The organism is Paraburkholderia sacchari, assembly GCF_000785435.2.
In the GTDB taxonomy this organism is placed as follows: domain Bacteria; phylum Pseudomonadota; class Gammaproteobacteria; order Burkholderiales; family Burkholderiaceae; genus Paraburkholderia; species Paraburkholderia sacchari.
Genome location: NZ_JTDB02000014.1, coordinates 1 through 57,671, shown reverse-complemented (window position 1 = coordinate 57,671; position 57,671 = coordinate 1). Strand labels below are relative to the sequence as shown.

Below are 57,671 nucleotides of genomic sequence, written 5' to 3'. Positions count from 1 at the left end.
TGCGTGCTGAGCAAAGCGCCCACGCGCGCATCGCCTTGCACCACGTTGAACACGCCCGGCGGCACGCCCGCTTCGAGATAGATTTCGGCAAGCTTCGATGCGGACAGTGGTGTGACTTCGCTCGGCTTGAAGATCATCGCATTGCCAGCGGCCAGCGCGGGCGCCGACTTCCAGCACGCGATCTGAATCGGGTAATTCCATGCGCCAATGCCGGCCGTGACGCCCAGCGGTTCGCGGCGCGTATAGACGAACGAATCGGTGCGCAGCGGAATCTGCTGGCCTTCGATGGCGGTGGCAAGCCCGGCGTAATACTCGATCACGTCGGCGCCCGTGACGATGTCCACGGCGCTCGTTTCGGCGATGGGCTTGCCCGTGTCGCGCGTTTCCAGCGCGGCGAGTTCATCGTTGCGTGCGCGCAGCAGTTCGACCGCGCGGCGCAGGATGCGCGAGCGCTCCATCGCCGTCATGGCGGCCCACACGCGCTGGCCGGCGCGCGCCGATTGCACGGCGCGGTCGATATCGGCGGCGCTGGCTTGCTGAACCGTCGCGAGCGTTTCGCCGGTGGCGGGGTCGCGCGTTTCGAAGGTCTCGCCACTGGTGGCGTCGGTGAATGCGCCGTCGATGAAGAGGCGTTCGAGCGGGTAGACAGACATGATGGATAACTCCGTGACTTCCAGTGCTTCCGTGATTAGGCGGACTTGCCCGAGCGCGATTTGGCGCGCGTTTCGAGCATCAAATCGATGTATTCGTTGGCGACCCGCAGGGCGGCCTTGGTGTCGAATGGCTCGCCGGTGAGGGTGCCGCGCAGCCACAGGCCGTCGATCATCGCGGCCAGACCGGTGGCCGCACGTCGCGACGCCGCGCGCGGCAGAACCTTCTCGAACTCCGCGCACAGGTTCGAATAGAGCCGGCGCGTGTTCACGCGCTGCAAGCGGCGCAGCGCGGGCTGGTGCATGCTCTCGGCCCAGAATGCAAGCCAGGTCTTCATGACCGGCGTATTCACCTGCGAGACGTCGAAATTCGCGGCGACGATGGCGCGCAAACGCGCGCGCGGCTCGTCTTTCGCCGCCGTGCGGCGACGCATGGTGGCTTCCCAGAGATCGCGCAGGATATGGCGCATGGTGGCCTCGAGCAGGCCATCCTTGCCGCCGAAATAGTGACTGACGATCCCGGTGGAAATTTTCGCGTGCTGCGCGACCGTGGCAAGCGTCGTGCCCGACAGTCCGGACTGGTCGATCGATTGCAGGGTCGCATCAATGAGTTGCGCGCGACGCACGTCGCGCATTCCGATCTTGGGCATGGCGATTCTTCAGGGCGGGTCCTGGGAAGTTACTCACTCTAGTCGTTTTTTATTGATCGTTCAATCAATAAAAACGGCGTCATAGCGGGGCGGCGCATTTCCCCAAGTACGCGTCGTGTGCGCGAAAGTCGCGCGAGATTTGGATTTGTACGTTCTCTCAATCCGCATAAGGCGTGGCGAACCCACGTTGCTTTGTGCGGCCTTTCAACCGTATCGCAGGGCAAGAGAGACCTACACCATGAAGAAAGTAAAAGCGGCGGCATTGACTGGCATCGCACTCGCGGTAGCCACGCTCTCCACCGAGAGCAACGCACAGAGCAGCGTGACGCTGTACGGGATTATCGACGCTGGCGTGACTTACGTGAGCAATGCGGGCGGCTCGCACCAGGTGAAATTCGACGACGGCATTTCGTACGGCAACCGTTTTGGCCTCAAGGGCACCGAAGACCTGGGCGGTGGTCTCAAGGCCATCTTCACGTTGGAAAGCGGCTTTCACGTGGGCAACGGCCAACTCACCAACGGTGGCTCGCTGTTCGGCCGCCAGGCCTACGTAGGTCTGCAGAGCGATTGGGGCACGCTCACGTTCGGCAACCAGACCGACATGACGCAGGATATGGTTTACACGTACAACATCTCCGCATGGGCCAGCGGCTACGCCATCAACCAGGGCGACTTCGACCGCATGAACGGCGACCATCTGCCTAACGCCGTGAAGTTCACTTCGAATACCTACGGCGGCTTCCAGTTCGGCGGCATGTATTCGTTCAGCAACACGCCAGGCGAGTTCCACACGGGCAGCGCGTGGAGCGTCGGCGCGCAATACCAGAACGGCAATTTCTCGATGGGTACGGCTTATACCCAGTTGAACAACCCGTCGGGTATTTACGCATTCGACCCGTACGCAATGATCGGTACGCACACGTTCTTTGGCCGTCCCACCGTGAGCGTGGACCCGGCCACGGGCGCCGTCACCGACCTCTATGCGAGCAATCCGTTCCCGGTGGACAAGCAAGGCACGTTCGGCGTGGGCGCGAGCTATGTGGTCGGCCCCGTCACGCTGTCGGGCGACTTCACTTACACGCAGATCAAGGCGTTCGGGCAGACCGAGCACATGCAGGTGGCCGAAGGCGGCGCGAACTGGCAGATCACGCCCGCTGTGAACCTGATCGGCGGCTACCAGTACACGCATTTCGACGGCAATCACTGGAACATGGTTTCGGCGGGCTTGCATTACCTGCTGTCGAAGCGCACCGATGTCTATCTCTCGGGCGACTGGCTCGCGGCCTCGAAGGGTGTGGACGCGGTGATCGGCTACAGCTTCACGCCGTCGTCGAGCACGAACCAGGCGGACGTGCGCATCGGCATGCGCCATTCGTTCTAAGCGCTTTCCAGGCGACGTGTTTCGCGGCATCGCGGCGCGCTCGCGCTGCTGTGCAGCAATCGCATTTCAGCATCGGCGGGACGGCCAAGCGGCGGTCTCGCCGATTTGTGTTTTTACGCCGCGAATCATCGCCAAAACGCACTTCCAATCGGCCCGAAAGCCCCGCTGGCGCGGGCGTCCAACGGCAATGGCGTTTTTGTTCTATCTGACGCATCGTCGCTTTTGATTTACTTGCGTCTAACGTCAGCCGTGCAATTTCCAACCCTTGCGCGTCACGCCACATTTAACCAGGTCACCAGGTAATTAAAGGGAATCGTCAGATGAACGTCAGCGTCTTCGACCTGTTCAAGATCGGCATCGGGCCTTCGAGCTCGCATACGGTCGGACCGATGGTCGCCGCGTGCCGCTTCGCGTCCCATATCGAGGACGCCAACCTGCTCGCCTTCGTGCGCCGCGTGAAGGTCGAGCTGTATGGCTCGCTCGGCGCGACGGGCAAGGGCCACGGCACCGACAAGGCCGTGCTGCTCGGTCTTGAAGGCAACCTGCCCGATACGATCGACCCCGACCGCATCGAGCCGCGCCTCGCCGCGATTCGCGCGGAAAAGACGCTCGTGCTGCTCGGCAAGCAGTCGATCCGCTTCGACGAGAAGGAAGGCATCGGCTTCTATCGCAAGACCATGGGCGGCGCGAACACGCTGCATTCGAACGGCATGCGCTTTCAGGCCTTCGATGAAAACGGCCAGTTGCTGGTCGAGAAAGAGTATTACTCGGTGGGCGGCGGCTTTGTCGTGAACCGCGACGGCGACCGCGTAAACGGCGTGCGCAGCGGCCGCGAGGTGCCGTTCCCGTTCCGTACCGGCGACGACCTGCTGCGCGTGTGCAGCGAGAACGGCCTCTCGATCGCGGAAGTGACGTTCGCCAACGAATGCGCGTCGCGCTCGCCCGAAGAAGTGCGCGAAGGGCTGCTGGGCATCTGGCGCACGATGGCCGCCTGCGTGGAGCGCGGCTGCAAGATGCATGGCGAGCTACCTGGCCCGATGGGCGTGAAGCGCCGCGCCGCCGATCTTTCGGTGCATCTGCGCTCGCGCTCGGAAGAGTCGCTGCGCGACCCGCTTTCGATGCTCGATTGGGTCAATCTCTACGCGATGGCCGTGAACGAAGAAAACGCCGCTGGCGGCCGGGTCGTCACTGCGCCCACCAACGGCGCGGCCGGCGTGATTCCCGCGGTGCTCCACTACTACGTGAAGTTCGTGCCGGGCGCGAACGAGAAGGGCATCGTCGACTTCCTGCTCACGGCTGCGGCCATCGGCATCATCTACAAGGAAACGGCTTCGATCTCGGGCGCGGAAGTGGGCTGCCAGGGCGAAGTGGGCGTGGCGTGCTCGATGGCGGCGGCAGCGCTTGCCGCCGTGATGGGCGGCACGCCCACGCAGGTGGAGAATGCCGCCGAAATCGGCATGGAGCACAACCTCGGCATGACTTGCGATCCCGTAGGCGGCCTCGTGCAGATTCCGTGCATCGAGCGCAATGCAATGGGCGCGATCAAGGCGCTCAACGCCTCGCGCATGGCGCTCAAGGGGGACGGTCAGCACTACGTCACGCTCGACAACGTCATCAAGACGATGCGCGAGACCGGCGCCGATATGAAAACGAAATACAAGGAGACGTCGCGCGGCGGTTTGGCCGTGAACGTCATCGAATGCTAATCGAAACGATCAAGGTAATGAGCAAGGGGTCCGCAAGATGAGCCACTATTCGATATTCAGTCTGTTCCGCAACGGGTTGTCGTATCACGAGAACTGGGAGCGGCAGTGGAGGAGCCCCGAGCCGAAGAAGGAGTACGACGTCGTGATCGTCGGCGGCGGCGGGCATGGTCTTGCCACCGCGTACTACCTCGCGAAAGAGCACGGCGTGAAGAACGTCGCGATTCTGGAGAAGGGCTGGATCGGCGGCGGCAACACGGCGCGCAACACCACCATCGTGCGCTCGAACTATCTGTGGGACGAGTCGGCGGCGCTGTATGAGAAGGCCATGAAGCTCTGGGAAGGGCTCTCGCAGGACCTCAACTACAACGTGATGTTCAGCCAGCGCGGCGTGATGAATCTCGCCCATACGCTGCAGGACGTGCGCGACACCGAGCGCCGCGTGAACGCGAACCGCCTGAACGGCGTGGACGCCGAGTTCCTCACGCCCGAGCAGATCAAGGAGATCGAACCCACGATCAACCTGAACAGCCGCTACCCGGTGCTGGGCGCGTCGATTCAGCGCCGCGCCGGCGTGGCGCGCCACGACGCGGTGGCCTGGGGCTTCGCGCGCGGCGCGGACCGTCACGGCGTGGACATCATTCAGAACTGCCAGGTCACGGGCATTCGCCGCGACGGCGGCCGCGTGACCGGCGTGGACACGGTGAAGGGCTTCATCAAGGCGAAGAAAGTGGCCGTGGTCGCGGCAGGCAATACCACGACGCTCGCCGACATGGCCGGCATCCGCCTGCCGATCGAAAGCCATCCGCTGCAGGCGCTCGTTTCCGAGCCCATCAAGCCGGTGGTCAACTCGGTCATCATGTCGAACGCGGTGCACGCATACATCAGCCAGTCCGACAAGGGCGACCTCGTGATTGGCGCGGGCGTCGACCAGTACACGGGCTTTGGCCAGCGCGGCAGCTATCACGTCATCGAAGGCACGCTGCAGGCCATCGTCGAAATGTTCCCGGTGTTCTCGCGTGTGCGCATGAACCGCCAGTGGGGCGGCATTGTCGACGTCTCGCCCGACGCCTGCCCGATCATCAGCAAGACCGACGTGAAGGGCCTCTACTTCAACTGCGGCTGGGGCACCGGCGGCTTCAAGGCGACGCCGGGCTCGGGCTGGGTGTTCGCGCACACCATCGCGAACGACGAACCGCATCCGCTGAACGCGCCGTTCGCACTGGACCGCTTCTACAACGGCCATCTGATCGACGAGCACGGCGCAGCCGCCGTCGCGCACTGAATACGCACCAACGTTAGGAGAACACCACATGTTGCTGATCGAATGCCCATGGTGCGGGCCGCGCGCCGAACTCGAATTCACCTGTGGCGGCGAGGCGGACATCGCGCGCCCGCTCGATACCGACAAGCTGAGCGACCGCGAATGGGGCGAGTACCTGTTCATGCGCGATAACCCGCGCGGCGTGCACAAGGAGCAGTGGCTGCATACGCAGGGCTGCCGCCGCTGGTTCAAGGTGACGCGCGACACCGTGAGTTACGACATTCAGGGTTACGAAACGTTTGGCGACGCCAACTCGCCGGTGAACGTCCAGGCGAAAGCCAATCAAGGGAGCAAGCAGCGATGAGCCAGAAGAACCGTCTCGGCGCCGGCGGGCGCATCAACCGCGCGATTCCGCTGACCTTCACGTTCAACGGGCGCACTTATCAGGGCTATCAGGGCGACACGCTCGCCTCGGCGCTGCTGGCCAACGACGTGCACTTCGTCGCGCGCAGCTTCAAGTACCACCGTCCGCGCGGCATCGTGACCGCCGACGTGGCTGAGCCGAATGCCGTGGTGCAGCTCGAGCGCGGTGCGTACACCGTGCCGAACGCGCGCTCGACCGAAATCGAGCTTTATCAGGGGCTCGTGGCGACCAGCGTGAACGCTGAGCCGGACCTCGAGCACGACCGCATGGCGATCAACCAGAAGTTCTCGCGCTTCCTGCCGGCGGGCTTCTACTACAAGACCTTCATGTGGCCGCGTAAATTCTGGCCGAAGTACGAAGAGAAGATTCGCGAAGCCGCGGGCCTGGGCAAGGCGCCCGAAGTGCGCGACGGCGACCGCTACGACAAGTGCTTCGCGCATTGCGACGTGCTCGTGGTCGGCGGCGGCCCGACGGGTCTGCTGGCCGCGCATACGGCGGGCCGCGCCGGCGCGCGCGTGATTCTCGTGGACGACCAGCGCGAACTGGGCGGCAGCCTGCTGTCGTGCAAGACCGAAATCGACGGCCGCCCCGCCATCCAGTGGGTCGAAAAGATCGAGGCGGAACTCGCGGCCATGCCGGACGTGAAGATCCTCTCGCGCAGCACGGCCTTCGGCTATCAGGATCACAACCTCGTGACCGTCACGCAGCGCCTGACCGAGCATCTGCCGGTCTCGACGCGCAAGGGCACGCGTGAACTGCTGTGGAAGGTCCGCGCGAAGCGCGTGATTCTCGCCACCGGCGCGCACGAGCGTCCCATCGTGTTCGGCAACAACGACCTGCCGGGCGTCATGATGGCCTCGGCGGTGTCCACCTATATCCATCGCTATGGCGTGCTGCCGGGCCGCAAGGTCGTGGTGTTCGCGAACAACGATGCGGGCTACCGCTGCGCGCTCGACCTGAAGGGCTGCGGCGCGGAAGTCACGGTGGTCGATTCGCGTGCGCAGGGCAAGGGCGCCTTGCAGGACGCCGCGCGCCGCCAGGGCGTGAAGATCATGAACAACGCGGCCATCATGGCGGCGCACGGCAAGCTGCGCGTGAATTCGGTCGAAGTGGTCGCGTACCAGAACGGCCAGACCGGCGCGAAGCTCGCTGACCTGCCGTGCGATCTGGTGGCGATGTCGGGCGGCTTCAGCCCGGTGCTGCACCTGTTCGCGCAGTCGGGCGGCAAGGCGCACTGGAACGACGCGAAGGCCTGCTTCACGCCGGGCAAGCGCGTGCAGCAGGAAGTGAGCGTGGGCGCGGCAGTGGGCGAATTCAGCCTCGCACGCGGCCTGACCCAGGCCGTCGACGCCGGTATCGACGCAACGAAGTCGCTTGGCTTCCAGGTCACGCGCCCGCAGGTGCCGAAGGCCGCCGAGATCGCCGAAACGCCGTTGCAGCCGCTGTGGCTCGTGGGCAGCCGCAAGGCCGCGCCGCGCGGACCGAAGCAGTTCGTCGACTTCCAGAACGACGTGGCCGCATCGGACATCCTGCTGGCCGCGCGCGAAGGCTTCGAATCGGTCGAGCACGTGAAACGCTACACGGCGATGGGCTTCGGCACCGACCAGGGCAAGCTCGGCAACATCAACGGCATGGCGATCCTCGCGGAGGCGCTCGGCAAGACGATTCCCGAAACCGGCACGACCACGTTCCGCCCGAACTACACGCCCGTGACGTTCGGCACCGTGGCGGGCCGCGAACTGGGCGACTTCCTCGACCCGATCCGCAAGACCTGCATTCACGAGTGGCACGAGGAGAATGGCGCGCTGTTCGAAGACGTGGGCAACTGGAAGCGCCCCTGGTATTACCCGAAGAAGGGCGAGGACATGCACGCGGCGCTCAAGCGCGAGTGCCTCGCGGTGCGCAACAGCGTAGGTATCCTTGATGCGTCGACGCTTGGCAAGATCGACATCCAGGGCCCGGACGCCGCGAAGCTGCTGAACTGGATGTACACGAACCCGTGGCTCAAGCTCGAAGTGGGCAAGTGCCGCTACGGCCTGATGCTCGACGAGAACGGCATGGTGTTCGACGACGGCGTGACGGTGCGCCTCGGAGCGCAGCACTACATGATGACGACCACCACGGGCGGCGCGGCGCGTGTGCTCACGTGGCTCGAGCGCTGGCTGCAGACTGAATGGCCCGACATGAAGGTGCGTCTGGCTTCGGTGACCGATCACTGGGCGACCTTCGCCGTGGTGGGCCCGAAGAGCCGCAAGGTGCTGCAGAAGGTGTGCAGGGACATCGACTTCGACAACGCCGCGTTCCCGTTCATGTCGTATCGCAATGGCACGGTGGCGGGCGTGAAGTCGCGCGTCATGCGCATCAGCTTCTCGGGCGAGCTGGCCTATGAAGTGAACGTGCCGGCCAACGCGGGGCGCGCGGTGTGGGAAGCGATCATGGCCGCGGGCGCGGAGTTCAACATCACGCCGTACGGCACGGAAACGATGCACGTGCTGCGCGCGGAGAAGGGCTACATCATCGTTGGCCAGGACACCGACGGCTCGGTCACGCCGTTCGACCTGGGCATGGGCGGGCTCGTTTCGCAGACCAAGGACTTCCTCGGCCGCCGCTCGCTCAAGCGCTCGGACACCGCGAAGGAAGGGCGCAAGCAGTTCGTCGGACTCCTGACCGACGATGCGAAGTTCGTGCTGCCCGAAGGCGGCCAGATCGTCGACGTGAATGCGCAGCAGAAGGCGGACGGCACCACGGCGATGATCGGCCACGTGACGTCGAGCTATTACAGCCCGATTCTCGACCGCTCGATCGCACTGGCGGTCGTGAAGGGCGGCCACAACAAAACCGGCGAATACGTCGCCATCTCGATGGCCGATGGCCGGCGCGTGAAGGCGAAGATTGCCAGCCCGATTTTCTATGACACTGAAGGGGTGCGTCAGCATGTTGAATGAAACGATGGATACGGCGCCCCTTGCGGAGCGCGCAGCAGCAGCGGTGCGGCTCGAGTCGCCTTTCGTCGGCGTGGCCGGGCTCATGAAGGCGCAGGAGGGCCGCGCGCCGAAGGGCTTCACCCTGCGTGAACTGCCGTTCCGCGATCTGGTGAACGTGCGCGGCGAACTGAGCGATCCGGCTTTCGTGGACGCGTTCGCCCAGGTGGTCGGCTGCCAGCCGCCCGCGACGCCCAACACGGTCGCGCGCGGCAACGGCTACGACGTGCTGTGGCTGGGCCCCGATGAATGGCTCGTGCGCTCGGACGCGGCGGTGCGGGCCGGCGTGCTCGAAGCGAAGCTCGCGCCCGCATTCGGCGAAGCTTACGCGGCGGCCGTGGACGTGGGCAGCGGCTACACCGTGGTGGAGGTCGACGGCGCGCGCACGCGCGAACTGCTCTCGCGCGGCTGCCCGCTCGATCTGCATCCTGGCCTGTTCAAGGAAGGGCAATGCGCGCAGAGCGTCTTCTTCAAGGCCTCGATCGTGCTGGTTCCGATGGGGGGCGACCGCTTCGAGATCGTCGTGCGCCGCAGCTTCGCCGACTACTTCTGCCGCATCATGCTCGACGCCACCGCGTCGCTGGCATCATGAAGATCGTCGACGGGACCTTCGATCCCGCGCTCGGTGTGGCGGTGGCGCCCGATGCGCCCCTGTCGCGCGGGCGCGGCTGGAGCGTGTTCGTCGAGGGCCTGAGCGTGCCGGCGCGCATCGGCATTCATCCGCACGAGCATGGCCAGCCGCAGCCGCTCGTGATCGATGCGCAGCTCGGCTATCGCTCGATGCCGAAAGAGGAAAGCGCCTGGATCGATTATGAGAGCTATTGCGCGCGCATCGCGGAGTTTCTCGCGAAGAAGCCGCATACGCGGCTGCTCGAAACGCTGGTGGCCGATATTGCGGCGCTGTCGTTTCGCGAGTGGCCCGCGCTCGATACGCTCACGATCGAAGTGCACAAGCCGAAGATCCGTCCGGGCACGCGGCGCATTGGCGTGTCGCTCGAATGGACGCGCGCTGATTATCTGCAGTGGAGCACCACAGGGCGCTGGTAGCGTGGCGTGCCGTCCGCGCCTGATGTGCTCTGCCGATGTCGGTGCACGACAAGCACGCGTCGGCTTTTGCACATCGCGGGGTGCGTGCGGCGGGCTACGCTCAACATATCGCTGCGGGCGCGGATTGACGGGTGCGCCGCGGCGCTAATTCTCAAGGAGACAAGGTGATGAGCAATCGTGGCGTCGTGTATCAAGGTCCGGGCAAGGTCGAAGTGCAGAAAATCGACTATCCGAAGATGGTCGATCCGACCGGCCGTGCGATCGGCCATGGGGTGATTCTCAAGGTGGTCAGCACGAACATCTGCGGTTCGGACCAGCATATGGTGCGCGGCCGCACCACGGCGCCGGTTGGCCTCGTGCTCGGTCACGAGATCACGGGCGAAGTGGTCGAGATTGGCAAGGACGTCGAAACGCTGAAGATCGGCGATCTGGTTTCGGTGCCGTTCAACGTTGCTTGTGGCCGTTGCGCAATGTGCCGCGAGCAGAACACGGGCGTGTGCCTGACCGTGAACCCGTCGCGCGCCGGCGGCGCGTATGGCTACGTCGACATGGGCGGCTGGATTGGCGGCCAGGCCGAGTACGTGCTTGTGCCGTACGCAGATTTCAATCTGCTGAAGTTCCCGGACAAGGACCAGGCGATGGCGAAGATTCGCGATCTCACCTGCCTTTCGGACATTCTGCCCACCGGCTATCACGGCGCGGTGACGGCGGGCGTGAAGCCGGGCTCGACGGTTTATATCGCGGGCGCGGGTCCCGTCGGCATGGCTGCGGCGGCTTCGGCGCGTTTGCTTGGCGCGGCCTGCACGATCGTCGGCGACATGAATGCGGAACGTCTCGCGCACGCGAAGGCGATGGGCTTCGAAGTCGTGGATCTCTCGAAGGATGCTTCGCTGGGCGACCAGATCGCGCAGATTCTGGGCAAGCCGGAAATCGATTGCGCGGTCGACTGCGTGGGCTTCGAGGCGCACGGCCACGGTGCCTCGGGGCACTCCGAAGAGGCGCCCGCTACGGTGCTCAACTCGCTGATGGAAATTACCCGCCCTGCGGGCATGATCGGGATTCCGGGACTTTATGTGACCGACGATCCGGGCGCGAAGGACGTTGCTGCTCAGCATGGCAGCTTGAGCATTCGCTTCGGCCTGGGCTGGGCGAAATCGCATACGTTCCATACCGGCCAGACGCCGGTGCTCAAGTACAACCGTAATCTGATGCAGGCGATTCTGTTTGACCGGCTGCCGATCGCCAAGATCGTGAATGTCTCGGTTATTTCGCTGGATGATGCGCCTGAAGGCTATAAGAAGTTCGATGGCGGCGCGCCGCGGAAGTTTGTGATCGATCCGCATGGTTTGTTGGCGGCTTGATGGTCGGTAGGGCGTAAGCAGAACGGGCAGCCGCTGGTGGGGCTGCCCGTTTTGCTTTCCGGGAAACGATATGGTGGGTTTGTTCAGCTACCTGGCCGCCTGGTAGCGCCGCCAGAGCGTAATGTTCGCCGTATACGCGGGAAGCGTGGCGATTAACTCAATAACCAGCATTGCTGGAATATAAAGATCATCCGCTTCGCGGGAGCTACCGGCCATGTAGCCCCGTCTCGCCAACGCAGACCGAAAGGCTCGCTTCCATACGGCTATAGCGCCGGTCGGGCAGCAGACGTGCCACTTGCTGTTTGAACTCGGGGCCGATGCATCCGCATTACATCTCCACTAATACGGCTACCCGGCGAAGAATTCTATTCTTCTTCCTAGTGGATAAATACTAGGGTTTTTAAAAAAAAATTCTCTTGCTGCCCCCGTACGATCTCCAGTGACCCGGACGGACCGAGCCGCACGTTCAACGCATGTCGCGCGGCAGCCCTTGGGTCACTGACGCACGCAGTCCCCGTTTCAACCTGATGAAGGCATGCCGCCTTCTACGCACACTAGATCGAACAACTTGAATCCGCGAGGAGACCATGAATTTCTCGAACACCAGGCGTCTGCTTATGCGCGGTGCGCTCGTCATGACCGCGCTCGGTTTTGTGGGCGCGACTGCCCACGCCCAGGACCTGCTCGAAACGGTGAAGTCGAGCGGTGTGCTGCACGTCGGCCTGGAGGGCACCTATCCTCCGTTCGACTACCGGAACGCTGCCGGCGAACTTGAAGGCTTCGATGTGGATGTCGCCAAGGCCCTTGCTGCCCGACTGGGCGTCAAGCCGGAATTCGTCCCTACCGAGTGGAGCGGTATCCTTGCCGGCCTGCAGGCAGGCAAATTCGACGTGATCGTCAATCAGGTCACCATCACGCCCCAGCGCAAGCAGGCTCTGGATTTCAGCCAGCCCTACACGTTCTCGGCGGCCCAGCTGATTCAGCGCACCAACGACAAGCGCGAGTTCAAATCGCTCGGCGAGTTCAGCGGCGAGAAGAAAATCGGCGTGACGCTCGGCACGAACTATGACCAGATGGCCCGCGCTGTTTCGGGCATCAACGTCCAGACTTATCCTGGCGCGCCGGAGAAGCTGCGCGATCTGGCATCGGGCCGCATCGACGCGACGCTCGACGACCGCCTGATGCTGCCGTACATCATCAAGACTTCGAACCTCCCGCTTCGTCCGGGCGCAGTGCTCAAAGGGGGCGAACAGGAAATGGGCATTCCGTTCCGCAAGGGCAATCCCGCGTTCGAAAAGGCTGTGAACGACGCGCTCAATTCACTGAAGCAGGACGGTACGTTGAAAAAGATTTCGATGCACTGGTTCAACACTGACGTAACACAGCCCGTCACGCAGTAATCGCTCACCCTTCTTTCTGTTTGCGCCACCCCGGCTACTGCCTGGGCGGCGCACCCGCGCAGCAGATCAATTTATGGCTCCAATCGACATCGTTGTTCAGGCAATGCCTCTCCTTCTGATGGGTGCATTGATTACCCTGAAGTTCGCGCTCGCCTCCGCGTTTCTCGGTCTGTGTGTCGGCCTTGTAGTCGCAATCATGGGTATCAGCGGCCGGCCGTTCATCATGGGCGTTGCCCGGGGCTACGTCAGCCTCATGCGCGGCACGCCACTGCTGGTTCAGATTTTCGTCATCTACTACGGGTTGCCCGATATCGGCATCTCTCTCGAGCCAACGAGCGCTGGCATTCTCGCTTTGACCGCCAACGCCGGCGCCTATCTCTCCGAGAGCATGCGCGGCGCCATTCTCGGCATCAGCCGCGGACAGTGGAGCGCGGCGCATAGCCTGGGCCTCACCCACTTGCAGACACTGCGTTACGTAATTTGCCCGCAGGCTTTGCGAATGGCCGTACCGAGTCTCGGCAACACCCTGATCAGCCTGATCAAGGACACGTCGCTGGTCTCCGTGATCACCGTGACGGAGATGCTGCGTGCCGCGCAGGAAGTCATTGCAGCCACGTATCAACCGTTGCCGCTCTATCTGGCCGCCGCCGCGATCTACTGGATTCTGAGCACCGCAATGTCGTGGGCGCAGCGTCATGTTGAAGTGCGGCTTGCGCAGGCACACGTCCGCTGAGACAACGGGCAACTTGAGAATCGTAGAGATAGCGAGATGATTTCACTCAATAACGTTTCGAAATGGTACGGGCAGTTTCAGGTTCTTACCGGCTGCACAACCGAAGTGAAGAAAGGCGAGGTGGTTGTCGTGTGCGGTCCGTCCGGCTCCGGCAAGTCGACGCTGATCAAGGCCGTGAATGGCCTCGAACCCTTCCAGGAAGGCGAAATCGTCGTTGGCGGTCATTCGGTGGGGGACAAGCAAACTAACCTCTCGAAGCTCCGCGCCAAGGTCGGGATGGTGTTTCAACATTTCGAGTTATTCCCGCATCTGTCTATCACCCAGAATCTGACGCTCGCTCAGATCAAGGTTCTCGGCCGGGACCGCGACGCTGCAACCACGAAAGGCCTGGCGCTACTCGACCGGGTGGGGCTTCGCGCACATGCCGACAAATATCCCGCCCAACTGTCTGGCGGCCAGCAGCAACGCGTTGCGATTGCACGGGCGCTTTCGATGGATCCGATCGCGATGCTGTTTGACGAACCAACGTCTGCCCTGGATCCCGAGATGATCAACGAGGTGCTCGACGTGATGGTCGAGCTCGCCCAGGAAGGCATGACGATGATGTGCGTCACGCACGAAATGGGCTTCGCCAGGAAAGTGGCGAACCGGGTTCTGTTCATGGACAAGGGAATCATCGTCGAGGACGCCCGCAACGATGCCTTCTTCGAAAATCCGCAATCCGATCGCGCCAAGGAGTTCCTGATGCGCGTGCTGCCTCACTGAGCGCATTCGCTCCGTCGCACGTTACTGAAAGAACGGTCGCTTGCCGAAGGGCGGCCGATAGGGACTAGTCATGCACAGTGACGAGGAAATGCCAATGCCGCGGGAGCCGCGACAAGACAATCAATGCGCCGACAACGAAGGCGCAACCGCAACAACAGCCGGCGTATCCACCCCCGAAAGCGGCGCAATACGTTTGCGCCGTTCTCCGGTCGGCGCATTCCCAAACGCATCCCGATAGCTCTTGCTGAAATGGCAGGCCGACTGAAACCCGCAAGCCATCGTGATCTGCATGATCGACATATCGGTTTGCAGCAACAGCTCACGTGCGCGCCGCAACCGCAGGGTCAGGTAGTAATGCGTCGGCGTCATCCCCAGATGCTCATGGAATAGTCGCTGCAACTGCCGTTGCGACATATTCGCGAGCCGCGCGAGCTCTTCGCGGGAAAGCGGCTCTTCGATATTGTTTTCCATCAGCGCGATCACTTCGAACAGCGACTTGTTGGCCGACCCGAGCCGCGCCACCAGCGGCATGCGCTGCTGCGCACTGGTATCGCGCACGTGCTCGACCACGAACTGCTCGGCAATCTGCGTGACGCGCGCAGTGCCCACCCGCGCCGTGATCAGGTTCAGCATCATGTCGAGCGGCGCCACGCCGCCCGTGCAGGTCACGCGATCCCGGTCGATCACGAAAAGCTCTTTGAGGAAGCGCGTGGAAGGAAACTCCTCCTTGAGCGCCGACATGTTTTCCCAGTGGATTGCGCACGCATACCCGGACAGCAGCCCCGCCTTGGCGAGCGCATAAGTGCCCGTGCACAGGCTCCCGAGCGCCACGCCCATGCGCGCGAAGCGGCGCAGCGTGGAGAGATGATCGGCGGTGGTGACGCGCTGCACGTCCACGCCGCCGCATACGAACACGATGTCCGGCTGGCCCACGCACTCGGCGGGTCCGGTGTCGATGGCAAGTCCGTTGCTTGCCGTGACCTGGCCGCCCTGCGGGCTGATGATCGACCACCGGTAGAGCGGCTGGCCGCTCAGGTAGTTCGCCATGCGAAGAACTTCAATGGCGTTCGTAAACGCGATCATCGTGAAATTGGGCAACGGCATGAACGCAAAATGCGCCAACGTCGCCGAACGGGCGGGGACCATGAGGGGCGATTCCTTTAATTCTCAAGCCGGGCGGGAAGCCCGCGCCAGGCTAGTGCAATTTTCGAATCTGGCATGCCAGGTGTGCCATGCGGCTAAACCCTAATTCAAACCCGACAAAAATATGCGCGCTCGGATTTAAAGGGGGCTGCACAGAAGTTCGGCATGCGACGGCCTTGGTGCATTTAATTCAACGCGGATAACGTCTGACGATTGTTTGGATCGGAACCCATCCGTGGGTTGTTTCGCCAACGGTTAGCCAACGCTCGCGTCACTTGTGAAAAACGGACGCCGATGGCGGAAAAGGAAAAGAATGCGTCTGAATTCATACATCGGCCGCAAATACGAACGACAAGAATAGAGCCGTCAACCACCACTGTCCCGATGGGCGGGAAACCCAGGCGGGGCGGGGCCTCACGCGGGCCGGGCCATTCATCTCACATCGTCACGGATGCTCTATGTCGAACACTCAAGCTTTCTTTTCGCAGCCGCTCGCCGAGCGCGACTCCGCGGTGCGTAAAAGCATTTTGAAAGAAATCGAGCGGCAGCAGTCGCAGGTTGAAATGATCGCGTCGGAAAACATCGTGTCGCGGGCGGTGCTGGAAGCGCAGGGCTCGGTGCTGACCAACAAGTACGCGGAAGGTTATCCCGGCAAGCGCTATTACGGCGGTTGCGAATTCATGGACGAGATCGAGTCGCTGGCCATCGAGCGCATCAAGAAGATCTTTAATGCCGGCTTCGCCAATGTCCAGCCGCACTCGGGCGCCCAGGCCAACGGCGCAGTCATGCTCGCGCTGGCCAAGCCGGGCGAGACGGTGCTCGGCATGTCGCTCGACGCGGGCGGCCACCTCACCCACGGCGCGAAGCCCGCGCTGTCCGGCAAGTGGTTCAACGCGGTGCAATACGGCGTGAACCGCGAAACTATGCGCATTGACTATGACCAGGTCGAGGAACTCGCGCATCAGCACAAACCGGGTCTGATCATCGCGGGCTTTTCCGCCTACCCGCGCCAATTGGACTTCGCGCGCTTCCGCGCGATTGCCGATAGCGTGGGCGCGAAGCTGATGGTCGACATGGCCCATATCGCGGGCGTGATCGCCGCCGGCCGCCATGCGAACCCGGTCGAGCACGCGCACGTGGTCACGTCCACCACGCACAAGACCCTGCGCGGCCCGCGCGGCGGCTTCATCCTCACCAACGACGAAGAAATCGCCAAGAAGATCAACTCGGCCGTGTTCCCGGGCCTGCAGGGCGGCCCGCTCATGCACGTAATCGCCGGCAAGGCGGTGGCGTTCGGCGAGGCGCTCGATCCGAGCTTCAAGACCTATATCGACAGCGTGCTGGCGAACGCACAAGCGCTGGGCGAAGTGCTGAAGGCCGGCGGCGTCGATCTGGTCACGGGCGGCACCGACAACCACCTGCTGCTGGTGGACCTGCGTCCCAAGGGCCTGAAGGGAGCGCAAGTGGAGCAGGCGCTCGAGCGCGCCGGCATCACCTGCAACAAGAACGGCATTCCGTTCGATACGGAAAAGCCCACGGTTACCTCGGGCATTCGCCTGGGTACGCCTGCGGGCACGACGCGCGGTTTCGGCGTGGCGGAGTTCCGCGAGATCGGCCGCCTGATTCTCGAAGTGTTCGATTCGTTGCGCGCGCATCCGGAAGGCGACGCCGCCACCGAGCAGCGTGTGCGCCGCGAGATTTTCGCGCTGTGCGAACGCTTCCCGATCTATTGATTGGACAAGATTGAACCAGGGCCCGGGGCGCCGGGCCCGTCCCCCGAACACGTTCGACCCCACCGACGTCAGACACTGGAGTAGAGACACATGAGCACGCTGCATCAGGACAGCATCATCATCGACGGCCTGAACATTTCGAAGTTCGCGCGGCCGGTATTCGAAGACATGCACAAGGGCGGCATCACGGCTGCGAACTGCACCGTGTCGGTGTGGGAGAACTTCACGAAGACGGTCGACAACATCGGCGTGATGAAAAAGCAGATTCGCGACAACAGCGAACTGCTGACGCTGGTGCGCACGACCGAAGACATTTTCCGTGCGAAGAAGGAAGGCAAGACCGGGGTCATCCTGGGCTTCCAGAATGCACATGCGTTCGAAGACAACCTCGGCTATATCGAAGCGTTCGCCGACATGGGCGTGCGCGTCGTGCAGCTTTGCTACAACACGCAGAACCTCGTTGGCACCGGCTGCTACGAGCGTGACGGCGGCCTCTCGGACTTCGGCCGCGAAGTGATCACCGAGATGAACCGCGTGGGCATCATGGTCGACCTCTCGCACGTTGGCGGCAATACGTCGTCGGAAGCGATCGCGTTTTCGAAGAAGCCGGTGTGCTATTCGCACATCCTGCCGTTGGGCCTGAAAGATCACCCGCGCAACAAGAGCGATGCGCAGATCAAGGAGATCGCCGATGCAGGCGGCTTCGTCGGCGTGACGATGTTCGCGCCGTTCCTCAAGCGCGGAATCGAATCGACGATCGAAGACTATATCGAGGCGATCGATTATGTCGTGAACATCGCGGGCGAAGACACGGTCGGCATTGGCACGGATTTCACGCAGGACTACGCGAAAGAGTTCTTCGACATGCTCACGCACGACAAGGGCCGTTATCGCCAGCTCACCAACTTCGGCAAGATCGTCAATCCGGAAGGCATCCGCACGATCGGCGAATTCCCGAACCTGACCGCCGCGATGGAACGCGCCGGCTGGAAGGAGTCGCGTATCCGCAAGATCATGGGCGAGAACTGGGTGCGCGTGTACAAGGACGTCTGGGGCGCATAAGCCGCACGACAGTCTAACCAGCACACACAAAGACACGAAACAACGGGACGTGCCCGGCGCAAGATGCGCGGGGCACGCGGGCGATGCCGCGCCTGCGCAACGACGCAAACGGCTTTTTTCCTCACGGAGTCACTACGATGCAACCGCAACTGCCGATCAACGTCGATCCCGATACGGGAGTCTGGACCACCGACGCGCTGCCGATGCTGTACGTGCCGCGCCACTTCTTCACGAACAACCACGTCGCCGTCGAGGAAGCGCTCGGCGTCGAGGCCTATGCGGAAATTCTCTACAAGGCCGGCTACAAGTCCGCTTATCACTGGTGCGACAAGGAAGCGAAGCTGCATGGCCTGACCGGCATGGCGGTGTTCGAGCATTACCTGAAGCGCCTCTCGCAGCGCGGCTGGGGTCTGTTCTCGATCATCGAAGCCGATCCGTCGACTGCGCGCGCCAAGATCGAGTTGCGCCATTCGTCGTTCGTGCTTCAGCAGCCGGGCAAGGAAGGCAAGCTTTGCTACATGTTCGCGGGCTGGTTCGCCGGCGCGATGGACTGGGTCAACGACACGACGCCGGAAGGCAAGGGCGCACCGCGCTCGCAATCGAAGGAAGTGCAGTGCGCGGCTGAAAACCACGATCACTGCGTCTTCGAAGTGTCGCCGATCGCCCACTAAAAAGAACTACACCGAGTAACACGAGACATACGAACGCCAGAGGTCGCTTGCGATGCGCTATCCCAACCTGTTCAAACCCCTCCAGCTTAATCAACTGACGCTGCGTAACCGCATTGTCAGTACCGCGCACGCCGAGGTCTATGCCGAGCCGGGCGGCCTGCCGGGCGACCGCTATATCCGCTATTACGAGGAAAAGGCGAAGGGTGGCGTGGGCCTCGCGATCTGCGGCGGATCGAGCCCGGTCTCGATGGATAGCCCGCAGGGCTGGTGGAAGTCGGTCAATCTCACGACCGACAAGGTCATCGATCCGCTCTCGCGCCTTGCCGAAGCGATGCACCGTCACGGCGCGAAGATCATGATCCAGGCAACCCACATGGGCCGCCGCAATGCGTACCACGGCGAGCACTGGCCACACCTCGTGACGCCCTCGGGCGTGCGCGAGCCGGTGCACCGCGGCAACGCCAAGATCATCGAAGTCGAGGACATCAAGCGCATCATCAAGGACTTCGCGGCTGCTGCAATTCGCGTGAAGAGCGCGGGCATGGACGGCATCGAAATCTCGGCTGCGCACCAGCAACTGGTCGATCAGTTCTGGAGCCCGCGCACGAACTTCCGCACCGACGAATGGGGCGGCAGCTTCGAAAACCGTCTGCGTTTCGGCATCGAAGTGCTGAAGGCGGTGCGCGAAGCCGTGGGCCGCGACTTCTGCGTCGGCCTGCGCATGTGCGGCGATGAATTCCACGAGAACGGCATCGACCACGAGCACGCGAAGGAAATCGCCCAGGCGATGGAAGCGACGGGCCTGATCGACTACATCAGCGTGGTGGGTTCGGGCGCTGACACGCACAACACGCTCGTGAACTGCATGCCGCCGATGGCGCTGCCGCCCGAACCGTTCGTGCACCTCGCGGGTGGCATCAAGTCGGTGGTGAAACTGCCGGTGATGCACGCGCAGAGCATCCGCGACGCGGGCCAGGCCGAGCGCCTGCTCGCGAACGGCATGATCGATCTGGTCGGCATGACGCGCGCGCAGATCGCCGATCCGCACATGGTCATCAAGATCCGCGACGGCCGCGAGGACGAAATCAAGCAGTGCGTGGGCGCGAACTACTGTATCGACCGCCAGTACAACGGCCTCGACGTGCTGTGCGTCCAGAACGCGGCGACCTCGCGTGAAGAGACGATGCCGCACGTGATCGAAAAGTCGCGGGGCCCCAAGCGCAAGGTGGTGGTGGTGGGCGCGGGCCCCGCAGGCCTGGAAGCGGCGCGCGTTGCGCGCTCGCGCGGCCATGACGTGGTGCTGTTCGAGAAGAACACTGAAGTCGGCGGCCAGATCATGATCGCGGCGAAGGCGCCGCAGCGCGAGCAGATGGCTGGCATCGTGCGCTGGTTCGACATGGAAACGAAGCGCCTCGGCGTGGATCGCCGTCTGGGCGTGGCGGCCGACGAGAAGATGATCATGGCTGAGAAGCCGGACATCGTTGTGCTCGCAACTGGCGGCCACAGCTACACCGAGGAAGTGCCGGGCTGGGGCGTGGCCGAGGGTCTGGCGGTCAGCGCGTGGGACATTCTCACGGGCAAGGTCGAGCCCAAGCAGAACGTGCTGATCTATGACGGCATCAGCACGCATGCGGGCTCGGGCGTGGCCGACTTCGTCGCGAGCCGCGGCTCGAAGGTCGAGATCGTGACGCCGGACGTGAAGGTGGCCGACGACGTGGGCGGCACGACGTTCCCGATCTTCTATCGCCGGCTGTACGCGCAAGGCGCGGTGCTGACGCCGAATTACTGGCTCGATCGCGTCTACGAAGAAGACGGCAAGAAGATCGCGGTGCTGCGCAACGAGTACACGGAAGAGCTCGAAGAGCGCGCAGTCGATCAGGTGGTGATCGAGAACGGCACGCGGCCGAACGACGAACTCTACTGGAAGCTCAAGAACGAATCGGTGAACCGCGGTCAGGTCGACGTGAACAAGCTGTTCGCTTCCGAAGCTCAACCGTGCCTGACCGAAGAGCTCGGCAACGGCCGCTTCCTGCTGTTCCGCGTTGGCGACTGCATCTCGATGCACAACATCCACGGCGCAATCTACGACGCGCTGCGGCTCGTGAAGGACTTCTGACCCATGAACCCGACCTGGCTGATTACCGCGCTGCTGTGGCTGTCGATGGCGGGGCTCGCGTTCGCCGTAGCGAAGCGGGCCGCTTACTGGCGCGTCGGGCGTGCAGCGGCGCCCGGTTCGTTCGGCGCATTCGGTTTCATCAAGCTGTTCAGCATTCCGAAGCGCTATTTCGTCGATCTTCACCACGTGGTCGCGCGTGACCCGTACATCGCTAAGACGCACGTGGCGACCGCTGGCGGCGCGATTGCGGCGCTCGCGCTCGTGTTCATCAACTATGGGCTCGCGATCTACTCGCCGTGGCTCGACAAGCTGATCTTCCTCGCGGCGCTCGCGATGCTGGTTGGCGTGGTGTTCGTATGGCGCCGCCGTCACGCGAAGAATGTGCCCGCGCGTCTGTCGAAGGGCCCGTGGAATACGCTGCCGTGGGTGCTCGGTTCGTTCGCGCTCGGCCTCGTGCTGTTCATGCTCGTACCGACCGAGGCGATGTCGGGCGGATTCGCGGTGCTCTGCGCGCTGCTGATCGGCGTTGGCGCGTTCGCGATGACGTTCGGCGCGGCCAGGGGCGGCCCGATGAAGCACGCCATCGCCGGCCTGCTGCACCTCGCATTTCACCCGCGCCAGGAGCGTTTTGCCGCCACGCGTGAAAGCTGGACCGGCAACGGTTCCGCCACGCCGCCCACGGCGCTCAAGCTGCCCGATATCGAGCAGCAGGAATATGGCGTGGCCAAGCCGGTGGAATTCCGCTGGAACCAGTTGCTGAGCTTCGATGCCTGCGTGCAGTGCGGCAAGTGTGAAGCTGCATGCCCCGCGTTCGCCTCGGGTCAGCCGCTCAATCCGAAGAAGCTGATTCAGGATCTCGTGGTGGGCATGGCGGGCGGCACCGATGCGGCCTACGCGGGCAGCCCCACGCCGGGCATCAAGGTCGGCCAGCATGGCGGCGCGCCCAACGGTCCGATCGTCTCGGGCCTGATCGAAGCGCAAACGCTGTGGTCGTGCACCACCTGCCGCGCCTGCGTGCAGGAGTGCCCGATGCTGATCGAGCACGTGGACGCCATCGTCGACATGCGCCGCAATCAGACGCTCGTGCACGGCACGGTGCCGGGCAAGGGTCCCGAGGTGCTCGCGAACCTGCGCGAAACCGGCACGATGGGCGGCTACGACAAGGCTGCGCGCTACGACTGGTCGGTCGACCTGAACGCACCCATTGCGCAACCGGGCAAGCCCGTGGACGTGCTGCTGGTAGCCGGTGAAGGCGCGTTCGACATGCGCTATCAACGTACGCTGCGTGCGCTCGTGAAGGTGCTCAACAAGGCGGGCGTGAGCTACGCCGTGCTGGGCGGGCAGGAAACCGATACGGGCGATGTGGCGCGCCGTCTCGGCGACGAAGCAACGTTCCAGCGCATGGCGAAGCAGATGATGGGCACGCTCGCGACGCTGAACTTCAAGCGCATCGTGAGCGCCGACCCGCACGTGATGCACAGCCTGCGCAACGAATACCGCGCGCTCGGCACGCGTTACGAGGTGCTGCATCACACGACCTTCCTCGCCGAACTCGCCGCGAGCGGCAAGATTGCGCCGAAGGCCGTCGAAGCGCTGCGCGAGAAGCGCACCACGTATCACGATCCCTGCTATCTGGGCCGCTATAACGGCGAGACCGAAGCGCCGCGCAAGCTGCTCAAGACCATCGGCATTCAGGTGGTGGAGATGGAGCGCAACGGCATGCGCGGACGCTGCTGCGGCGGTGGCGGCGGTGCGCCGCTGACCGATATCCCCGGCAAGCAGCGCATCCCCGATATCCGCATCGCCGACGCGAAGGCCGTGGGCGCGGAAGTAGTCGCGGTGGCGTGCCCGAACTGCACGGCGATGCTCGAAGGCGTCGTGGGTCCGCGCCCCGAGGTGCTCGACGTGGCCGAACTCGTTGCTGCTTCGCTGGAGTGAACCGATGAACGCGATCAAACGAATCGATCCGCGCCGCCCCTTCATCATTACGGCGGCAGGACTCAGGCGCATCACGCTCGGCGAGAGCGGCAGCGCGGATGCCAGCGCGGCGCACTGGAGTGGCCATGCGCACGGCGCTGCGGCGGCCAGGCCTCTGCGTCAGCTTAGCGATCCGAATCAAATCATGCTGGTGGTGGCCCACGCCGAGCGCGGCGCGCTCGACGACCACACGTGCCAGACCATCGCGGCGGCGGCGTTGCTGGCCGATGCGAAAACCGAAGTGGCGCTGCTCGTGTTCGGCGAATTGAAGGACGATGCAGCTGCGCTCGGCGTGGACAAGCTGATCGAGCTGCCGGGCTTCGAGCGCCGCGTGTTCGCGCCCGAAAGCGAACTGCGCGCGTTGCAGGCCTGCGCAGCAGCGCTCGCGCCCAAACACGTGTTCGTGCCCGACAACGCGACCGGCGACGGCGATCTGGGACGGCGCTATGCGGCCTCCGCTGGCGCCAGCGTGGCGGCGCACGTGGTCGAGATCGACGCGAAACACGTGAGTGTTTACGAACAGGCGAAGCGCGCGTTCGCTACGCGCGCGCTGCCCGATGTGATTCTGCTCGAGCCCAACGCGGTGGATGCGAAGCTGCCCTTCGTGGGCGCGGGCGAGCGTCTCGCAGGCGATTTCATTCGTCCTGCTGGCGATATCGAGCAGCCTTACCGCGATCTGGGTCTGGAGGAAATCGACGCGGCCCAGGTGGCGCTCGAAGAGGCCGACTTCATCGTCTCGGCGGGCAATGGCGTGACCGACATTGCGTCGTTCGAAAAGCTCGCGGGCGTTTTCGGCGCGGCCATCGGCGCGAGCCGCGTAGCCGTGGACAACGGCCATTTCACGCGCGACAAGCAGGTGGGCGCGACCGGCAAGACGGTCGAGGCGAGCGTGTATATCGCGTTCGGCATTTCCGGGGCCGTGCAGCATTTGCAGGGCATCAAGGATTGCCGTCACGTGATTGCCGTGAACATGGACGGCAGCGCGCCGATCGCGAAGCGCGCGAACCTGACCGTGGTGGGCGACGCGCAGCAGACCATCGCCGCGCTGATCCAGCAGGTGCAGAGCGCGCGTGCGACGCGCGGACAAGCATCAAGTGCTGCCGAGCAACGTCAACCGAAAACTCAAACTGCGGGAGTGGCTGCATGAACACTCAACAACAGATAGCGCGCATAGCGGTGCTGGTTTCCGCAGGCCGCCATCCCGTGAGCGGCGCGCCGCGCTACAGTCGGAACGACGCGCAGGCGCTGGAGATCGGCCGCAAGCTCGCCGATCAGCACCGCGCGCAACTCGACGTGATTCACGCGGGTGACGCCAGCGAACCCGCGCTGGCCGAATACCTCGCGCTGGGCGCGCGTGAAGTCGAGGTGCTCGCATGTGCGCCCGGCGACGACGCGGCGCGCGCGCTCGCCGAACGCGTGCGCGGCTACGACCTCGTGCTGACGGGCACACGCGCCGAGGGTGCGCACGACAGCGGCATGCTGCCGTACAGCGTGGCGGCCGCGTTGCGCTGCCCGCTTGTGGGCAGCGCTGTGGACGTCGACGTAAAAGGGGGCCGTGCCACGGTTCGCCAGTTCCTGCCCAAGGGCTTGCGCCGCCGCGTGGAAGCCGCGCTGCCGGCGGTGATCGCCGTGCATCCGCTGGCGAGCGGCCAGCCGCAGTACGCCTATGCACGGCTGCGTTCGGGCACGATCCGGCCCCAGCGCGCCACGCGCTTCGCTAGCGACGAAGCGGCCGCCTGGAAGGTCGGTCCCATCGAGCGCAAGCCCGTCAAGTTCGCTGCCCCCGAGAAGCGCTCAGGGCATTCCCGAATGCTCGCAGCGGTCACGACCGAGAGCCGTGGCGGGAGCGTCGTAATTGAGGGGAGTTCGGTCGAAAAAGCACAAGTGATACTTGCGTATTTGCGCGAGCATCAACTCATCGATTACTGATCTTCACTGATATTTGCTGACCTGTCGGCAAGAAACAGGGATGAAAAATCCGGAGCACACGATGAACGTATCGGCAGACATTCGCGCGCTGGTGGAGCGCCGCAAGGAAGGCTACAGCCTTGAAGCACCCTTCTATCGCAGCGAGGAAATCTTCGCGCTCGACATGGAGGCGATTTTCCGTCAACACTGGATTCAGGTGGCCACGGAGCCGGAGCTTCCGGAGCCGGGCGACTATGTCACGGTCGAGCTGGCCGGCGAGTCGATCCTGATCGTACGCGACGACGACATGCAAGTGCGCGCGTTCCACAACGTATGCCGCCACCGCGGTGCGCGCCTGTGCAACGAGCATAAGGGGACGGTGGGCAACATCGTCTGCCCGTATCACAGCTGGACCTACAACCTGACTGGCGAGCTGATGTTCGCCGAGCACATGGGCGAGCAGTTCGACCGTTGCAAGCACAGCCTCAAGACGGTCCACGTGCAAAACCTGGCAGGCCTGATCTTCATTTGCCTCGCAGAAAATCCGCCCACAGACTTCGCGAACCTGCGCGCGGCCATGGAGCCGTATCTGCTGCCGCACGATCTGCCCAACTGCAAGGTTGCCGCGCAAGTCGACATCGTCGAGAAGGGCAACTGGAAGCTCGTGATGGAGAACAATCGCGAGTGCTATCACTGCGTTGCAAACCATCCGGAACTCACGATTTCGCTCTACGAATACGGCTTCGGCTACCAGCGCTCGGACGCGAACGCGGAAGGCATGGATGCGTTCGCGCGCACCTGCGAGGAGCGCACGAAGCAGTGGGACGAGTTGAACCTGCCTTCGGTCGAGATTGAAAAGCTCTCGGACGTCACCGGCTTCCGTACCCAACGCCTGCCGCTCGACCGCAGCGGCGAATCGCAGACGCTCGACGCCAAGGTGGCTTCGAAGAAGCTGCTGGGCGAGTTCCGCACGGCCGACCTCGGCGGCCTCTCGTTCTGGACCCAGCCGAACTCGTGGCATCACTTCATGAGCGACCACATTGTGTCGTTCTCGGTGATTCCGCTTTCCGCTGGCGAAACGCTCGTGCGCACGCGCTGGCTCGTGCATCAGGACGCGGTGGAAGGCGTCGATTACGACGTGGCGAATCTCACGGCGGTATGGAACGCGACCAACGACCAGGACCGCACGCTGGTGGAGTATTCGCAGCGCGGCGCGGGAAGCAGCGCCTATGAACCGGGCCCGTACTCGCCGTACACCGAGGGCCTCGTCGAAAAATTCTCGGCCTGGTATGTGGGCCGTCTTGCCGAAAAAATCGGCGCATAAGCTGGTGCGCGAGTAGAGCGGAGTTTGAAATGATGCGAGATGCGGCCCAATTCGATCCCACCGACAGCCGGGTGACGCGCCCGGCCTTCTGGGGCGCGCTGCCTGAGCGCTGGACGAGCGATGCGGAAGAAACGCTGGTGTGCTGCCATGTGCGGCAGGAAACGCACGACGTAAAGAGCTTTTTCTTTCGATCGCCGCAAGGGCGCACGTTCTCGTTCGAGCCGGGGCAGTTCGTGACGCTCGAACTGGACATCGACGGCGAAGCGGTGAATCGCTGCTATACGATTTCGTCGTCGCCGGCGCGGCCGCATACGATCTCCATCACCGTCAAGCGCGTGCCGGGCGGCAAAGTGTCGAACTGGCTGCACGACAACCTGCTGCCGGGCGCGTCGATTCGCGTGCTCGGGCCGGGCGGCGAATTCACCTGCGCGCGCCATCCGGCCAACAAGTATCTGTTCCTTTCGGCCGGCTCGGGCATCACGCCGCTGATGTCGATGAGCCGCGCGCACCACGATCTCGCCGAGGATCGCGACATCGTGTTCGTGCATAGCGCCCGTACGCCCGACGACATCATCTTCGCGCGCGAGCTCGAACTGATTGCGGCGAGCCACGCGAACTTCCGCACTTCGTTCGTTTGCGAGCGGCTGGGCGCGCGTACCGCGTGGTCCGGCGTCACGGGTTTTCTCACGCTGCCGCTGCTGAAGCTGATTGCGCCCGACTTCATGGAGCGCGAGATTTTCACGTGCGGACCTGCGCCGTATATGAAGGCCGTGCGCGATCTGCTGGACGAAGCGGGATTCCCGCACAAGCAGTATCACGAAGAGAGCTTCTCGTTCGAGACGCTGAATGCGGACGAGCCCGATGCGCTGGCCGAAGCGCCTGCGGAACCTGGCGTGGAAGCGGGCACGGAAGCCGCCACGTTCAAGGTCACGTTCGCGAAGAGCAATCGCGAGATTCTATGTGGCACGGACCAGCACGTGCTGGAAGCCGCGCGCCAGGCCGGCGTGCGCCTGCCGTCATCGTGCGCGCAGGGCATGTGCGGCACCTGCAAGGTCAAGCTCGTCTCGGGCCAGGTGCAGATGAATCATAAGGGCGGCATTCGCCAGCGCGAAATCGACCAGGGCATGGCGCTGATGTGCTGCTCGAAGCCGCTGTCCGATCTCGTCATCGATAAATAAAGCAGGGCAAAGGAGCGCGCGCGTGTCGCCTGAACGCGTGTCGTGCCAAAACAAGATCGTGTCGTAAAACGACGATAACAACACATTGTGGCGGGGGAATCTGGAAGCGCACAGGGCATGTTGCTCTTACTTGAGGAGAAGACCGTGAAGCTGCTGCAAAAACTGTTGTGGACCGGCATGGTGTCGGCGATGGTGGTGTTAAGCGGATCGGCCGCGGCCGACGAAAAGCCGACGTTGAAGATCGGCTATGTGGAAGGATGGGACGATAGCGTGGCTACGTCGAACGTGGCGGCGCGCATCATCGAAAAACGCTTCGGCTACCAGGTGCAGCTCGTGCCGGTGGCGGCGGGCATCATGTGGCAGGGCGTGGCGCGCGGCGACCTCGATGCGACGCTTTCCGCTTGGTTGCCGGTCACGCAGGGCGCTTACTGGGCGCAGTTCAAGGACAAGGTGGTCGACCTCGGGACGAACTTCCCGGGCGCGAAGATCGGTCTTGTGGTGCCTGACTACGTGAAGGCGAAGAGCATCGACGACCTCAACGCGGAGAAAAGCGCGTTTGGCGGGCGCATTGTCGGGATCGACGCAGGCGCGGGCGTGATGAGAAAGACCGACGAGGCCGTGAAGAAGTATGGGCTCGAATACACGCTCATGCCGAGCTCCGGCAGCGGCATGACGGCCGAGCTCGCGCGCAATGTCAATGCGAAGAAGCCGGTGATCGTGACGGGCTGGACGCCGCACTGGATGTTCGCCAAGTACAAGCTGCGCTTTCTTGATGATCCCAAGGATGTCTTCGGCGCGGCTGAGCATGTGGATAGCGTAGCCAATCCGGAACTCGAGAAAAAGGCGCCGGCGGTGGTGTCGTTTCTCAAGAAATTTCAGTGGAAACCCGGTGAGATCGATAGCGTGATGCTCGCCGTTCAGAACGGAGCCAAGCCCGAGGCCGCGGCCGACACGTGGATTGCCGCGCACGGCGAGCGAGTGAATGACTGGGTGCAGCCGGCTCAATAAGCGCTCGCTTATTGCGGTTTCGCATTGCACGTTTTCCTGTAGATCCACCTTCACTCAGGTCCCGCCTGAGTGACAAAGGGCTCATCCCCCCCGCGGCGCTTCGCGCGCCGTGGGGCATAACCCAGAACCCAAACCGACGGGGCGCGTGCGTTCGCGCCTTCGTCGTCGCCTTTTTCCTTAGCAATTACCCGGTTTTCCGTGCGGATGCCTGCACGGTGTTTGCCGCTTTTTCGTTCTCAAGTTTCTTTGAACGCGAATACGCGTATACCCGCGAAAAAGCACGTAAAAAGTCCTAATTCCTGACGTGTCGTTTTTTCATAAGCTCCTGTCGCAAATAGCCATCCCGGCGGGGTTTTTTCTGGCAAACATGTAGTTACACGAAGCGGGCCGGCGCCTGCATGACTAGGAGATGGAGTCGATGGAATCCCCAAAAATCGTAGTCGATGGACTATGCAAGGTATTCGGGCCCAATCCGAAAGTGGCGCGCGAGCTGCTTTCGAGCGGCGCCACCAAGGACGAGATGTTCGCGAAAACCGGTTATGTGCTGGGCGTGAACAATGCCTCGTTCTCGGTGAACGAAGGTGAGATTTTCGTGCTAATGGGGCTTTCGGGCTCCGGCAAATCCACGCTGATTCGTCTCATCAATCGTCTCGTCGAGCCCACCGCGGGCAAGGTCGTGATCGATGGCCGCGATATCGCCGCCGTGAAGAAGAGCGAGCTGGTTTCGCTGCGCCGCACCGACATGAGCATGGTGTTCCAGTCGTTCGCGCTCATGCCCCAGCGTACCGTGCTGTCGAACGCGGCCTTCGGCCTGGAAGTGGCGGGCGTCGGGCGCAAGGAGCGCGAGCAACGCGCGCTCACGGTGCTCGAACAGGTGGGCCTCGCGCAGTTCGCGCACAAGCTGCCCGCCGAGCTCTCGGGCGGCATGCAGCAGCGCGTGGGCCTTGCGCGCGCGCTGTCTGTGAATCCCTCGCTCATGATCATGGACGAAGCGTTTTCGGCGCTCGACCCGCTCAAGCGCAAGGAAATGCAGAACGTGCTGCTGCAACTGCAAAAGGAGCAGCGCCGCACGATCATGTTCGTCTCGCACGACCTGGAAGAGGCGCTGCGCATCGGCAGCCGCATCGCCATCATGGAAGGCGGCCGCATCGTTCAGATCGGCACGCCGCAGGAGATCATCAGCAATCCTGCCGATGATTATGTGCGCGCGTTCTTCGACGGCGTGGACACGAGCCGCTATCTCACCGCCGGCGACCTGATGCAGCGCGAAGCCGTGCCGCTCATCCGCACGCTCGACAAACAAAGCGTGGCCGCGTCGCTCAACGGCAGCAACGAATACGCGTTCGTACTCGACGCACAGCGCCGCATCAGCGGCTTCGTCACGCGCGATGCGATTGGCGTGGACAAGCCGTCGTTGCGCAAAGTCGAAAGCATTGCGCTCGGCACGCCGCTCGATCAAGTGGTTTCGCGCGTTTGCGCCACCAACACAGCATTGCCCGTGGTCGACGATGAAGGCCGCTATTGCGGTTCCATCGATCAGGCCGCAGTCCTCAAGGTCATTACGCGCAACAGGGGTGCCCATGTCTGAGCTCATTCCACTCGGCCAATGGGTCGATCAGTCGGTTCATTATCTGCTCGACCACGATGCCAATACCTTCGACGCCATCGGCAAGGCGATCGAAAGCTTCGCGAAACTCATCGAGCATGGCCTGCAGGTTGTGCCCATGTGGGCGATGATGGCGTTCTTCATCGCGCTCGGCTTGTGGCGCGTGGGCTGGCGCTTTGCGATATTTGCGGCGGCTTCGCTGCTGCTCATCTATGCCACCGGCTTCTGGGATCAGATGATCGTTACCTTGGGGCTCACGCTATCGTCCACACTCATTAGCCTCGTGCTGGGCATTCCGCTCGGCATCTGGACCGCGAAGAACAAGCTCGTGCAGACCATCGTGCGGCCAATTCTCGACCTGATGCAGACCATGCCGGCCTTCGTCTACCTGATTCCGGCGGCAATGCTGTTCGGTCTTGGCCGCGTGCCCGGCATTCTCTCGACCGTGATCTTCGCGATGCCGCCCGCCGTGCGTCTCACGAGCCTCGGCATCAAGCACGTGAATCGCGAGATCGTGGAAGCGGGCCATGCCTTCGGCTGCACGCCGTGGCAGCTGCTCTACAAGGTGCAGTTTCCCAACGCGCTGCCGTCGATCATGCAGGGCGTGAACCAGACCATCATGATGGCGCTTTCGATGGTGATCATCGCCTCGATGGTGGGCGCGGGCGGCCTCGGCAACGACGTGCTCGCGAGCATTCAGCGGCTCGATATCGGGCTGGGCTTCGAGAGCGGGCTTGCCGTGGTGCTGCTGGCGATAATTCTGGACCGGATCACTGAGAGCTTCGGCCGCGCGCCGGGTGCCACGAAGGCGCCGCTGTTCTCGGGCGTGAAGCAGCTCTTTCGTCCGCGCGCCGTAGTCGCGCAGGCTTGAGTGGCTAAATGCCCGCCTTAAGCGTGTTTTCCTGATCAGACGAACCGGCTCGCGCTTGCGGGCCGGTTCTACATTCTCAGTTCGTGCAGGCTTGTCTCCATAGGGGCGCAATGTGACATCCGGCACCGCCGAAGCTATTGAAACCACCGAACTCACCAGGCCGGTGGCTTCATTGCAACATTTTGGGTTCCTTACCTTGCCGAATTTTTCGATGATCGCGTTTTCGAACGCCGTCGAAGTTCTGCGCATGGCCAACTATGTGGGCCGTGGCGATCTTTATCGCTGGTCGGTCTATACGCTCGACGGCGCGCCCGCCCGCGCGAGCAACGGGATTTCGGTGCGTCCGGCCCAGGCGCCGGACCCGGACGATCTCCCCGACGTCATGATCGTTTGCGGCGGCATTCACATTCAGGACACCGTGGACGACAACGTGCGCGACGCGCTGCGCGGCTTCGCGCAGCAGGGCATCCCGCTTGGCGGCATCTGCACGGGTGCGTACGCGCTCATGTCGAGCGGGCTGCTCGACGGCTACCGCTGCGCGGTGCATTGGGAAAACCTTTCGTCGCTGCACGAGCACTTTCCGCACGTGCAATTCGCCGACGAACTCTTCGTGGTCGACCGCGACCGGCTGACCTGCACGGGCGGCACGGCGCCGCTCGACCTGATGCTCGATCTCGTGAGTGCGCGCCTTGGCCAGCAGCTTGCCGCGAAAGTTTCCGAGCAATTCATTCTGGAGCGCATTCGCGGCGCAACCGACTTGCAGCCGATTCCCGTGGATGCGCGTGTGGGCTTTTCGCGCGCGGAACTGGTGGAGGTCGTGCGGCTGATGGAAGCGAACATTCGCGAGCCGCTTTCGCTGGACGAACTCGCGCGGCTCGTGCGGCTTTCGCAGCGACATTTACAGCGCATGTTCAAGGCTTACCTGAACGTGTCGCCTACGCATTATTACCTCACGCTGCGCCTGAAGCGCGCGCGCGAACTGCTGCGCACGACCGATGCGTCGATCTCACGCGTGACGGCGATCTGCGGGTTTAATTCGCCGTGTCATTTCAGCAAGGCGTATCGCGTGCAGTTTGGTCATGCGCCGAGTCATGAGCGGCGTGGGGGGGAGTGAGGAGGCGATCCATCGGCATTCTTGCCGGCGTGACGGCTGCGTTGCCCTGGTGAGATTCGTTAGCCCAGCTTCACTGTGCGACGGGATGCCGAGGATCGAGCAAAGTCGTAGTGGGGACAATACTCTTCGAACAGCACCTCGCCGATCATTACGCTTTCATACAGTCTCGATCCAACGCATACGGTTTTAGCAGCGGGTACCGCATCGGGGGCATTACGTCGCCGTCTTCCAATCGTCCAGTCCAATTTTCTCGACTTTGGGTTGCCCGTCGACCAGGGTCCACCTGAACATGCGCTTTTTGTCCTTGCGGGACGAACTATCGACAACTGCGATCCCCATGCCAAAGTAACTCGCGGCAAACGATACTTCGTGGCGTGCTAAAGGTACGAGTGAGCTTCCCGCCGCGCCAAGCGTGACCGTGGCCGCAATCCCGCCCAGGTGAAACAGAGCGAGTTGGCCGGGGAAACGCGATATTTAGCGCGTACATAGAAAGCCCATTTGACCCGTCGTTCGTTGAAGATGCCCTGGGTGATTGCGTGGAGCTGCGCGGCTACCAGCAATTGCGCAGCGAGTTTCACGACCAACGGCGCTTGTTCATCGGCGGCGCACGCATATCAGTCTATCTACATGCAGCTTGAGGCAACACCTTCGTGGTGTACGACTCAAATTCAGGTCGTATCCGAATACCGAAACGATGCACAGGACGCCTTAGAACGATTGCGCCAGTTCGATAGCGCAATCGAACAGGCGGCGTTCTGTGTGCCGCTGGAATTCCAGATGGCATAGAAACAATTGGGACAGTTGCTCCGCGCTTGTCTTGTCGAGCGGGACAGGGGCAACGATGCACCGATTCCGGGAGAGCACGAACGGATACATAGGATCATCAACTCGGCCGCTCCGCTTCAACACGAAATCCGGGTGTTGCATATAAGTTTACCGGACGCACTTGCAAATGGCATTGCAGAGCGGGAGGAACGCGCGGTCGAGAGGTGACCTTTTGAGTGTGTCGCGTAGGTGCGCTGGATCAACGGACAACAAAAAACCCGCTCGGGGCGGGTTTCAGTTTCTGGGCAAACTCGCCTGAAATTCGTGGCGATTGTCCCGAGAATGTCCTGCTCGGCGAATCAGGCAATTTCGGAGGACACACGAAATCGGCTAGAAGCCTTGTGCTGCTTGGTTGCGGGGATAGGATTTGGCAGTAAGAGACAGCTTGTGTTCCTGCATTCCGTCGCGCCGCGCGGCCGTCGTCCACGGCACGCAAACCCTGGTGCGCCAGTTCTGATTGGCTGACCAGTATAGCCGGGCCGTGCAACCGGTGGCGTTGCACGGCTTCTCCCTTCAGTTGAAATCTTCCCCTGTTCGCGGGTGCGGTGCAAAACACCGTGTCTCTCTTTGCCCGCGACAATGACCCTTCCCCAATTCGCCCCGCCAACACTTGCCGAACTGCGCGACTGGTACGTGCAGTACCGGCGCGACGAAAACGTCTGGAGATTGATTCTCGAAGTGCAGCGCGTGGCGGTCGGCCTTCGGCATCTATGACGATGACGAGGAAGAAGATGCGGCCTGCATCATCGCGCGCCACGCAGCATAGCCGCCAGGGAAAATCCCTATCTACAGCGGTATGACTTGTGACGGACTTCGGCCTGCGTCCTTTCATCTGATCTTACTTCGTTGAAAGCTCCGTCTGACAGGGCTTTCGGGCGTTTCAATATGTCCGCAAGAAAATAGCGGCGAATCCCGTCAATTCAAAAGTCAATTTACCGACATAGACAATAGTTTATATAAGGAGCATCGCTCTAAAACTCACCCTTGCGCGTCTTTCCTGAATCCTCTAATGTTGATTGCGCATTAGGAGGGACAAAACAATAAACACCTGTCTACAGGGCCGCACGCTAATAGACGTGGGTATAACCGTTAATCGCCGTGTTAATCCGAGGGAGACGCATTCATGTCCTACGGTCTCGACTTTTCCGATTGCCGTTTTCTAACGGACCATAAAGGGAACAAGCTACGCGCGGACATCCCTTACGCCATGTTCTCGATGCTTATTGAATGCCGCCAGGCCGCGCTTGCCGCGCAGACACGGCAGATTGAGCGAACCACCAGACCGGGAATGTACAAGGGGTCGCTAGGCGGTCAACCAGGCGGGCCTGGTGAACCGCCATCCATCAATTCGCCCGACGCCGCGATTGCGATGCAGCCAGTTCCCAACACGCGCGCCGGCGGATCGTCCCGAAGCCGGGAACAGCTCGAAGCCTTGTTCAGCGCGCCGGCCGTACCTGTCGAGACATCGGTCGAAAGTGATGCACCGCCACCCGGCGAGCCCGCCAGCGATGCGCCCCTGCCCCCTGCATCCAACGGTCAAGCCAGCCAGAGCCGCTACATACGGCACACCTTTTTCCCCCGCGAGTTCTGCGCCCCGATCCCTGACGAGGTTGCCGCTGCCATCGCGGGTGGAATCTACTTTCTGCGCGCATGGCGAGAATATCGTCGTTATGAAACCCGCGATACGGCCGAATTTGAGGTTGCCCGCGAATTTCGTATCCGCTAACTGAGCGTTCGTTATGCCGCCTGCTGTCGCTGTGCAGCGTACCAACTTCTCTCGAACTGCATAGGACTGACGTAGTTCAACGTCGAGTGCAGACGCCCATGATTGTAGAAGCTCAACCAATCAATCACCTCGTCCATCGCCTCGCGACGCGTCGCAAAGCGCCGGCCGTGAATGCGCGCTTGCTTGAGCGATCCCCACAGGCTCTCGGTGGGCGAATTGTCCCAGCAATTGGCCTTGCGGCTCATCGAACAACGCATGCCGTAGCCCTTGAGCAGGGTCTGGAATTCATCGCTGCAATATTGGCTCCCACGGTCGCTGTGCAGGATCAGGCCGACCTCGGGGCGACGGCGGAACCACGCCATACGCAACGCGTCAGAAACCAGCTCGGTGCGCATGTGCGGCTTGAGCGACCAGCCCACGACCTGACGGCTGAACAGGTCCAGGATGACGGTGAGGTACAACCAGCCCTCGTCGGTCCAGAGGTACGTGATGTCTGTCGTCCAGACCAGATCAGGCCTGGCCGGCGAGAACTCACGCTGCAGCAGGTTCGGCGCGACCGGCAGATTGTGTCTGCTATCGGTCGTGGCCTTGAACCGGCGCTTGGTGCGCGCCTTGACGCCATGCAGTTTCATGAGCCGTTGAACCCGGTCCTTGCTCACGCGGATGCCTTGAGCCAGCAGCTTTTTCCAGACGCGCGGCCAGCCGTATTCGCCTTTGGATTCGGCGTACACGGCACGGATGTGGACCAGCAGTGCGTCGTTGCTAATGCGTTGGCGCGGCCGCTCGGGATCGACATCAACAGCCTTGCGTCGGTGATAGCCACTGGGGCTGACGCCCAGCGCCTGGCAGGCTACGGAAACCGGCCATTGCCGGCTGTGTCGTTCGATCCACGCGTACTTCACACCGACCCCTTCGCGAAGTACGCCGTCGCTTTTCCCAGGATATCGCGCTCCATCTTCACGCGGGCCAACTCGGCGCGCAGCCGGGCAATTTCCATCTGCTCGGCCGACACCTGTTTGCCCGCCCCATTGAGCTTGCCCGCATCGTCGGCCTTGATCCATGCATTCAGCGTCTGCGTACTGATGCCCAGAATCTTCGCCGTCGCCGCCTGGCTCTGGCCATTACGCACCATGCGCACCGCTTCAATCTTGAATTCCAATGTGTACCGCGCTCTCGGGTTGCCCATCATTCCTTCCTCCTTCACTGAGTTTTACACACTCTCAGCAAGGGATACGTTTTTCGAGGGCAAGGTCTATTAGTCGGGTTTTCGGAAAAGACAGTTATCTGGCATGAGCAGGGATATAACAAGCCGGGTAAAGAAACACTAAAGCGTTTTGCCACCGTTTACGATTGCTCAATGGAGCAATTGACAGCCATTTTCAATGCGCCTGAAAAAAACCTTAAAAATAAAGACGGGAAAGAAGCAGCCGTAAAGACGGCGCCGGTTGATACGGATTACCCGGACACGGTTCTTGACCATATCCGGTCGGGCAAATCACCCGTCACGGCATGGCGCATCCATCGGCGCATGACTGACAAACAGCTTGCGGACCGCTTTGGAACATCCGTCGCGTTGTTGCACGAGATGGTTGAACGCGACCGCATGAACGACAGGACTCTGAAGAAGTTCGGCGAGATTTTTCATTGCACGCTCGACCGATGGTCGCGTAGGGAAATGCTGCATCGGCTGGCGCCGGAAGCCAGTACAAAAGAACGCGCTCGAATCGGGCAACAGATTTATCAGCTTGAACGTCGGTCTTCGCGCCATTCCGACCTGCTGCTTCCCATTGCGGAATTGTTTGGCATCCCGCCGCAGGTTCTGCTGAAAACCGATCTGACGGACCTTGCGCTAAGTGAAGTGAACCGGCTCGCGCTTGCGGAAGCGAGATCGGTCAATGGTGGCGTGAAGGTGTTTGCTGGATGGTACGAATCCGCGACGGACGAAGCGCGCACGATTGTGGAGAGAGTATTTGAAGTAGATCGCGACACCCCGGAACTGCTACCAGGTCTGTCAGCAATCGTCAATGCATTTCTCGACAGTCATTCGGTGCGCTGAAAGCGGAGCCTTTTAGAACTAGTCGAATGAAGAAAAACAAAAGCGGTTCCCCTACACCCGGTGGACATTGCCACTTTCAAGCCCGCAGACAACGCGGGCTTTTTTTCGCTCGTGTTGGCGATATGCGACAGCGCTATGCATATCGCATGAATCTCTTTCGGATTAATCTGAATATTGCATCGCCTTGACAATGCTTGACCCATTTGTTCCCAGCACGCCGCAAGAATCGAAAAAAATCATTCTTGCGGGGTTGGATCGATGAATCGCTGTTACCGGTTGGTCTATAGCCGTGCGCGCAACATGCTCGTCGCCGTCGAGGAAACGGCAACGGCTGCGGGCAAGACGGGAGAAACGCGCGTTTCGGGACGCACTTCGAGTCCGGTTTATCTGTCGCTGCGCCGCCTGCTGCCGGCCGTACTGCTCGCACTTGTGCCGATGCTGACGTTCGCGCAGATCGTCGCGGGCGGCGCGCACGCGCCGAACGTCATCCAGACGCAAAATGGGCTCGATCAGGTCAACATCAACCGGCCTTCCGGCGCGGGCGTTTCGGTCAACACCTTCAACCGTTTCGACGTGCCCGGGCGGGGCGCCATTCTGAACAACTCGCCGACCATCGTTCAGACGCAGCAGGCCGGCATGATAAACGGCAACCCGAACTTCTCGGCGGGCCAGTCGGCGCGAATCATTGTCAACCAGGTTAACAGCGCGAACGCGTCGCAGTTGAACGGATTTCTCGAAACAGCGGGCAATCGCGCGGAAGTCATCATCGCGAATCCGTCAGGCATCTCCGTGAATGGCGGCGGCTTCATCAATACGTCGCGCGCGATCCTCACGACCGGCACGCCGAACTATGCAGCCGACGGCTCGGTCTCGGGCTTCAACGTCACGGGCGGCAACATCACGGTCAGCGGCGCGGGCCTGAACGCGTCGAATGTCGATCAGGTTGACCTGCTCGCGCGCGCCGTGCAGGCCAACGCGGCGATCTACGCGAAGAACCTGAACGTCATCACGGGCGCGAACAGCATCGACCATGACACCCTGAGCGCCACGCCAATTGCAGGCGACAGCCCCGCACCAGGGGTCTCCATCGACGTGAGCAACCTGGGCGGCATGTACGCGAATCGCGTGTTCCTGGTGGGTACGGAGGCCGGCGTCGGGGTCTCCCTCAAGGGCATCGTCGCCGCGAATGCGGGCGACCTCGTGCTGACCACGCAAGGCAAGCTGGTCCTGGCGAGCCAGGCGAACGCAAGCGGCAACATCAACGTGTCGGCGCGCGATGGCATCGACAACAGCGGCACGACATACGCGCAGCAGAACGTCAGTCTGGGCACGGGCGGCGCGCTGACGAACAGCGGCCTCGTGGGCGCGCAGCAGAACACGGCCATAAACGCGGGCGCGGTGAACTCCACCGGCACGCTTGCGGCCGGCCTGAACAGCGACGGTTCACTGGCGCAGTCCGGCGACCTGAACATGAGCGCTTCCGGTGCCGTCAGGGCGACCGGCCGCAATGCAGCGGGCGGGAATGCAAACATCAGCGGCGCGACCGTGAATCTCGCGGGCAGCAGCACGTCGGCGAACGGCGCGATGACGCTCGCGGCGAACGGTGGCGACCTGAACCTGTCCGGCGCGACGACGACCGCAGGCGGCACCCTGGACGCGCGCGCAAGCGGCACGCTGAACAACGATAACGGCGCGATGTCCTCTGGCGGCGCGCAGACGGTCACGGCGGGCGCGCTGTCGAACCGCGGCGGCCAGATGATTTCAGGCGGCGCGCTGACCGGAAACGTTGCCGGCGCGACGAACAACCAGGGCGGCACGATGCAGGCGAGCGGCGCGCTTTCGGTGGCATCCGGCTCGCTCGAAAACTCAGGCGGCCATATCGCTTCGCTGGGCACGGATGGCGTCAGCCTGACGACCACGGGCCTGCTGAATAACGGCACAGGCGCAACTATTGGCGGCAACGGCAACGTCACCTTGCAGGCGGGCCAGATTGCAAATGCGGGCTCCATCACGGCGGTCCAGAGCCTGATCGCGTCGGCGGCCCAGACCGTGTTCAACGGCGGCGTGTTCGCGGCAAACGCGAACATGGCCCTCACGGCCGGTTCAACCCTCACGAACACCAGCCAGTTATCGGCCAATGGCGGGCTCTCCATCGCGGCGGCAACGTTCGACAACAGCGGCGCATCGACACGCGCCAGCCAGTTCACACTGCACGCGGGCAATCTCCTCAACCGTGGCGGTACGATTGCCCAGAGCGGAACCGGCGCGACGACGCTCGATGTGAGCGGCACGCTCGACAACACGAACGGTTCGCTTCAGACCAATGCCGACAGCCTCGCGCTCGGCCCCGCCGCGCTCCTGAACGATCACGGCACCATCACGAATTCGGGCGCGGGCACGCTCGTGGTCAATACGGGCGTGCTGTCGAACAACGGCGGCACGATCGTGACCAACGGCACGCTGAACGCGCATGTCTCGGGTGCGCTGTCGAATGTCGGCGGCACCTTGCAGGCGGCGAAGCAACTCACGGCCGATGCGGGCAGCATTGACAATACAGCGGGCCACATTGTCTCGCTTGGCACGGATGGTCTGAGCATCCATAGCGCCGGCGCGCTCAACAATGGCGCGGGCGGCAGCATCGGCGGCAATGGCGATGTCGCCTTGCAGGCTGGCCAGATTGCGAATGCGGGCTCGGTCACGGCCGTCCAGAGCCTGATTGCGACAGCGGTGCAAACCCTTTTCAACAGTGGCACGTTCGCGTCCAATGGCAACCTGACGCTGTCAGCCGGGACGACCCTCACGAACAACAGCCAGTTCTCGGCCGGTCGCACGCTTTATCTCTCGACTGCGACGTTCGACAACAGCCACGGCACGATCAGCGCTGACCAGCTCGCGCTGCGCGCAACGAATCTCCTGAATCGTGGTGGAACGATTGCGCAGAGCGGCACGGGCGGCACCACGGTTGACGTGACCGGCACGCTCGACAATACGGGTGGCACGCTCCAGACCAATGCCGAAAGTCTCATGCTCGGCCCCGCTGCACTCCTGAACGATCACGGCACCATTACCAGCGCGGGCACGGACAGCCTGGCGCTCGACACCGGGACGCTGTCGAATAACGGCGGCACAATCGCGACCAACGGCGCACTGAGCGCGCATGTCTCGGGCGCTCAGTCGAACGTCGGCGGCACCATGCAGGCCGCGAAACAACTGTCGGTCAATAGCGGCAGTCTCGACAACAGCGCTGGCCGCATCGTTTCGCTTGGCACGGACGGCGTCAGCGTGGCGACGACGGGCCTGCTCAACAACGGCACGGCGGGCTCCATTGCCGGCAACGGCAACGTTGCCTTGCAGGCCGGCCAGATTGCGAATGCCGGTTCCATCACGGCGGTCCAGAACCTGATTGCGACAGCGGTGCAGACCCTCTTCAACGGTGGAACGTTCGCAGCGAACGGCAACATGACCCTCACGGCCGGCACGACGCTCACGAACGCGGGCCAGTTCGGGGCCGGCCACGCGCTGGTGCTTTCGGCAGCAACGTTCGACAACAGCGGCGCGACGGTCAGTGCCGGTCAGTTCACGCTGCACGCCGCGGATTTCCTCAACCGTGTCGGCAGCGTTACGCAGACCGGGACCGGCGCGACCACGCTCGACGTGAGCGGCACGTTCGACAACACCAACGGCTCGCTCCTGAGCAATGCCGACAATCTTGCACTCGGCGCTGCATCGCTTGTGAACGACGACGGCACCATCGCGAATGCCGGCACGGGTACGCTCTCGGCCAGCGCGGGCACGCTCTCGAACAACCGCGGCGCGATGGCGACAAACGGCACGCTGGACGTGCATGCGGGCGCGGTGGCGAATCGGGGCGGTACGATGGCCGCGCAGAGCGGCGCGATGCTCACGCTCGCATCGCTCGACAACAGCGCGGGCGGCTATATCGGCGCGAAGAGCGTCACGGTCACTGACGCGGGCGCACTCGACAACACGGACGGCACCATCCAGGCGGACGAGACGCTCAAGGTTTCCGCGCAATCGGTGGCGAACGATGCTGGTGCGATTGCGAACGGTGGCGCGGGCGAAACAGCCATCACGGCATCGAGCGTGATTTCGAACACGCGCGACGGCCTGATTGGCGGCAATGGCGATGTGCTGATGTCAGGCGGCAGCGTCGAGAACTCGGGCGGCACGGTGACGGCGGGCGGCGCGGCGTTGGTCCAGTCTGCCAGCACGCTCGGCAACCGCGCAGGCATCATCCAGGGCATGGGCGCAACGGTTGCGGCCGGCGGCGCAATCGACAACTCGGGCGGCCAGATCGAGGCGGACGGGGTGAACTCCGCACTGACGGTCTCGGGGGCGACGCTCGACAATTCGGACGGCCGCATTGCCAACACTGGCATTGGCGCGACCACCATCACGGCCGGCACCATCACGAACAGTAACGCGGGCGGCGTCACGGGTGCGGGCACGATTGGCGGCAATGGCAACGTGAGCGTGAACGCGCAGACGCTCTCGAACACGAACGGCGCGCAACTGCTCTCGGGTCACGACCTGACGCTGGACATAGGCCAGTTCGCGGACAATACGAGCGCGACGCTCTCGGGCGCGAATAATGTCACGCTCAACGGTCCGAACGCGGCGCTCGTCAACGTGGGCGGCTCGGTGCATGGCAATGGCGCGGTCATGCTCGACACGGCATCGGTCGACAACACCAGCGGGCGCATCGGCAACGATACGGACAGCGGCGGCTCCATCGCGATCCATACCGGCGCACTCGCGAACCAGGGCGGCGCCATCGGCAGCGACCAGAACCTGAGCGTCACGACGAACACCCTAACCGGCGACGGGCGCATCATCGCGGGCAACGATGGCGCGCTCACGGTCAACGGCGACTACACGCTCAACAGCACGAACAAAATTCAGGCAAATCACAACCTCGCGTTCACCACGGCCGGCGCGTTCACGAACCTGGGAACGCTCGGCGCGGTCAACGCGCTGACCGTCAACGCCGCCAGCGTCGACAACCAGGCCGGCGCGGACCTCAACTCCACGGACACGACTGTCAACGCAGCGGGCGCGATCAGCAACGCTGGCCGCATCGAAGGCGACAGCGTGACGACGAATAGCGCTTCGCTCTCCAACATCGCCACGATTGTCGGCAACACCGTCACGCTCAACGCCGGTTCGATTGCGAATACGGGCGCGGCGGCAGCGCTTGCGGCGGCCTCGACCCTGAACCTCTACTCGCCAGGTGACATCTCGAACACGGGCGGCGCGACGATTTTCAGCCTGGGCGACATCAACATCGCGGCGGACGCCACACGCGGCGCCAACGGCGTGCTCGCGAAGCGCGCGGGCTCCGTCACGAATGACCAGTCGACCATCGAAGCCCTGGGCGATATCCAGATTGCGGCGCAGACGCTCACCAATACGCGCCCCGCGCCACTGGTCGAAACGGTCATGACGGACGTTGAGACAATCCACCAGACCAAGCGCGACAAGTACATGCCGTGTACGGTCCAGAACGCGGACCCGCACACGTCCTGCACGCAACCGGTATGGGCGGGACCCTACCAGCATCCGCTGAACGCCACCTTCGACACCTCGCAGATCGTGACCGAAGGCGTCGGGCCGGCTGCGACCGACCGCGTGCTGATAGTGAACGTCAACGGCCAGCAGCAGACGATCTACTACAACACCCTCACGGCCAATGGCGACGGCACGATTACCGTCAGCTACTGGGACGACTACGACCCGCATATCAACTTCGACCCGGCCACGGAATACCCTGGGGACAACCAGGCGCACAACCACTACCAGCGCGTCGAGGTCGCGCGCGACACCACCACCACCACGCAGCTGGACCAGATCGCCGGACCGCAGGCGCAGCAGGCGCAGATCATGGCGGGCGGCAATCTCGTGCTCGCCAACGTCGGCTCGCTGAACAACGAATACAGCGCCATTGGCGCCGGTAACGCAATCCAGATTGGCAGCGCGACCGCGAACGGCGACGTGGCAAGCGGCAATTACGGCGGCACGCTCGTGAACAACATCGGGCAGACCCTCTACCAGTACCAGCGGCAGGACATCGTCTCGACCTACGCCTGGAACGAGGATATCAGCCGCGATCGTGGCACGGTTGCGCAGCCCTCGATCATCCTCGCGCCGGTTGCGATTGGCGGCACGGGCGGCGCGATCATCGCGAACAACGCTGTACAGATCAACGCGACGGACATCAACAACACCAACGTCGCCGCAGCAAGCTCGGCCACGGGCGCGACAGGCGGCACGCTGGGCGCGAATGGCGCCATTGCCACGATCAACGGCGGCAGCCAGCAAACGGTGAATGGCGCGGGAGGCGGCACCTCGGTGAACGCCCAGTCAGGCAACGCGGCCGGCACCGTGAGCGGCGGCGCCTCGGTGAGCGGCCAGTCGGGCACCGCCGCCAGCACGGTAAACGGCGGCCAGGCCCGCGTCGACGCCCCGCAGTCGGTCGCGGGACCGACCGGCGCACTGAACATCCCCCTGCCGTCGGGCGGTATCTATACCGTCAACCCCGCACCCGGCGCATCGTATCTGGTGGTCACCGACCCGAAGCTGACGAGCTACGCCAGTTTCATTTCCAGCGACTACATGCTTGGGGCATTGGGCCTCGATCCTTCACGGATCATCAAGCGCCTCGGCGACGGGCTCTACGAACAGCAGCTCGTGCGCAACCAGATCACGCAACTGACCGGCCGCGCCTACATGCAGGGCTACAAGAGCAACGAGGACGAATATCGCGCGCTGATGAACAACGGCGTGAATGTCGCGAAGGCGTTCAGTCTTTCGCCGGGCATTGCGCTCACGGCGGCGCAGATGGATGCGCTCACGAGCGACATAGTCTGGATGGTCAACCAGACCGTCACGCTGCCCGACGGCAGCACACAGACCGTGCTCGCCCCCGTCGTCTATCTCGCGCACACGCACGCGAACGACCTGCAACCCACGGGCGCGTTGATTGCCGCCGACGATGTCGAGATCCACGCGGCAGGCAGCGCAACGAACTCGGGCGTCATCAAGGGCGGCACGCAGACCGTCATCAGCGCGACGAACATCGTCAATCGCGGCGGTGCCATCGGCAGCAGTTCGGATAACGGCACGACGGTTCTGTCGGCATCGAACGATATCGTGAATGCCTCGGGCCGCATCACGGGGAACCGTGTCGCCGTGCTCGCGGGGCACGACATCGTCAACACGACACTGGTCGATAACGTGGCGGTAACGTCGGTGGCCGGCAGCAGCAAGGTCACGCAAACCCTCGTCGGCGCGCAGGGCGTCATTGCGTCGACAGGCGACATGGTTGTTGCGGCGGGGAACGACCTGACGGTTCACGGCGCGAACATTCTCGCGGGCGGCGATGCGCGGATCGCGGCTGGTCACGATATCAACGTTGACGCGGTCGGGTCGCACACGACGCAGTCCGTCACGACGAGCGCCAGCAATTTCACGCACGCCGAAAGCACGCTCAACCAGAGCAGCAGCATTGCATCGGGCGGCAGTCTTGCGATGCAAAGCGGCAACGACATGACGTTCAGGGGCGCTAACGTGAGCGCCGGGACGGACCTGGCCGTGGTCGCGGGCGGCAACCTGACGGCGACCACGGTAACGAATTCGGCAAGCAACCAGGATGTCACGCGCGACAGCAAGACCCGCAACGGCGAAGACCGCAGCTACGACGAACAGGCAGTCGGCACGACCTTCAAGGCGGGGGGTAGCGGCACGGTTGCGGCACTCAGCACCGACGCCAGCAAGGGTAACGTCACGCTCACGGGCTCGTCACTCACCACGGGCACGGGCGCGGCGAGCATCGCGGCAACGGGCAATGTCGACATCAACGAGGCGCGCGAAGAACACGACCGCTATTCGGCGGTCGAGTTCAAGCGCGGCAGTTTCGTGCATGGCTCGACCACGAACCAGATGCAGAACACGCAGGCCAACGTTGGCGTAGGCAGCACGGTATCGGGCGACTCCGTGAGCGTTCAGTCAGGCAAGAATCTGACCGTGGCCGGTTCGACCATTGCGGGCACGAACGACGTGAACCTTGCCGCAGCGGGCAACGTGACCATCACCACGTCGCAGGACACGCAGAACTCGCAGTCGTACTACAGCAGGCACGAATCGGGCATCGGTACGAGTGGGCTGTCGCTGACCATCGGCAGCAGCAGCCAGGAGAATACCGGCTCGGGTTCGAGCGTGACGAACAACGCGAGCACAGTCGGCTCCATCGGCGGCAACCTGACGGTAAGGGCCGGCAAAGACCTTCGCGTAAGCGGCAGTGACCTGATTGCGGCCAGGAACATCACGGGTACGGGCGAGAACGTGACCATCGACGCGGCAACCGACACGTCGCAGCGCTCGCAAACGCAGAAGACACATTCGAGTGGCCTGACTATCGGCCTGGCCGGCTCGCTGGGCGATGCGATCAACAACGCGTATTCGGAGAGTCAGGCAGCCAGCCACTCTGCGAGCACCGGCAATGATCGCGCTTCGGCGCTGCACGCGATTGCCGCAGCGGGCGATGCAGGCATGGCAGGCGCGATGGCGAAGGATGCCGTCACCAAAGGCGGCGCGCCAGACATCGGTATCAAGGTGTCGGTTGGTTCAAGCAGCAGCCGCAGCGATTCCAGCGAGAGCCAGACCACGAACCGCGGCTCAAATGTGAACGCAGGCGGCACAGCGGCGTTCGTGGCGACCGGCAACGACACGCCGGGTTCGGGCAACGTCACCATCGCCGGATCGAACGTGAGCGCCAATGACGTGCTGCTGGACGGCAAGAATCAGGTGAATGTCACCAACACGACGGACACCGATTCGACGCGCAGTTCCAACAGCTCCAGCAGCGCAAGCGTGGGCGTGCAGTATACGCTTGGCGGCGGCTTCGGAATCTCGGCGGCGATGAGCAACGCGCACGGCGACGCGAACAGCGACGCGTCTATCCAGAATGCTTCGCACGTCACGGGCGCGAACAGCGTCACGGTCATCTCTGGCGGCGATACCAACGTGACCGGCTCGCAGATCGCCGGCAGGCAGATATCCGCGGACGTGGGCGGCAACCTGAACGTGACGAGCGTACAGGATACGACCACGAGCGCGGCGCACCAGAGCAGTTCGGGCGGCGGTTTCACGATCACCCAGTATGGCGGCGCGAGCGCCAGCGTGACCGCACAGAAAGGTCACGCGGACGGCAGCTATGCGGGGGTGAACGAGCAGGCCGGACTGTACGCGGGCGACGGCGGTTTCGACGTGAACGTCAAGGGCAATACCGCGCTCACGGGCGCGGTGATTTCCAGCACGGCGGACGCGGCGAAGAACAGCCTGACGACGGGCACGCTTGCCTACAGTGACCTCGAGAACCACTCGCACTACTCGGCGAACAGTATTGGCGGTTCTTACGGCGTGGCGGCATCGACGGGTTCGGCCGGCAAGTCGGTCGGCCCCGGCTCCGTTCCGGGCACAGGCGGCTTTGTGCCGATGATTCCGCAGAACGATAGCGGCGACCAGAGCGCGACGACGCGCAGCGCCGTGAGCGCGGGAACGGTCAACATCACGGACGGCGCGAACCAGAAGCAGGATGTGGGGAGCCTCAGCCGCGACACGGCGAACACGAACGGCAAGGTCGCGAACGCGCCGGACGTGAACGACATGCTCAACAAGCAGGCCGATACGATGCAGGCCGCGCAGGCGGCGGGTCAGGCCGTTGCCCAGGGGATTGGGGCGTACGCGGATATGAAGCGCGACGCGGCCGAAAAGGCGGTCGAAGCGGCAGCTGACAGCAACGATCCGCAAGCGATGGCAGCCGCGCTGGCCGATTACGCGAACTGGCGTGAAGGTGGTGACGCGCGCGCAGCGCTCCAGGCGGGAGGCGGCGCGCTTGTGGGCGGGCTTGGTGGCGGGGCCTTCGGTGCAATTGGCGGCGCCGCAGGCGCTGCGCTTTCGTCGAAACTCGCTGACCAGACGAGAGCGGCAACGGACGCCGTAACCGACGCGACCGGTTCATCGTTGATCGGCAATATCGGCGGGAACATCCTTTCTGGCCTGGCTGGCGCCCTGGTCGGCGGTGGCGCAGGCGCGGCAGCGGCGTCGAACGTGAACCTTTACAACGAAGGGAAAGACCCGGAGGCCGCGGCGAAGGACGCGCGAGTGAAAGGCATTGTCGAGCGCGCGCTCGGCAACGCACCAGACTTCAACCCGGTTTCGCTTGGTACGCTGATCGACCAGTTCATCGGACAGGTAAAGTCTGGCGCGCAGGCCAAAATGTCTGAAGCGCCCTCGGCACTGGCGGCACAGGGCGTTGCGAACGGTATAAATGCTGGTATCGGAATCGGCGGCGGCGTACCGCCCGCTGCAAGTCCTGGAGCGGTGCTAGTGAATGGCGCAGGACAGGCGTTAAGCAGCGGCGCGGGTTCGGCGGCTTACCAGCCTGACAATGCGACACTTAACGTTCAGGACAACAGGGACAAAGGACGCGCGTTTGAGGCTGAAACCGTAAAAACGTATGAGCAACAGAATCCCGAAGTTGTACAGGAGGTTACGGTCAAGGTTGCTGACGGAACCAAAACTCGCTTGGACATCGTCACAAGAGACGCCAACGGTAACATTGGTTGTGTCGAGTGCAAATCCTCTGACACGGCGCCGTTGACACCCAATCAAACTGCGGCGTTCCCACAAATCGAAACAGGCGGTGCAGTGGTTGTCGGGAAAGGCAAGCCAGGCTTTCCCGGTGGTACTGTGATCCCTCCTACCAAGGTTGACATTGTCCGACCAGTTACTGTGAATGGAGGCAAATAAATGTCTATTCTCGACACAAACGTCGTTGACGTAATCGGCATCGATGCCCCCAACGGTATCGCCCGACTAGGTATTTCCGATCACCTTAGATGGGACGAGGCGGAACACGATCATCTTGTTTTGCTCCAAGACAAGATCAATACCTATTTGATGTATCTAGAGAGCGGTCAAGTCTACGAAAACAATCCCAACACAAAGGGTTGCAAATTCGAAATCGAGCTTGTCGCCAAGTACGAACTCTCGCCCGGAGCGTTGGACTTCTTCAAGCAGGCACAAACGATCGTGCGCGATGCCGGATTTGAACTTACGTGGCGGGTTCCTCCAGCAGCAAAGCACTAACGGGGATTGAAATGGGCGCTCTCACTGACGAGAGCGTCTCCCACACGATTTGCAATCCAAACTAACATGAAAATCCCAAAGAGACTGGCGGCTCTGCCGCTTACAGTCCTGGTCACGCTCGCACCCAATGTCCCCGCGCAAAGCCTGGGCGGCATCGAAACCGAACAGAACCAGCAGCAACGGCGTGACGCGCAGCAGCGTGAGGCGGCCGTGTCGGCGCCCGTTGTGCGCTCCGACCTGCCGACGATCGAAGCGTATCCCGTGCTGCCTCACGAATCGCCGTGCTTTCGCATCGACCGTTTCGCGCTCGACGTGCCTGAAACGCTGCCGGCCGCCACGCGAACGAAAGGCGCGTCGGCCTTGCCGCAAGACCCGTTTGCGTTTGCGCGCGAATGGCTCGACCACTACAAGGGGCAATGCGTCGGCAAGGAAGGTATCGACGTGCTCACGAAGGGACTGCAACAGGCGATTCTCGCCCGCGGCTATGTCACCACGCGTGTACTCGTGCAGCCGCAAGACCTGACGGGTGAAACCCTGACATTCGCGCTCGTGCCCGGTGTCGTGCGCAGCATCAGCTTCGCGGACCCGTCCATGTGGGGAACCTGGAAGACCGCCTTCCCTGAGCGTAGTGGCGATCTGCTGAACGTTCGCGATCTGGACCAGGGCATCGAGCAGATGAAGCGCGTTCCGAATCAGGACGTGAGCATGGAAATCCGGCCGGCCGACGTGCCAGGCGAAAGTGACGTTGTCCTCACGGTCAAGCGCTCAAAGCCCTGGACGTTTGTCGCTTCGGTCGATAACTCGGGTACGGAATCGACGGGCAAGTGGCAAGGCAACGTCAGCCTTGGCCTGAACAATCCGCTTGGACTGAACGACATCCTGTCACTCGGGGCGAATCAGGACCTGTCATTCGGGAACAAGGCGCTCGGCTCGCACGGCTTCAACGGTTCGTATTCCGTGCCGTGGGGATACTGGACCGCGACGCTTTCGGGCAACACGAACACGTACTATCAGAACATCGCGGGCGTGAACCAGACTTTCGTTTCCAGCGGGAACTCGCAGACTGCGGCGCTGCGCATCGCGCGCGTACTTTCCCGCAGCCAGAACGATGTGCTCGGCGGCTATGTCCAGCTTTCGAAGCGCTTCGGCGACAGCTTCATCGACGACGTGACCATTCCGACTCAGGCGCGCAACAACACGTTCCTGGAGTTAGGCGCGACCGACAGGCACTACTTCGGCGCGGCGCAGTTCGATGGCATGCTCGCCTACCGCCAGGGTATCGGCGGTTTCGGCGCGACGTTGGACCCGTATCCTGACGGCCCGACGTACCGCTTCAATATGGCCGTGCTCGACGCGAACCTCTCGGTGCCGTTCGCAGTGGGAAGCCAACGTTTCGCCTATGTCGGGACCATCCACGGCCAGTTCACGAACGACACGCTGTTCTATATCGACGACCTGACCATCGGCAGCCGCTACACGGTGCGCGGGTTCGACGGCGAAACGATGCTCGCAGCAGAGAAAGGCTTTTACTGGCGCAACGAACTGCAATGGCCTGTGTTCAACACAGGGCAAACGCTGTATGCAGGGATCGACTACGGGCGCGTGTTCGGACCGAACACGGAACTACTGGCGGGAACACAACTGGCGGGCGCGGTGATTGGTATTCGAGGCGGTATGCCGGCGAAGTTTGTCGGCGTGTCTTATGACCTGTTCGCGGGCACGCCGATCTACAAGCCTTCGGGATTCCCGACTGCCCGCGTGACAGTCGGGTTCCAGTTGACGGCGGCGTTTTAGGCTCGTGCTCCTTGCTGCACGTATGAGCGGCGCGCAACGGTCTGCGCCTCGTCCATGAGCTTGAACGCCTCGTCGGTGCTCAGGCTGACATCTGGCAGGCAGCGTGCGTCGCGCACAACCGCTTCGACGAGTTCGCGCCAGGCTTCATTGTCAGCCGTGTAGTTTTCGACCGTATCCAGCAGGAGCAGCAGAGCGGTCCGCTCGTTGGCGCGGTCTTCGACCGTAATTACGGGGTTGCGCAGGATGTTCGCGGCAAGAAGCGAAACCGCGCGGAGCTGCGTGATGGACACGTCACAGCGTTTGAGCGTGGACATGGCGAGTTGGGCGTAACGGTCGGCCCTGACGTTTTGGTGTTTGCTTCGTTGGTCTTTCACGGTGCTGCGTCCTCCACTGTCAAAAGGGAGCCCGCAACCGAAGGATGGTGAGCGGGCACGATGACAGGGTTGGCGGACCGGGACTGACAACCATTACCGGCAGACCCGAAGGTCTCCCCGCCACGGCCCGCCCATTGACAACGGACGTGCAGAAGCGAAGGCACGACCTGCTATCGCAGGCGTGCGCGGTTGCTACAGTCGTCAGGCCGCCAAGCCTGAGTCGCCGTGTCTCGGCGACATCTGGAGTATAGAGGCGCTGCGCGGGCGATTGGTCAACCGCGTTGGCTAATTCCAGCAACTGACATTATTTCAGAAATTTCCTGGGTGCGGATCAATGCAAGCTGACAGAGTTGCCTACGTGAGCACGGTCGCGGCGGCCGGTTCAGCGTCGCTGAGCCGGCGCGGCCAGTACGCCAAAGATCGCGCCAAGACGTTCGAGGCGAATTGATGATTGCGTGCGGAGGCAATGGAAAGCGTCTTTGCCGGTACAGCTTTCGCGCCCGCTACGGTCACGGCCTTTTGTCCGTTCGCCGATGCGCTGGCCGATGCGCCGCCCGCGCTCCACGCGATTCCCGCCCTGAAACGCTGACCGTCAGCCAGCGTCACTCCGAGTCCCGTTCCGCCCGGACTACCACAATAGGCCGTCAGCGCGCCGCTGCCGTTGACCTTGTACAGACCGATGCCGTTGTCTGTACCATCGTCCAGGGAAAAGGCGAACATGCCGCCACCGCTCACGCCATGGAACGAGCCGTCAAACACCAACGTGCCGTTCTCCTGGTCGAGAAATGACAAGTCACTGGTTGACAGGAAGTCGCTATATCGCGACGTGGCAACAGAGGTGGTCGGAATATAGCTGGTGGGCGTACCCGATTCGAGCTGCGAACCGCCATGCAGCAACCACGATGTACCATCGCCGGGGTAGCTATGTGCGCCGGCACGATCCATATACGTTGTGCCGCGAATAACGGTCGCGGAAGTCACCAGACCGGTGATGCGGCACTCGAACCACCCCGCCGAGAGCGGCACGCATACGGCGTTGCCAAGTTTCCACGCGCCTTTTCCTGCGTAGGTCGCAGTGACCTGGCCGGTGTTCAGGTCAAAGGTTGCGTAGCAATAGTCGGTGGTTGAACCGTCGGTCAGCATGACCTGCGCCGACGTGCGCGTACCGGCGCGCAGGCGGCTGTAATGCGAATACGTCGTGGCCGACGTAATCGACACACCAAACGTCTGCGATATGGCGTGAGCGCCCGTGCTGGTGTCTTCCGTAACCCGCCTGGCGAGGGTCTGCTGGTCGACCGTCAAGGTGCCGTCGATCTTTGTGCCAATACCATACTGTGCCCACTTTTCGGCCTGGCCCGACCAGGTGAGCGAGTTCACTCGCGCACTCTCCATGCGCAAGCCTGACGCCGCACCGCTCGCGGGATCGTGATCGAAACGGGCTACGTTGCCCTCGGCGGTTTGCATGACGCACGACGCGTCGAACCATGTTCCCGTGGACGCGCGGCTGAACGTCCAGCCAGGCGGCACGGCCGGGTTGCGAATGAAGTCCAGCACAAACAGGGGCGCGCCGGCCCACCGTCGCCGGTCAATCGACAGTCCGACGCCGATCATAGGAGCGCCACGAGGTTTGCCGCCGTCGTGCCCGATGCTTTCACTGCTACGGGGCGCACGTCCAGAATCTCGCCCGCGTAACAGTTCTTGAACAGCACGTCGACATTGTCGGACCCGGTCACGTTCACGTCGCCCGAAACACCAACACGGATCGCGCGGGGCCGCTTTGGCAGGCGTGCGGAATCGCTGGGCGTGATGGCGTAGAACGTCGCGGCCGGACTGTCGAGTTCGACCGGAAAGGTCTCGAATGCGTCCGGTATCCAGACCGGAGTGGCAGTGTCGGCCATGATATGCCTCGCGCGCTCAAGATTCGGCGGTCGTGCCGGCCGGGACCATTCCCATTTCCAGTTCGCGCAGCTCGATGATGCCGTTGGGCGCGTCGAATACTTCTTCGGCGCCTGCATCGAGCGTCGTGTCGTTGATCGTGTCGTGATCGATAATGACGCGGACCGGGGTGTCGCCTTCGTTGCCAATGCGCAATCTCATGACTGCCTCCATCGTTGGGGTTACTGCTGCGGATGTTTGAGCCGGTCAAGCAGGCCGGCCTGTTGCTGCTGCGGTAACGACACGCCGCCGCCGTGGCCGCCCGTGTCGCTGATCGAGTTGCTGTCGCCTTCGATATAGACGACGGTACAGGCGCCAAGCGGCGCGAGCATCAGCGCAGCGATGCCTGTTCGAAGTGAGGGAATCATGGTTGCTGTGCCTCGCGATATGCCTTGTTCGCCATCATCTGCACGGTGCGCAGACGCTGGTTCAACTGGCGCACGGCCTGCTGCCGCTGCGCCGGGTCTTCGGTGCCTTCGGCTTCCTTGCGCTGCCGGTAGAGCGCCTTGATTTCGTTGTTCGCCGCGTCGTAGATGGCGAGCCTGCGCGGCACATCGGGATTCGCCGCATCGAACCGGTCGAGCGTGCCGCTCTCCTGCGCATACTTGCGCTCGGCCCCGGCTTTCTGCATGTCGGCGTAGTTTTGCCGGAAGTCGGTCACGTCCTGGTTCATCACGCGCGAGCCGAACGTCTGCGCGAACGGAATATCGGATAGCGACAGTTCCGTGCCGGCTTTCTCGCCCATCAGTTGAATCGCGCGAACGGCATCCATGACGCCGTTTCCGCCGTAGCTGCGCAGCAGGTATTGCAGCGTTTCGGGGTACACGTCGACACCCGTACCGTCGTGCAGTTCTTTCGCCGCTTCCTTGAACATGGCGGGCGTTCCGGGGTAGCTCTCGGCGAAGTGCAGCTTCGAACCGGTCCACTCGTCCGGTTTGTGGATCGGCGAGCCCTGCGCATTCTGGTTCATCGCGAGTTGCAGCAGCGGCTTCATGAGCGAAGGCGCGAACTGCTGCATCGCCCAGGCCGAAACGTCTTTGGTCGGGTCAATCGGCGAGAAGTTCGACAGCAAGGCATCCTTCGCGATGTTGCCGGCGAACGTCGGGCCATCGTCGACGCCATCGGCATAGCGATGCAGCGCCGCCGCCAGTGTGAGTGCGATACGCGAATAGCCGAACCCCACCGGGAATTTCCAGCCCTTGCCGGTCGGGTCGTCGGGATCGAGCAAGGTCAGATACCGGCTGGTCTGACTGAGCGGAACCTTGTTCAGCCGCGCGACGCCGTCGTCGTCGGTGCCGCTCATGGCTTTCATGGCGCCGTACAGCCCGTACATCATGGCGAACTGTGCGGCCATCACGGCGGCGCCCCGTGGCGTTCGCAATGATTGCGCCATCCGGCGCGCGTCGAACAGCGCGGGACCGGCGAACGTATAGAGCGCGCCGAGTTGCCGCCCCCATCGTCCCTTGGTCTCGAAGTTCATCGTGTTCTTGGCGTACAGTGCGGCGTCCTGCTCCGGCATGCCCGAGTCGACAAGCGCCTTGAACAGTGCGATGCGGCTCGTCATTTCCATGTGCTCGTTCACATGGTCGATAAACGAATGAACCTTCTCGCCGGCCGCTTTCGCCTGGTGCCAGCGCGTCGCGCCGGCCGTCTTCGCAAACTCGTTCTCGATGTTGTGCATCGTGTCGTTGCGGAACAGGTCGCTGTACATCGTCGCGCCGCCGAGCTTTTCGAACCGCTCGCGCCACTGGTGGTACTCGCTTCCCGGCTTGTCTTTCCACTGCGTCATGTACTTCGCATTGTTCGCCAGCATCCGGCGCATCGCGCCGGCCCGATCCGCGACCGGCGCATCGGCGGCAATCAGCCCGAGCTGCGATTGCACGTCGCGAATCTTGTTCATCAGCGGGAACGTCGGGTTGTAGCGCGTATAGATGCCCGACAGCAGCCGCGTTGCCTTGCTACGTGACAAGCATCCCGAAGCATGGCAAGCGCTGATAAACCTGCTCGTGCGCAGCGTGGCGCGCGACATGGTTCAGGGCTCGGAACCGGCAAACAACAAGGAGAACGAAAAACAATGCGAGTGGCAATCTACGCACGCTTCTCGACCGATAAGCAGAAAGAGACATCTGTCACGGATCAAGTGAAGGTATGCGCGAAGTGCGCGCATACCTTCGACGACTGCGAAATCGTCGCGCAGCACTCGGACGAAGGCGTTTCAGGCTCGACGCGGGTCGAGTCCCGCGCGGGCGGCAAGAAGCTGATGGCCGACGCGATGGCGGGCCACTTCGAGGTGCTGGTTGTCGAAGCGCTCGACCGCCTGTCGCGCGACCAGGTCGAGCAGGAAACGATACTTCGACGGCTCGAATTTCGCGGTATCCGCATTATCGGCGTGGCGGACGGCTACGACTCGACTTCGAGCAGCCGCAAGGTGCAGCGCGCGGTTCGCGGTCTCGTGAACGAACTCTACATCGACGACTTGCGCTGCAAGACGCTACGCGGCCAGACGGGCCAGGTCGAACGCGGATTCGTGGCGGGTGGCAAAAGCTACGGCTACGACATCGTCAAGACGGACCACGGCAGCGACTACCGTGTGAACGAGGAACAGGCCAAGTGGGTGCGGTTCATCTTCGAGAAGTTCGCGGCCGGCTGGTCAACCTTCCAGCTTTGCGACTACCTGAACGCCAACGGCGTGCCGTCGCCGTGCAATTCGACGTGGATGCGGTCGGCGCTGTATGGCTCGCCGCGCAAGGGGAGCGGCATCCTGAACAACTCCGCCTACATCGGCGTGTACATCTGGAACCGGTCGCAGTGGATCAAGGACCCGGACACGGGCGCGCGCGTGCGGCAGGACCGGCCCGAGAGCGAATGGACGACGGAACACCGCGACCACTACCGGATCGTGACCGACGAAGTCTGGCAAGCCGTGCGCGCCCGCATGGGAACCGACCGGCTGAACGCCGGCACGAGCGGGGCCGGCCGGCCACCGCGCACGCTCTTTGGCGGGCTGCTGCGCTGTCCGTCGTGCGGCGGGGCAATGGTGGCGGTCAGCGCGCGCGCCTACGGCTGCGTCACGCGCAAGGAACGCGGCTCGGCGGCGTGCCCAGGCGTGCATCTGCGGCGCGAGCAGACCGACGAGCGTTTGCTTGGCGTGCTGCGCGACGAACTTGGCGCGGACGTATCTCAGGCGGACATCGAAGCAGCAGTTCGCCGGTACTTCGCGGGCGAGTATGCCGGCGCGCAGGAATCGGCGAAACAGATCAAGGAAAAAATTGGGGAGCTTACGGACGAGATTGCGAACCTGACTGCCGCACTCGCGAAGATCGGCGTGTCCGATGCGCTGCTGGAGGCGCTGTCGAAGAAGGAGCGAGAGAGGGAAGCGCTCAAGCGGACACTGGCGCATACGCAGGTCAATGCGGACCAGTTCACGGACATCGCGCGGCGCGTGCGCGAGAGAACGAATGAGCTAAGGGAGGCGTTATCGGGAGACGCAACAGCGGAAGCACGACAGATTATCGCGAAGCTGATGGGGCCGATTGGGATTGAACTGCGAGACGGCGCGTACTTCGCTGCCTTTGATGACGTATCTGAACGGATGCTGCTCAGTGCAACCGGAGAAATGTCTCCAATTGTGGTTGCGGGGGTAGGATTTGAACCTACGACCTTCGGGTTATGAGCCCGACGAGCTGCCAGACTGCTCCACCCCGCGGCGCGAAGTGTACTGAGTCCGTCGGTTCTGGTCAACATGTTTTGCTTTCGGGCTCGCAAAAGGTCCCGCAAGCCATATGCGCCGCTCCACGTTCAGGCGGCGACATGCGTGCCCACATCGCGAGCGGCGGCAACGTATCTTCACATTGAGCGTCGGACCTCAAAATAAATATTCGAGATTCACTTGACGAGAAGTTCATGGGGCTGCATAATTCGCCTCCCTTCTGATGCGGGGCGCGAGAAAACAAGCTGATTTAAAGGCTGTTTTCGAGCGATTGCTCTTTAAAAATTTACAGCCGATAAGTGTGGGCGCTTGATTCGATTGAGCTCCTCGCCGTGATTTTTGGTCTGGCGAGATAGCGAAAGTATCAAGAGTCTCACACAAAAGTAAGTCAGGTTTTTGAATTTGATTCAGAACCTGTCAGCTTTGAGTGAGCGACCGGTTTCGAGAGAAACCGAAAACAGTAACAGGTATTGAACTGAAGAGTTTGATCCTGGCTCAGATTGAACGCTGGCGGCATGCCTTACACATGCAAGTCGAACGGCAGCACGGGTGCTTGCACCTGGTGGCGAGTGGCGAACGGGTGAGTAATACATCGGAACATGTCCAGTAGTGGGGGATAGCCCGGCGAAAGCCGGATTAATACCGCATACGATCTTAGGATGAAAGCGGGGGACCTTCGGGCCTCGCGCTATTGGGGTGGCCGATGGCGGATTAGGTAGTTGGTGGGGTAAAGGCCTACCAAGCCGACGATCCGTAGCTGGTCTGAGAGGACGACCAGCCACACTGGGACTGAGACACGGCCCAGACTCCTACGGGAGGCAGCAGTGGGGAATTTTGGACAATGGGGGAAACCCTGATCCAGCAATGCCGCGTGTGTGAAGAAGGCCTTCGGGTTGTAAAGCACTTTTGTCCGGAAAGAAATCCTTTGGGCTAATACCCCGGGGGGATGACGGTACCGGAAGAATAAGCACCGGCTAACTACGTGCCAGCAGCCGCGGTAATACGTAGGGTGCAAGCGTTAATCGGAATTACTGGGCGTAAAGCGTGCGCAGGCGGTGATGCAAGACCGATGTGAAATCCCCGGGCTTAACCTGGGAACTGCATTGGTGACTGCATCGCTGGAGTATGGCAGAGGGGGGTAGAATTCCACGTGTAGCAGTGAAATGCGTAGAGATGTGGAGGAATACCGATGGCGAAGGCAGCCCCCTGGGCCAATACTGACGCTCATGCACGAAAGCGTGGGGAGCAAACAGGATTAGATACCCTGGTAGTCCACGCCCTAAACGATGTCAACTGGTTGTCGGGCCTTCATTGGCTTGGTAACGTAGCTAACGCGTGAAGTTGACCGCCTGGGGAGTACGGTCGCAAGATTAAAACTCAAAGGAATTGACGGGGACCCGCACAAGCGGTGGATGATGTGGATTAATTCGATGCAACGCGAAAAACCTTACCTACCCTTGACATGTACGGAATCCTGCTGAGAGGCGGGAGTGCCCGAAAGGGAGCCGTAACACAGGTGCTGCATGGCTGTCGTCAGCTCGTGTCGTGAGATGTTGGGTTAAGTCCCGCAACGAGCGCAACCCTTGTCCCCAGTTGCTACGCAAGAGCACTCCGGGGAGACTGCCGGTGACAAACCGGAGGAAGGTGGGGATGACGTCAAGTCCTCATGGCCCTTATGGGTAGGGCTTCACACGTCATACAATGGTCGGAACAGAGGGTTGCGAAGCCGCGAGGTGGAGCCAATCCCAGAAAACCGATCGTAGTCCGGATCGCAGTCTGCAACTCGACTGCGTGAAGCTGGAATCGCTAGTAATCGCGGATCAGCATGCCGCGGTGAATACGTTCCCGGGTCTTGTACACACCGCCCGTCACACCATGGGAGTGGGTTTTGCCAGAAGTGGCTAGTCTAACCGCAAGGAGGACGGTCACCACGGCAGGATTCATGACTGGGGTGAAGTCGTAACAAGGTAGCCGTATCGGAAGGTGCGGCTGGATCACCTCCTTTCCAGAGCT

At 62.5% G+C, this 57,671-nt stretch carries 41 protein-coding genes, 1 tRNA gene and 1 rRNA gene (1 of these 43 running past the window's edge); 32 read left to right on the top strand and 11 right to left on the bottom strand.

Annotation, left to right across the window (positions count from 1 at the left end):
- Nucleotides 1–653 carry the beginning of a betaine-aldehyde dehydrogenase gene (betB, locus tag NH14_RS30600; protein ID WP_035534188.1) on the bottom strand. 817 nt of this gene lie to the left of the window's left edge, so 653 of the gene's 1,470 nt are visible here — the first part of the coding sequence; its start codon is at nucleotides 651–653; the stop codon falls past the left edge of the window.
- Nucleotides 654–688: 35 nt separating this feature from the next.
- Nucleotides 689–1,300, bottom strand: coding sequence for a transcriptional regulator BetI (betI, locus tag NH14_RS30595; protein ID WP_035534189.1), 612 nt, complete (start codon nucleotides 1,298–1,300; stop codon nucleotides 689–691).
- Between the two features lie 238 nt (nucleotides 1,301–1,538).
- On the opposite strand from betI, the gene NH14_RS30590 reads away from it, so the two are divergent.
- The 11 genes from NH14_RS30590 to NH14_RS30540 all read left to right on the top strand — a co-directional run bounded on the left by NH14_RS30590 (nucleotide 1,539) and on the right by NH14_RS30540 (nucleotide 14,359).
- Entirely contained in the window at nucleotides 1,539–2,681 is a 1,143-nt protein-coding gene (locus NH14_RS30590) for a porin (RefSeq protein ID WP_035534190.1), read from the top strand.
- Between the two features lie 320 nt (nucleotides 2,682–3,001).
- Complete coding sequence (locus NH14_RS30585) at nucleotides 3,002–4,387, top strand: L-serine ammonia-lyase (RefSeq protein WP_035534191.1); 1,386 nt, start codon at nucleotides 3,002–3,004, stop codon at nucleotides 4,385–4,387.
- A 37-nt stretch (nucleotides 4,388–4,424) separates the two neighbouring features.
- On the top strand, nucleotides 4,425–5,669 hold the full coding sequence (locus NH14_RS30580; RefSeq protein WP_035535390.1) for a sarcosine oxidase subunit beta family protein: 1,245 nt from the start codon (nucleotides 4,425–4,427) through the stop codon (nucleotides 5,667–5,669).
- A gap of 28 nt (nucleotides 5,670–5,697) precedes the next feature.
- A complete protein-coding gene (locus NH14_RS30575; RefSeq protein WP_035535393.1) occupies nucleotides 5,698–6,012 on the top strand; it encodes a sarcosine oxidase subunit delta in 315 nt (104 codons plus the stop codon).
- A complete protein-coding gene (locus NH14_RS30570) occupies nucleotides 6,009–9,017 on the top strand; it encodes a sarcosine oxidase subunit alpha family protein (protein ID WP_035535396.1) in 3,009 nt (1,002 codons plus the stop codon). The genes NH14_RS30575 and NH14_RS30570 overlap by 4 nt, the downstream gene beginning before the upstream one ends.
- Nucleotides 9,007–9,645: a sarcosine oxidase subunit gamma gene (locus NH14_RS30565; protein ID WP_035535399.1), complete on the top strand. Its 639-nt coding sequence runs from the start codon at nucleotides 9,007–9,009 to the stop codon at nucleotides 9,643–9,645. Before NH14_RS30570 ends, NH14_RS30565 begins: the two co-directional genes overlap by 11 nt.
- The gene (locus NH14_RS30560) at nucleotides 9,642–10,100 is read left to right on the top strand and encodes a dihydroneopterin aldolase (RefSeq protein WP_168727173.1); all 459 of its coding nucleotides are present in this window, start codon (nucleotides 9,642–9,644) and stop codon (nucleotides 10,098–10,100) included. The genes NH14_RS30565 and NH14_RS30560 overlap by 4 nt, the downstream gene beginning before the upstream one ends.
- Nucleotides 10,101–10,264: 164 nt before the next feature.
- Nucleotides 10,265–11,461, top strand: a complete 1,197-nt coding sequence (gene fdhA / locus NH14_RS30555) for a formaldehyde dehydrogenase, glutathione-independent (RefSeq protein WP_035534861.1) — start codon at nucleotides 10,265–10,267, stop codon at nucleotides 11,459–11,461.
- 587 nt (nucleotides 11,462–12,048) lie between these two features.
- Entirely contained in the window at nucleotides 12,049–12,861 is an 813-nt protein-coding gene (locus tag NH14_RS30550) for a transporter substrate-binding domain-containing protein (RefSeq protein WP_035534858.1), read from the top strand.
- A 73-nt stretch (nucleotides 12,862–12,934) separates the two neighbouring features.
- Nucleotides 12,935–13,594 (top strand): amino acid ABC transporter permease, encoded by a 660-nt coding sequence (locus NH14_RS30545; RefSeq protein WP_035534855.1) that lies wholly within the window; start codon nucleotides 12,935–12,937, stop codon nucleotides 13,592–13,594.
- A gap of 36 nt (nucleotides 13,595–13,630) precedes the next feature.
- A complete protein-coding gene (locus NH14_RS30540; RefSeq protein WP_035534852.1) occupies nucleotides 13,631–14,359 on the top strand; it encodes an amino acid ABC transporter ATP-binding protein in 729 nt (242 codons plus the stop codon).
- Nucleotides 14,360–14,479: 120 nt separating this feature from the next.
- Here NH14_RS30540 and NH14_RS30535 read toward each other — a convergent pair whose 3' ends face one another.
- Nucleotides 14,480–15,505, bottom strand: a complete 1,026-nt coding sequence (locus tag NH14_RS30535) for a GlxA family transcriptional regulator (protein WP_035534849.1) — start codon at nucleotides 15,503–15,505, stop codon at nucleotides 14,480–14,482.
- A 455-nt stretch (nucleotides 15,506–15,960) separates the two neighbouring features.
- Between NH14_RS30535 and NH14_RS30530 the strand changes: the two genes are divergently transcribed.
- The 15 genes from NH14_RS30530 to NH14_RS30465 all read left to right on the top strand — a co-directional run bounded on the left by NH14_RS30530 (nucleotide 15,961) and on the right by NH14_RS30465 (nucleotide 34,621).
- A complete protein-coding gene (locus NH14_RS30530) occupies nucleotides 15,961–17,235 on the top strand; it encodes a serine hydroxymethyltransferase (protein ID WP_035534846.1) in 1,275 nt (424 codons plus the stop codon).
- Between the two features lie 90 nt (nucleotides 17,236–17,325).
- On the top strand, nucleotides 17,326–18,297 hold the full coding sequence (locus tag NH14_RS30525) for a dipeptidase (protein WP_035534843.1): 972 nt from the start codon (nucleotides 17,326–17,328) through the stop codon (nucleotides 18,295–18,297).
- A 137-nt stretch (nucleotides 18,298–18,434) separates the two neighbouring features.
- Nucleotides 18,435–18,968: a DUF5943 domain-containing protein gene (locus NH14_RS30520; RefSeq protein WP_035534873.1), complete on the top strand. Its 534-nt coding sequence runs from the start codon at nucleotides 18,435–18,437 to the stop codon at nucleotides 18,966–18,968.
- Nucleotides 18,969–19,020: 52 nt separating this feature from the next.
- Complete coding sequence (locus NH14_RS30515) at nucleotides 19,021–21,084, top strand: NADH:flavin oxidoreductase (protein ID WP_035534840.1); 2,064 nt, start codon at nucleotides 19,021–19,023, stop codon at nucleotides 21,082–21,084.
- Nucleotides 21,085–21,087: 3 nt separating this feature from the next.
- Nucleotides 21,088–23,022, top strand: coding sequence for a (Fe-S)-binding protein (locus NH14_RS30510; RefSeq protein WP_035534836.1), 1,935 nt, complete (start codon nucleotides 21,088–21,090; stop codon nucleotides 23,020–23,022).
- A 4-nt stretch (nucleotides 23,023–23,026) separates the two neighbouring features.
- Nucleotides 23,027–24,208, top strand: a complete 1,182-nt coding sequence (locus tag NH14_RS30505; RefSeq protein WP_035534833.1) for an electron transfer flavoprotein subunit alpha/FixB family protein — start codon at nucleotides 23,027–23,029, stop codon at nucleotides 24,206–24,208.
- Complete coding sequence (locus NH14_RS30500) at nucleotides 24,205–24,990, top strand: drug:proton antiporter (RefSeq protein WP_035534830.1); 786 nt, start codon at nucleotides 24,205–24,207, stop codon at nucleotides 24,988–24,990. Before NH14_RS30505 ends, NH14_RS30500 begins: the two co-directional genes overlap by 4 nt.
- A 61-nt stretch (nucleotides 24,991–25,051) precedes the next feature.
- Nucleotides 25,052–26,293 carry an aromatic ring-hydroxylating oxygenase subunit alpha gene (locus NH14_RS30495; RefSeq protein WP_035534870.1) on the top strand — a complete coding sequence of 414 codons (1,242 nt, stop codon included), beginning with the start codon at nucleotides 25,052–25,054 and terminating at the stop codon, nucleotides 26,291–26,293.
- A 29-nt stretch (nucleotides 26,294–26,322) separates the two neighbouring features.
- Nucleotides 26,323–27,471 carry an FAD-binding oxidoreductase gene (locus NH14_RS30490; protein ID WP_035534827.1) on the top strand — a complete coding sequence of 383 codons (1,149 nt, stop codon included), beginning with the start codon at nucleotides 26,323–26,325 and terminating at the stop codon, nucleotides 27,469–27,471.
- 144 nt (nucleotides 27,472–27,615) lie between these two features.
- On the top strand, nucleotides 27,616–28,479 hold the full coding sequence (locus NH14_RS30485; RefSeq protein ID WP_035534867.1) for a glycine betaine ABC transporter substrate-binding protein: 864 nt from the start codon (nucleotides 27,616–27,618) through the stop codon (nucleotides 28,477–28,479).
- A 418-nt stretch (nucleotides 28,480–28,897) separates the two neighbouring features.
- Nucleotides 28,898–30,067: a quaternary amine ABC transporter ATP-binding protein gene (locus NH14_RS30480; RefSeq protein WP_035534865.1), complete on the top strand. Its 1,170-nt coding sequence runs from the start codon at nucleotides 28,898–28,900 to the stop codon at nucleotides 30,065–30,067.
- Nucleotides 30,060–30,956, top strand: coding sequence for a choline ABC transporter permease subunit (gene choW / locus NH14_RS30475; protein ID WP_035534824.1), 897 nt, complete (start codon nucleotides 30,060–30,062; stop codon nucleotides 30,954–30,956). The genes NH14_RS30480 and choW overlap by 8 nt, the downstream gene beginning before the upstream one ends.
- Nucleotides 30,957–31,092: 136 nt before the next feature.
- Entirely contained in the window at nucleotides 31,093–32,070 is a 978-nt protein-coding gene (locus NH14_RS30470; protein WP_035534863.1) for a GlxA family transcriptional regulator, read from the top strand.
- A gap of 1,404 nt (nucleotides 32,071–33,474) precedes the next feature.
- Nucleotides 33,475–33,609 carry a hypothetical protein gene (locus NH14_RS33945; RefSeq protein ID WP_269151893.1) on the top strand — a complete coding sequence of 45 codons (135 nt, stop codon included), beginning with the start codon at nucleotides 33,475–33,477 and terminating at the stop codon, nucleotides 33,607–33,609.
- Between the two features lie 409 nt (nucleotides 33,610–34,018).
- On the top strand, nucleotides 34,019–34,621 hold the full coding sequence (locus NH14_RS30465) for a hypothetical protein (RefSeq protein ID WP_168727172.1): 603 nt from the start codon (nucleotides 34,019–34,021) through the stop codon (nucleotides 34,619–34,621).
- An 11-nt stretch (nucleotides 34,622–34,632) separates the two neighbouring features.
- On the opposite strand, the gene NH14_RS30460 is transcribed toward NH14_RS30465, so the two are convergent.
- A protein-coding gene (locus NH14_RS30460) for an IS3 family transposase (RefSeq protein WP_152617377.1) occupies nucleotides 34,633–35,807 on the bottom strand; the annotation gives its coding sequence in 2 pieces (ribosomal slippage) (nucleotides 34,633–35,558 and nucleotides 35,558–35,807; 1,176 coding nt in all).
- A 171-nt stretch (nucleotides 35,808–35,978) separates the two neighbouring features.
- Between NH14_RS30460 and NH14_RS30455 the strand changes: the two genes are divergently transcribed.
- The 4 genes from NH14_RS30455 to NH14_RS30440 all read left to right on the top strand — a co-directional run bounded on the left by NH14_RS30455 (nucleotide 35,979) and on the right by NH14_RS30440 (nucleotide 49,640).
- Nucleotides 35,979–36,677 (top strand): hypothetical protein, encoded by a 699-nt coding sequence (locus NH14_RS30455; protein WP_168727171.1) that lies wholly within the window; start codon nucleotides 35,979–35,981, stop codon nucleotides 36,675–36,677.
- A 258-nt stretch (nucleotides 36,678–36,935) separates the two neighbouring features.
- Nucleotides 36,936–47,507: a two-partner secretion domain-containing protein gene (locus NH14_RS30450; RefSeq protein ID WP_052148620.1), complete on the top strand. Its 10,572-nt coding sequence runs from the start codon at nucleotides 36,936–36,938 to the stop codon at nucleotides 47,505–47,507.
- Complete coding sequence (locus NH14_RS30445) at nucleotides 47,508–47,846, top strand: DUF6572 domain-containing protein (protein WP_035534952.1); 339 nt, start codon at nucleotides 47,508–47,510, stop codon at nucleotides 47,844–47,846. It begins immediately after the preceding gene.
- Between the two features lie 66 nt (nucleotides 47,847–47,912).
- The gene (locus tag NH14_RS30440; protein WP_035534949.1) at nucleotides 47,913–49,640 is read left to right on the top strand and encodes a ShlB/FhaC/HecB family hemolysin secretion/activation protein; all 1,728 of its coding nucleotides are present in this window, start codon (nucleotides 47,913–47,915) and stop codon (nucleotides 49,638–49,640) included.
- Here NH14_RS30440 and NH14_RS30435 read toward each other — a convergent pair.
- The 6 genes from NH14_RS30435 to NH14_RS30410 all read right to left on the bottom strand — a co-directional run bounded on the left by NH14_RS30435 (nucleotide 49,637) and on the right by NH14_RS30410 (nucleotide 53,918).
- Nucleotides 49,637–49,954, bottom strand: a complete 318-nt coding sequence (locus tag NH14_RS30435) for a hypothetical protein (protein WP_035534946.1) — start codon at nucleotides 49,952–49,954, stop codon at nucleotides 49,637–49,639. The genes NH14_RS30440 and NH14_RS30435 overlap by 4 nt on opposite strands.
- 414 nt (nucleotides 49,955–50,368) lie before the next feature.
- Nucleotides 50,369–51,406 (bottom strand): phage head spike fiber domain-containing protein, encoded by a 1,038-nt coding sequence (locus NH14_RS30430; RefSeq protein WP_420874236.1) that lies wholly within the window; start codon nucleotides 51,404–51,406, stop codon nucleotides 50,369–50,371.
- A gap of 215 nt (nucleotides 51,407–51,621) precedes the next feature.
- On the bottom strand, nucleotides 51,622–51,912 hold the full coding sequence (locus NH14_RS30425; protein WP_052148619.1) for a spike base protein, RCAP_Rcc01079 family: 291 nt from the start codon (nucleotides 51,910–51,912) through the stop codon (nucleotides 51,622–51,624).
- Nucleotides 51,913–51,928: 16 nt separating this feature from the next.
- Complete coding sequence (locus NH14_RS30420) at nucleotides 51,929–52,111, bottom strand: hypothetical protein (protein ID WP_035534940.1); 183 nt, start codon at nucleotides 52,109–52,111, stop codon at nucleotides 51,929–51,931.
- Nucleotides 52,112–52,131: 20 nt separating this feature from the next.
- On the bottom strand, nucleotides 52,132–52,317 hold the full coding sequence (locus NH14_RS30415; RefSeq protein ID WP_035534938.1) for a hypothetical protein: 186 nt from the start codon (nucleotides 52,315–52,317) through the stop codon (nucleotides 52,132–52,134).
- Complete coding sequence (locus NH14_RS30410) at nucleotides 52,314–53,918, bottom strand: LPD38 domain-containing protein (protein ID WP_152617366.1); 1,605 nt, start codon at nucleotides 53,916–53,918, stop codon at nucleotides 52,314–52,316. The genes NH14_RS30415 and NH14_RS30410 overlap by 4 nt, the downstream gene beginning before the upstream one ends.
- Before the next feature lie 12 nt (nucleotides 53,919–53,930).
- On the opposite strand from NH14_RS30410, the gene NH14_RS30405 reads away from it, so the two are divergent.
- A complete protein-coding gene (locus tag NH14_RS30405; RefSeq protein ID WP_331253480.1) occupies nucleotides 53,931–55,622 on the top strand; it encodes a recombinase family protein in 1,692 nt (563 codons plus the stop codon).
- On the opposite strand, the gene NH14_RS30400 is transcribed toward NH14_RS30405, so the two are convergent.
- A tRNA-Met gene (locus NH14_RS30400) sits at nucleotides 55,579–55,655 on the bottom strand. The genes NH14_RS30405 and NH14_RS30400 overlap by 44 nt on opposite strands.
- A 475-nt stretch (nucleotides 55,656–56,130) precedes the next feature.
- Here NH14_RS30400 and NH14_RS30395 point away from each other — a divergent pair.
- Nucleotides 56,131–57,663 (top strand): 16S ribosomal RNA (locus NH14_RS30395).
- The last annotated feature ends 8 nt before the right edge of the window (nucleotides 57,664–57,671 follow it).

Coding starts and splice junctions, on each gene's coding strand:
- betI (WP_035534189.1), bottom strand. CDS start 1,300: ATGCCCAAGATCGGAATGCGCGACGTGCGTCGCGCGCAACTCATTGAT.
- NH14_RS30590 (WP_035534190.1), top strand. CDS start 1,539: ATGAAGAAAGTAAAAGCGGCGGCATTGACTGGCATCGCACTCGCGGTA.
- NH14_RS30585 (WP_035534191.1), top strand. CDS start 3,002: ATGAACGTCAGCGTCTTCGACCTGTTCAAGATCGGCATCGGGCCTTCG.
- NH14_RS30580 (WP_035535390.1), top strand. CDS start 4,425: ATGAGCCACTATTCGATATTCAGTCTGTTCCGCAACGGGTTGTCGTAT.
- NH14_RS30575 (WP_035535393.1), top strand. CDS start 5,698: ATGTTGCTGATCGAATGCCCATGGTGCGGGCCGCGCGCCGAACTCGAA.
- NH14_RS30570 (WP_035535396.1), top strand. CDS start 6,009: ATGAGCCAGAAGAACCGTCTCGGCGCCGGCGGGCGCATCAACCGCGCG.
- NH14_RS30565 (WP_035535399.1), top strand. CDS start 9,007: ATGTTGAATGAAACGATGGATACGGCGCCCCTTGCGGAGCGCGCAGCA.
- NH14_RS30560 (WP_168727173.1), top strand. CDS start 9,642: ATGAAGATCGTCGACGGGACCTTCGATCCCGCGCTCGGTGTGGCGGTG.
- NH14_RS30550 (WP_035534858.1), top strand. CDS start 12,049: ATGAATTTCTCGAACACCAGGCGTCTGCTTATGCGCGGTGCGCTCGTC.
- NH14_RS30545 (WP_035534855.1), top strand. CDS start 12,935: ATGGCTCCAATCGACATCGTTGTTCAGGCAATGCCTCTCCTTCTGATG.
- NH14_RS30540 (WP_035534852.1), top strand. CDS start 13,631: ATGATTTCACTCAATAACGTTTCGAAATGGTACGGGCAGTTTCAGGTT.
- NH14_RS30535 (WP_035534849.1), bottom strand. CDS start 15,505: ATGGTCCCCGCCCGTTCGGCGACGTTGGCGCATTTTGCGTTCATGCCG.
- NH14_RS30530 (WP_035534846.1), top strand. CDS start 15,961: ATGTCGAACACTCAAGCTTTCTTTTCGCAGCCGCTCGCCGAGCGCGAC.
- NH14_RS30525 (WP_035534843.1), top strand. CDS start 17,326: ATGAGCACGCTGCATCAGGACAGCATCATCATCGACGGCCTGAACATT.
- NH14_RS30520 (WP_035534873.1), top strand. CDS start 18,435: ATGCAACCGCAACTGCCGATCAACGTCGATCCCGATACGGGAGTCTGG.
- NH14_RS30515 (WP_035534840.1), top strand. CDS start 19,021: ATGCGCTATCCCAACCTGTTCAAACCCCTCCAGCTTAATCAACTGACG.
- NH14_RS30510 (WP_035534836.1), top strand. CDS start 21,088: ATGAACCCGACCTGGCTGATTACCGCGCTGCTGTGGCTGTCGATGGCG.
- NH14_RS30505 (WP_035534833.1), top strand. CDS start 23,027: ATGAACGCGATCAAACGAATCGATCCGCGCCGCCCCTTCATCATTACG.
- NH14_RS30500 (WP_035534830.1), top strand. CDS start 24,205: ATGAACACTCAACAACAGATAGCGCGCATAGCGGTGCTGGTTTCCGCA.
- NH14_RS30495 (WP_035534870.1), top strand. CDS start 25,052: ATGAACGTATCGGCAGACATTCGCGCGCTGGTGGAGCGCCGCAAGGAA.
- NH14_RS30490 (WP_035534827.1), top strand. CDS start 26,323: ATGATGCGAGATGCGGCCCAATTCGATCCCACCGACAGCCGGGTGACG.
- NH14_RS30480 (WP_035534865.1), top strand. CDS start 28,898: ATGGAATCCCCAAAAATCGTAGTCGATGGACTATGCAAGGTATTCGGG.
- choW (WP_035534824.1), top strand. CDS start 30,060: ATGTCTGAGCTCATTCCACTCGGCCAATGGGTCGATCAGTCGGTTCAT.
- NH14_RS33945 (WP_269151893.1), top strand. CDS start 33,475: ATGACCCTTCCCCAATTCGCCCCGCCAACACTTGCCGAACTGCGCGAC.
- NH14_RS30465 (WP_168727172.1), top strand. CDS start 34,019: ATGTCCTACGGTCTCGACTTTTCCGATTGCCGTTTTCTAACGGACCAT.
- NH14_RS30455 (WP_168727171.1), top strand. CDS start 35,979: ATGGAGCAATTGACAGCCATTTTCAATGCGCCTGAAAAAAACCTTAAA.
- NH14_RS30450 (WP_052148620.1), top strand. CDS start 36,936: ATGAATCGCTGTTACCGGTTGGTCTATAGCCGTGCGCGCAACATGCTC.
- NH14_RS30445 (WP_035534952.1), top strand. CDS start 47,508: ATGTCTATTCTCGACACAAACGTCGTTGACGTAATCGGCATCGATGCC.
- NH14_RS30440 (WP_035534949.1), top strand. CDS start 47,913: ATGAAAATCCCAAAGAGACTGGCGGCTCTGCCGCTTACAGTCCTGGTC.
- NH14_RS30435 (WP_035534946.1), bottom strand. CDS start 49,954: ATGTCCACGCTCAAACGCTGTGACGTGTCCATCACGCAGCTCCGCGCG.
- NH14_RS30430 (WP_420874236.1), bottom strand. CDS start 51,406: ATGGAGAGTGCGCGAGTGAACTCGCTCACCTGGTCGGGCCAGGCCGAA.
- NH14_RS30425 (WP_052148619.1), bottom strand. CDS start 51,912: ATGGCCGACACTGCCACTCCGGTCTGGATACCGGACGCATTCGAGACC.
- NH14_RS30420 (WP_035534940.1), bottom strand. CDS start 52,111: ATGAGATTGCGCATTGGCAACGAAGGCGACACCCCGGTCCGCGTCATT.
- NH14_RS30415 (WP_035534938.1), bottom strand. CDS start 52,317: ATGATTCCCTCACTTCGAACAGGCATCGCTGCGCTGATGCTCGCGCCG.
- NH14_RS30405 (WP_331253480.1), top strand. CDS start 53,931: ATGGCAAGCGCTGATAAACCTGCTCGTGCGCAGCGTGGCGCGCGACAT.